The sequence below is a fragment of the Pedobacter chinensis genome, assembly GCF_003339865.1.
GTDB classification, from domain to species: Bacteria; Bacteroidota; Bacteroidia; order Sphingobacteriales; family Sphingobacteriaceae; genus Pedobacter; species Pedobacter chinensis.
This window is the reverse complement of sequence record NZ_QPKV01000007.1, coordinates 115,344-173,014: the sequence shown is the minus strand read 5'-3', so window position 1 is coordinate 173,014 and position 57,671 is coordinate 115,344. Positions and strand designations below refer to the sequence as shown.

General features: G+C 41.8%; 55 protein-coding genes and 1 pseudogene (2 of these 56 cut by a window edge). 24 read left to right on the top strand and 32 right to left on the bottom strand.

The window, feature by feature from the left end; translation table 11 throughout:
- The 4 genes from DU508_RS17455 to DU508_RS17440 all read left to right on the top strand — a co-directional run.
- Positions 1 to 771, top strand: partial view of a hypothetical protein gene (locus tag DU508_RS17455; RefSeq protein WP_115404050.1) — the 3' portion only. It extends 384 nt beyond the left edge of the window; only the last 771 of its 1,155 coding nucleotides appear in the window; its start codon lies beyond the left edge, outside the window; its stop codon occupies positions 769 to 771.
- A 10-nt stretch (positions 772 to 781) separates the two neighbouring features.
- Entirely contained in the window at positions 782 to 1,507 is a 726-nt protein-coding gene (locus tag DU508_RS17450) for a PRTRC system protein B (RefSeq protein ID WP_233509663.1), read from the top strand.
- Entirely contained in the window at positions 1,507 to 2,313 is an 807-nt protein-coding gene (locus DU508_RS17445; protein WP_115404049.1) for a PRTRC system ThiF family protein, read from the top strand. Before DU508_RS17450 ends, DU508_RS17445 begins: the two co-directional genes overlap by 1 nt.
- A gap of 471 nt (positions 2,314 to 2,784) precedes the next feature.
- Complete coding sequence (locus DU508_RS17440) at positions 2,785 to 4,320, top strand: SulP family inorganic anion transporter (RefSeq protein WP_110306503.1); 1,536 nt, start codon at positions 2,785 to 2,787, stop codon at positions 4,318 to 4,320.
- Between the two features lie 199 nt (positions 4,321 to 4,519).
- Here DU508_RS17440 and DU508_RS17435 read toward each other — a convergent pair whose 3' ends face one another.
- Entirely contained in the window at positions 4,520 to 5,560 is a 1,041-nt protein-coding gene (locus DU508_RS17435) for an IS110 family RNA-guided transposase (protein WP_110306611.1), read from the bottom strand.
- A gap of 427 nt (positions 5,561 to 5,987) precedes the next feature.
- On the opposite strand from DU508_RS17435, the gene DU508_RS17430 reads away from it, so the two are divergent.
- Positions 5,988 to 7,373, top strand: a complete 1,386-nt coding sequence (locus DU508_RS17430) for a serine hydrolase domain-containing protein (protein WP_158542201.1) — start codon at positions 5,988 to 5,990, stop codon at positions 7,371 to 7,373.
- A 33-nt stretch (positions 7,374 to 7,406) separates the two neighbouring features.
- On the opposite strand, the gene DU508_RS17425 is transcribed toward DU508_RS17430, so the two are convergent.
- From DU508_RS17425 to DU508_RS17390, 8 genes are all read right to left on the bottom strand, one after another.
- Complete coding sequence (locus tag DU508_RS17425) at positions 7,407 to 7,946, bottom strand: sigma factor-like helix-turn-helix DNA-binding protein (RefSeq protein WP_115404047.1); 540 nt, start codon at positions 7,944 to 7,946, stop codon at positions 7,407 to 7,409.
- 51 nt (positions 7,947 to 7,997) lie between these two features.
- Positions 7,998 to 8,447, bottom strand: coding sequence for a response regulator (locus tag DU508_RS17420; protein WP_115404046.1), 450 nt, complete (start codon positions 8,445 to 8,447; stop codon positions 7,998 to 8,000).
- Complete coding sequence (locus DU508_RS17415) at positions 8,444 to 8,716, bottom strand: hypothetical protein (RefSeq protein ID WP_115404045.1); 273 nt, start codon at positions 8,714 to 8,716, stop codon at positions 8,444 to 8,446. Before DU508_RS17415 ends, DU508_RS17420 begins: the two co-directional genes overlap by 4 nt.
- Before the next feature lie 270 nt (positions 8,717 to 8,986).
- The gene (locus DU508_RS17410; RefSeq protein WP_115404044.1) at positions 8,987 to 9,286 is read right to left on the bottom strand and encodes a helix-turn-helix domain-containing protein; all 300 of its coding nucleotides are present in this window, start codon (positions 9,284 to 9,286) and stop codon (positions 8,987 to 8,989) included.
- Positions 9,267 to 9,578, bottom strand: a complete 312-nt coding sequence (locus tag DU508_RS17405; RefSeq protein ID WP_115404043.1) for a helix-turn-helix domain-containing protein — start codon at positions 9,576 to 9,578, stop codon at positions 9,267 to 9,269. The genes DU508_RS17410 and DU508_RS17405 overlap by 20 nt, the downstream gene beginning before the upstream one ends.
- Positions 9,579 to 9,751: 173 nt before the next feature.
- Positions 9,752 to 10,027 carry a molybdenum ABC transporter permease gene (locus DU508_RS17400; protein ID WP_115404042.1) on the bottom strand — a complete coding sequence of 92 codons (276 nt, stop codon included), beginning with the start codon at positions 10,025 to 10,027 and terminating at the stop codon, positions 9,752 to 9,754.
- 66 nt (positions 10,028 to 10,093) lie between these two features.
- Positions 10,094 to 10,543, bottom strand: coding sequence for a GlcG/HbpS family heme-binding protein (locus tag DU508_RS17395; RefSeq protein WP_115404041.1), 450 nt, complete (start codon positions 10,541 to 10,543; stop codon positions 10,094 to 10,096).
- 19 nt (positions 10,544 to 10,562) lie between these two features.
- Positions 10,563 to 11,330 (bottom strand): SDR family NAD(P)-dependent oxidoreductase, encoded by a 768-nt coding sequence (locus DU508_RS17390; RefSeq protein ID WP_115404040.1) that lies wholly within the window; start codon positions 11,328 to 11,330, stop codon positions 10,563 to 10,565.
- Between the two features lie 102 nt (positions 11,331 to 11,432).
- Here DU508_RS17390 and DU508_RS17385 point away from each other — a divergent pair, with 102 nt between their 5' ends.
- Positions 11,433 to 12,125: an IclR family transcriptional regulator gene (locus DU508_RS17385; RefSeq protein ID WP_115404039.1), complete on the top strand. Its 693-nt coding sequence runs from the start codon at positions 11,433 to 11,435 to the stop codon at positions 12,123 to 12,125.
- Positions 12,126 to 12,186: 61 nt separating this feature from the next.
- Here DU508_RS17385 and DU508_RS17380 read toward each other — a convergent pair whose 3' ends face one another.
- The 19 genes from DU508_RS17380 to DU508_RS17290 form a co-directional block, all read right to left on the bottom strand.
- Positions 12,187 to 12,594 carry a DUF3872 domain-containing protein gene (locus DU508_RS17380; RefSeq protein ID WP_233509666.1) on the bottom strand — a complete coding sequence of 136 codons (408 nt, stop codon included), beginning with the start codon at positions 12,592 to 12,594 and terminating at the stop codon, positions 12,187 to 12,189.
- A gap of 50 nt (positions 12,595 to 12,644) precedes the next feature.
- A complete protein-coding gene (locus DU508_RS17375) occupies positions 12,645 to 13,205 on the bottom strand; it encodes a conjugal transfer protein TraO (RefSeq protein ID WP_115404037.1) in 561 nt (186 codons plus the stop codon).
- 22 nt (positions 13,206 to 13,227) lie between these two features.
- Positions 13,228 to 14,121 (bottom strand): conjugative transposon protein TraN, encoded by an 894-nt coding sequence (gene traN, locus DU508_RS17370; RefSeq protein ID WP_115404036.1) that lies wholly within the window; start codon positions 14,119 to 14,121, stop codon positions 13,228 to 13,230.
- A 24-nt stretch (positions 14,122 to 14,145) separates the two neighbouring features.
- Positions 14,146 to 15,483, bottom strand: a complete 1,338-nt coding sequence (gene traM, locus DU508_RS17365) for a conjugative transposon protein TraM (protein ID WP_115404035.1) — start codon at positions 15,481 to 15,483, stop codon at positions 14,146 to 14,148.
- Positions 15,470 to 15,754, bottom strand: coding sequence for a nitrogen regulatory IIA protein (locus DU508_RS17360; RefSeq protein WP_115404034.1), 285 nt, complete (start codon positions 15,752 to 15,754; stop codon positions 15,470 to 15,472). Before DU508_RS17360 ends, traM begins: the two co-directional genes overlap by 14 nt.
- 18 nt (positions 15,755 to 15,772) lie before the next feature.
- Complete coding sequence (locus DU508_RS17355) at positions 15,773 to 16,201, bottom strand: hypothetical protein (protein WP_115404033.1); 429 nt, start codon at positions 16,199 to 16,201, stop codon at positions 15,773 to 15,775.
- 10 nt (positions 16,202 to 16,211) lie between these two features.
- Positions 16,212 to 16,835, bottom strand: coding sequence for a conjugative transposon protein TraK (gene traK, locus DU508_RS17350; RefSeq protein WP_115404032.1), 624 nt, complete (start codon positions 16,833 to 16,835; stop codon positions 16,212 to 16,214).
- Between the two features lie 21 nt (positions 16,836 to 16,856).
- A complete protein-coding gene (gene traJ / locus DU508_RS17345; RefSeq protein ID WP_115404031.1) occupies positions 16,857 to 17,852 on the bottom strand; it encodes a conjugative transposon protein TraJ in 996 nt (331 codons plus the stop codon).
- 3 nt (positions 17,853 to 17,855) lie between these two features.
- Positions 17,856 to 18,488 (bottom strand): DUF4141 domain-containing protein, encoded by a 633-nt coding sequence (locus DU508_RS17340; protein WP_115404030.1) that lies wholly within the window; start codon positions 18,486 to 18,488, stop codon positions 17,856 to 17,858.
- Positions 18,489 to 18,515: 27 nt separating this feature from the next.
- Positions 18,516 to 21,020, bottom strand: a complete 2,505-nt coding sequence (locus DU508_RS17335; RefSeq protein WP_115404029.1) for a TraG family conjugative transposon ATPase — start codon at positions 21,018 to 21,020, stop codon at positions 18,516 to 18,518.
- Complete coding sequence (locus DU508_RS17330) at positions 21,017 to 21,346, bottom strand: DUF4133 domain-containing protein (protein ID WP_084019010.1); 330 nt, start codon at positions 21,344 to 21,346, stop codon at positions 21,017 to 21,019. The genes DU508_RS17335 and DU508_RS17330 overlap by 4 nt, the downstream gene beginning before the upstream one ends.
- A gap of 11 nt (positions 21,347 to 21,357) precedes the next feature.
- Positions 21,358 to 21,663, bottom strand: a complete 306-nt coding sequence (locus DU508_RS17325) for a DUF4134 domain-containing protein (protein WP_002979435.1) — start codon at positions 21,661 to 21,663, stop codon at positions 21,358 to 21,360.
- A 200-nt stretch (positions 21,664 to 21,863) separates the two neighbouring features.
- Complete coding sequence (locus DU508_RS17320; protein WP_115404028.1) at positions 21,864 to 23,165, bottom strand: hypothetical protein; 1,302 nt, start codon at positions 23,163 to 23,165, stop codon at positions 21,864 to 21,866.
- Positions 23,166 to 23,183: 18 nt separating this feature from the next.
- A complete protein-coding gene (locus tag DU508_RS17315; RefSeq protein ID WP_115404027.1) occupies positions 23,184 to 24,536 on the bottom strand; it encodes a hypothetical protein in 1,353 nt (450 codons plus the stop codon).
- Between the two features lie 31 nt (positions 24,537 to 24,567).
- Positions 24,568 to 25,203, bottom strand: a complete 636-nt coding sequence (locus DU508_RS17310) for a conjugal transfer protein TraD (protein WP_115404026.1) — start codon at positions 25,201 to 25,203, stop codon at positions 24,568 to 24,570.
- 3 nt (positions 25,204 to 25,206) lie between these two features.
- Complete coding sequence (locus DU508_RS17305; protein ID WP_115404025.1) at positions 25,207 to 25,479, bottom strand: DUF3408 domain-containing protein; 273 nt, start codon at positions 25,477 to 25,479, stop codon at positions 25,207 to 25,209.
- Between the two features lie 11 nt (positions 25,480 to 25,490).
- Positions 25,491 to 25,763 (bottom strand): DUF3408 domain-containing protein, encoded by a 273-nt coding sequence (locus DU508_RS17300; protein WP_115404024.1) that lies wholly within the window; start codon positions 25,761 to 25,763, stop codon positions 25,491 to 25,493.
- 11 nt (positions 25,764 to 25,774) lie between these two features.
- Positions 25,775 to 26,203, bottom strand: a complete 429-nt coding sequence (locus DU508_RS17295) for a DUF3408 domain-containing protein (RefSeq protein WP_115404023.1) — start codon at positions 26,201 to 26,203, stop codon at positions 25,775 to 25,777.
- 5 nt (positions 26,204 to 26,208) lie between these two features.
- On the bottom strand, positions 26,209 to 26,976 hold the full coding sequence (locus DU508_RS17290) for a ParA family protein (protein WP_115404022.1): 768 nt from the start codon (positions 26,974 to 26,976) through the stop codon (positions 26,209 to 26,211).
- Positions 26,977 to 27,734: 758 nt separating this feature from the next.
- Here DU508_RS17290 and mobA point away from each other — a divergent pair.
- From mobA to DU508_RS17265, 5 genes are all read left to right on the top strand, one after another.
- A complete protein-coding gene (gene mobA, locus DU508_RS17285) occupies positions 27,735 to 28,166 on the top strand; it encodes a conjugal transfer protein MobA (RefSeq protein ID WP_115404021.1) in 432 nt (143 codons plus the stop codon).
- Between the two features lie 8 nt (positions 28,167 to 28,174).
- On the top strand, positions 28,175 to 29,461 hold the full coding sequence (gene mobB, locus DU508_RS17280) for a conjugal transfer protein MobB (RefSeq protein WP_115404020.1): 1,287 nt from the start codon (positions 28,175 to 28,177) through the stop codon (positions 29,459 to 29,461).
- 101 nt (positions 29,462 to 29,562) lie between these two features.
- A complete protein-coding gene (mobC, locus tag DU508_RS17275; RefSeq protein ID WP_115404019.1) occupies positions 29,563 to 31,563 on the top strand; it encodes a conjugal transfer protein MobC in 2,001 nt (666 codons plus the stop codon).
- Between the two features lie 71 nt (positions 31,564 to 31,634).
- A complete protein-coding gene (locus DU508_RS17270; RefSeq protein WP_115404018.1) occupies positions 31,635 to 32,315 on the top strand; it encodes a response regulator transcription factor in 681 nt (226 codons plus the stop codon).
- Positions 32,316 to 32,542: 227 nt separating this feature from the next.
- On the top strand, positions 32,543 to 33,688 hold the full coding sequence (locus DU508_RS17265; RefSeq protein WP_233509662.1) for a HAMP domain-containing sensor histidine kinase: 1,146 nt from the start codon (positions 32,543 to 32,545) through the stop codon (positions 33,686 to 33,688).
- 18 nt (positions 33,689 to 33,706) lie between these two features.
- Here the strand turns inward: DU508_RS17265 and DU508_RS17260 are convergent, their stop codons facing one another.
- Positions 33,707 to 34,504 (bottom strand): universal stress protein, encoded by a 798-nt coding sequence (locus DU508_RS17260; RefSeq protein WP_115404016.1) that lies wholly within the window; start codon positions 34,502 to 34,504, stop codon positions 33,707 to 33,709.
- 163 nt (positions 34,505 to 34,667) lie between these two features.
- Here DU508_RS17260 and DU508_RS17255 point away from each other — a divergent pair.
- The 11 genes and pseudogenes from DU508_RS17255 to DU508_RS17205 all read left to right on the top strand — a co-directional run.
- Positions 34,668 to 35,430: pseudogene (locus DU508_RS17255) on the top strand (endonuclease); the annotation flags it as partial.
- 24 nt (positions 35,431 to 35,454) lie between these two features.
- Positions 35,455 to 35,802, top strand: a complete 348-nt coding sequence (locus DU508_RS24355; protein WP_394341378.1) for a T9SS type A sorting domain-containing protein — start codon at positions 35,455 to 35,457, stop codon at positions 35,800 to 35,802.
- A gap of 422 nt (positions 35,803 to 36,224) precedes the next feature.
- Positions 36,225 to 36,935, top strand: coding sequence for an MgtC/SapB family protein (locus DU508_RS17245; protein WP_115404013.1), 711 nt, complete (start codon positions 36,225 to 36,227; stop codon positions 36,933 to 36,935).
- Positions 36,936 to 36,940: 5 nt separating this feature from the next.
- Complete coding sequence (locus DU508_RS17240; protein ID WP_115404012.1) at positions 36,941 to 37,498, top strand: manganese efflux pump; 558 nt, start codon at positions 36,941 to 36,943, stop codon at positions 37,496 to 37,498.
- Positions 37,499 to 37,509: 11 nt separating this feature from the next.
- Positions 37,510 to 40,215, top strand: a complete 2,706-nt coding sequence (mgtA, locus tag DU508_RS17235; protein ID WP_115404011.1) for a magnesium-translocating P-type ATPase — start codon at positions 37,510 to 37,512, stop codon at positions 40,213 to 40,215.
- A 196-nt stretch (positions 40,216 to 40,411) separates the two neighbouring features.
- On the top strand, positions 40,412 to 41,560 hold the full coding sequence (locus DU508_RS17230; RefSeq protein ID WP_199562735.1) for an efflux RND transporter periplasmic adaptor subunit: 1,149 nt from the start codon (positions 40,412 to 40,414) through the stop codon (positions 41,558 to 41,560).
- Positions 41,561 to 41,599: 39 nt separating this feature from the next.
- Positions 41,600 to 44,698, top strand: a complete 3,099-nt coding sequence (locus DU508_RS17225; protein WP_115404009.1) for an efflux RND transporter permease subunit — start codon at positions 41,600 to 41,602, stop codon at positions 44,696 to 44,698.
- An 11-nt stretch (positions 44,699 to 44,709) separates the two neighbouring features.
- The gene (locus DU508_RS17220; RefSeq protein WP_158542200.1) at positions 44,710 to 45,999 is read left to right on the top strand and encodes a TolC family protein; all 1,290 of its coding nucleotides are present in this window, start codon (positions 44,710 to 44,712) and stop codon (positions 45,997 to 45,999) included.
- 11 nt (positions 46,000 to 46,010) lie between these two features.
- Positions 46,011 to 46,757 (top strand): porin family protein, encoded by a 747-nt coding sequence (locus tag DU508_RS17215; RefSeq protein WP_115404007.1) that lies wholly within the window; start codon positions 46,011 to 46,013, stop codon positions 46,755 to 46,757.
- A 122-nt stretch (positions 46,758 to 46,879) separates the two neighbouring features.
- Positions 46,880 to 47,434, top strand: coding sequence for an outer membrane beta-barrel protein (locus DU508_RS17210; RefSeq protein ID WP_158542199.1), 555 nt, complete (start codon positions 46,880 to 46,882; stop codon positions 47,432 to 47,434).
- 93 nt (positions 47,435 to 47,527) lie between these two features.
- Positions 47,528 to 48,352: an RteC domain-containing protein gene (locus DU508_RS17205; RefSeq protein ID WP_115404005.1), complete on the top strand. Its 825-nt coding sequence runs from the start codon at positions 47,528 to 47,530 to the stop codon at positions 48,350 to 48,352.
- Between the two features lie 9 nt (positions 48,353 to 48,361).
- Here DU508_RS17205 and DU508_RS17200 read toward each other — a convergent pair whose 3' ends face one another.
- Entirely contained in the window at positions 48,362 to 53,800 is a 5,439-nt protein-coding gene (locus tag DU508_RS17200) for an N-6 DNA methylase (protein ID WP_115404004.1), read from the bottom strand.
- Entirely contained in the window at positions 53,787 to 54,224 is a 438-nt protein-coding gene (locus DU508_RS17195; protein ID WP_115404003.1) for a DUF1896 domain-containing protein, read from the bottom strand. The genes DU508_RS17200 and DU508_RS17195 overlap by 14 nt, the downstream gene beginning before the upstream one ends.
- A gap of 178 nt (positions 54,225 to 54,402) precedes the next feature.
- Between DU508_RS17195 and DU508_RS17190 the strand changes: the two genes are divergently transcribed.
- Together DU508_RS17190 and DU508_RS23895 are read left to right on the top strand one after the other, a co-directional pair.
- Entirely contained in the window at positions 54,403 to 56,538 is a 2,136-nt protein-coding gene (locus DU508_RS17190) for a DUF262 domain-containing protein (RefSeq protein WP_115404002.1), read from the top strand.
- Positions 56,539 to 56,568: 30 nt separating this feature from the next.
- The gene (locus DU508_RS23895) at positions 56,569 to 57,327 is read left to right on the top strand and encodes a Swt1 family HEPN domain-containing protein (protein ID WP_158542198.1); all 759 of its coding nucleotides are present in this window, start codon (positions 56,569 to 56,571) and stop codon (positions 57,325 to 57,327) included.
- A gap of 45 nt (positions 57,328 to 57,372) precedes the next feature.
- Here DU508_RS23895 and DU508_RS17180 read toward each other — a convergent pair whose 3' ends face one another.
- On the bottom strand, positions 57,373 to 57,671 hold the 3' end of the coding sequence (locus DU508_RS17180) for an ORF6N domain-containing protein (protein ID WP_115404001.1). Its footprint extends 583 nt past the window's final position; 299 of the gene's 882 nt are visible here — the last part of the coding sequence; the start codon falls outside the window, past its right edge; it ends in the stop codon at positions 57,373 to 57,375.

Here is a 57,671-nt window from a genome sequence, read left to right as displayed (position 1 = left end):
AAAGTTTTGGATTGGGAAGAAATCCGTTTGGTGCAGGATAGTAAGAAAACCTATTTCGTAAGTGAAGAACGCTACAACACAGGAGCAACACTCTTTTATATTCCCGTTGCTTCCTTATACCGAATGTTGCACAGCCGTAAGCAGAAAAGAAACGCCCATTTGTTGTTATCCGTTTGTGCCTATCTGTACCATATAGCTGACATACCGTATTACAGGCAGGAAGCAAGCTATCTGTATTGGATGTATGAAATGATGAACGATTGGGTGGAACAGGACGATTATACCGAAGAAACAGCCGTTTATCTTGCCGAAATCAAACAAGCCAAATACATTGGCGATTATATGGAACAGAGGATTTACAACCGCATTAATCTCACCGTATTTGAACAGCGTATTAACAACTTTAAAGTGAAAGACGATATTGACAGAGAATGTTTGACCGTAGCAAAAGAAGCCTTTGACCTTTATCAGACCTATCCGAATGAAAACGTATTCCGCAATGCCAAACCTAATGGAGAAGCATCGGAGGAAGATATGGAAAACATTATCGGTATGGAAAAGTACATTTCCTTTTACGCAGACCATAAAGGTTGGCTGAATGAAACCCTTATCGAAGCTGTCAATAACGAAATGCAGGAGTACGGACAAATGGAAGAACCCATTATCCTAAAACAGTTTGACGGCAGGGACATAACCGCCAATAACCTTTGTTTTGAAAACCGATTGTTTGAGCTATTGCACAAGATAAGCGACATTTTGCACATCTTTTAAAATTAAAACTATGGAAGCGATTAACGATATAACACAGGACTTCGGCACATTGTACCACCCAAAATCCGCTTTGGTATTCTATGAAACCAAAGGAAGCAATACCGATGTTTATGTAGAGCATTTTGATATGGACAAAAACGGCATTCCTATCAACGCCCACCCATTGACGGTAAAAGAAGCCAACGTATTGGCAAAGGCATTGAACACCGAACAGGAAAAGAACAAAGCCTTTTTAAAGTCGAACGGAATATTACCGACCAATATCCTGCACATCAATCCCAATGTGGATAAAGGTGCGGTAATTTGGTACACCAAAGCACAGAAAAGGCGGTTGTATTTTGTCGATAGTCTGCAAATACCCAACGGTACAGCAGAAGTACCGCCAATGCTTTGGAATGCCAGTAAAAACGGTTTGAGCGTGTTTGCCCTTACAAGCGACAGAAGACCCACAGAAAGGACAAAATTGTACCATACACCGTATTTCAATATCTATGAAGACGGCAAAGTATGTATGGGAACGGTAAGCGTTGACATTAAAAAATCCGCTTCGGTGGAAGAATTTGTACAGGCTTGGGAGTATTATTTCTTTAATTCCTATTTCAGCCATTTGTTGGGCAATCATAATCCGATAAAAGGCAATTGCGTAAACCTATGGAAAGACCTTGTAAACACAGATAAACCCTTTCCAAAAGAAGTACTGAAACCGAATAATAAAACCCTTAAAAATCTATTGTAATGGAAACAGTAAAAACAGCCGTTCATTTTACGGACAACTATTTAATAAGTCCTACCAACCCCATTGAGGTTAATTTGATTGGTGCAGGTGGCACAGGTTCAAAAGTGCTGACTGCCTTAATGGAAATGAGCCATAGTTTAACAGAATTGGGACACTCAGGTTTGCAGGTTCGTTTATGGGACGATGATATTATCACGGAAGCCAATTTGGGCAGACAGCGATTTGCGCCGAGTGAAACAGGATTGTACAAATCGGTAGCTTTGATAAACCGTGTTAATCGGTTTATGGGAACAAATTGGAAAGCAGAAACCCAAAAGTTTGAACGCAATGTATTGGGTGGACTGCCCGAAAACGCAAAAGCAACGATTTACATTACCTGTGTGGACAATGTACAGGCACGGTTTGATATTGCAGAAATGCTTAAAGTAATGAGCCAACGCAGAATGAGTCGTGATGAACCAAAGTATTGGTTAGACTTTGGCAACAGCCAACAAACAGGACAAGTAATTCTATCTACTATCGGAGAAATCAAACAACCACAATCAGAAAAGTATGAAACGGTGGCAAGTCTGCCAATGGTTACGGATGAATTTGGCGAACTGTTGAAACAGTCCGAACAAACAGACGATACTCCAAGTTGCAGTTTAGCCGAAGCATTGGAAAAACAGGATTTGTATATCAATGCAACATTGGCTCAAATGGGTTGTTCGTTATTATGGTCTATGTTCCGTTACGGAATGACCGAAAACAGGGGTTTCTTTCTTAATCTAAAGAACTTCCAAACCCAACCCCTAAAAGTTGCCTGACCCTAAAAGTCGGGCGGCAAAAAGACACTCCCTTCCGATGGTCGGGGCAGTCTTTTTGCATTGAAGCGGTACAACCCCTTTGCTAAAATGCAACGGCTCCGCACATTACTTTCTCTTCATTTTACCAAACAGGTTGCTACATTTTAAGTGGGATATTCACTATCCCATTCGTTGTTTTAGAGGGACTTCTTTTCTTTCCACACAGCGACCAAAGAAAAGATTCTGTGTTATAAAACAACTTTTTCCAGTTTTATTTTGCATTAGGTTGTGTAAAATATCTAGAAAATGTATTTTTGCATAACTCAATGAAAAGAACAGTACAAATATCATCTCAAGTTACTCCGCCTTGATCTTAGGCTAACTGTTATATTTCCCAATTTTAATTTATTGGCTTCTCTGTCGTATCCGAAGGTTTTGCTTTCGTGTACCTACTTTTCTATTTACATTTTACAACTTTAAACATAAATCTTTATGCAGAAAATTATCAATTTGTTTGATTTCAAACAGAAAATTAATTACAAAAATGAAATTCTTGCGGGTCTTGCAGTGGCTATGACGATGATACCTGAGTCTTTATCCTTTGCTATTCTGGCAGGGCTATCGCCTTTGACAGGGCTTTATGCAGCCTTTTTAATGGGTATTGTTACAGCAATCTTGGGAGGCAGACCCGGAATGGTTTCCGGAGGTGCTGGAGCAACGGTAGTCGTACTTATTGCATTGGCTGCATCGCATGGTGTGGAATATCTTTTTGCTGCGGTTATATTAGCAGGTCTACTGCAATTTTCAGTAGGAATTTTTAAGCTGGGTAAATTTGTCCGCTTGATCCCACAACCGGTAATGTATGGTTTCTTAAACGGTCTTGCAGTAATCATTTTTATGGCACAGGTAGCTCAATTTAAAGTTGTAGAAAACGGAATAGAAGGTTGGATGCAGGGTTCTGCCCTCTATTTAATGGCGGGATTGACGTTGTTAACCATAGCAATTGTATTTATATTACCAAAATTTACAAAGGCGGTTCCTGCATCGTTAGTAGCGATAATTGTTGTATTCGGTATCGTATATTTTTTCGGTATTGATACTAAAAAAGTAATTGATATAGCTTCAGTAGGTGGTTCACTGCCATCATTTCATATTCCGGGAATACCGTTTAATCTGGAAACCCTGAAAATTATTTTCCCCTACGCCTTAGTAATGGCAGGTGTTGGGTTGATTGAAAGTCTGTTAACGCTTAATATGGTTGATGAAATAACCAGCACAAAAGGACAATCTAACCGTGAGGCTGCCGCACAGGGCATAGCAAATATCACCAACGGTTTCTTCGGAGGAATGGGTGGATGTGCAATGGTTGCTCAGACTTTAGTGAATATCGGAGCCGGTGGAAGAGCCAGACTTTCTGCAATAATTGCCTCAATTGCAATCTTATTGATCATTCTGGTTGCAGGTCCTGTAATAGAACAAATTCCAATGGCGGCATTAGTCGGGGTGATGATGATGGTAGCTATAGGCACATTTGAGTGGGTTAGCTTTCGAATTATTAATAAAATGCCTCGACACGACATTTTTATTGGTATGCTGGTAGCAGTTATAACTGTACTATTACACAATTTAGCTTTAGCCGTTTTGATAGGTGTAGTTATTTCAGCTCTTGTATTTGCCTGGGAAAGTGCCAAACGAATACGTGCAAGAAAGTATGTAGATGAAGATGGTGTAAAGCATTACGAAATTTTTGGACCGCTGTTCTTTGGTTCTACTGCCGCATTTATTGAAAAATTTGACGTACTAAATGACCCGAATGAAGTTGTAATTGATTTTAAGGAAAGTAAAGTAGTTGATATGTCTGCTATTGAAGCTTTAAATAAAATTACGGAGAAGTATCACAAGGAAGGTAAAAAACTACATTTACGACATTTAAGCCAAGATTGCAGACAGTTACTGAAAAATGCTGAAACAGTTATAGATGTGAATATTATCGAAGATCCTACCTACAAAGTAATGACTAATAAGTAACATTGGTATATTTAAGTTTACATCGAAAGCTATCAGATTTTTTCTATGGTTTTCGATGTTTTTTTTATGCATTTCAGCCTTTTACTTTTAAACTAAGTTTAAATATTAGATTTAAATAAACCCAAAAATGGTTCGGGGGTTATAAGCTAAAGCCAACCTCTTAAACAAATTATCGATAGAGAATTAAGCTTCTCTTTATTTACATCGCTACTTCCTGAAACGGAATGATTTGATGCTGGTGTTCTGAATTATAATAAGAATTGTTTTTCCATAATATAAAAGTCAATTCTAGGAGTTTTCTTTGGATGGCAACTATAGCCTTCATTTTGATACCATGCCTTGAAACCATTCTTAAGAAAATATCTCTGAACCTTTCATCAGTCCTAATTGCAGTTAATGCTGGAAAGTGCATTACCTTTCTTAAATTCCTATTACCCCGCTTGGAAATTCGAGGTTTGGATTTCACTGAGGTTCCAGATGTCTTTTCTCTTACATCTAATCCTGCATAACTGACCAACTGTCTTTTATTCTTTATTAACTCGAATCCGTTGGTTTCAGCGATAATTGTTACAGCAGTCAGATTTCCAATTCCCGGAATTGAAGATACTATTTTCATCTTTTCTACTAGAGTTTGATCTCCTTTGATAAGGATAGCAATTTCTTCTCTTATCTGCTTTTCCTGCAAATCAATAAGAGCTATTCTTTTTTTAGTTCGTTTAACTGAGCTTTCACTTGAAGTTGCAGAAGTACGTTCTGCGTGCAGTTGATTTTTCAACATTGTACGCTCATGTACAAGCTGCTCACGTTCCCTACAAAGCTGTCTCAAATCATTAAATATTTTTAAAGGAGGTTGCCATACTTCCAATTGCCTTTCCAAACCAAATCTAGCAATCGCTTGTGAAGCGCTCTTGTCAGTAATGGTTTTTATGTCAAGTGTTTTTGCATAATTACTGATCTTGTTTGGCAAAACGATGCTGACTTGTTTTTGAATACTGTAAAGATAGTAGGCTAAGGATTCATGGTAAACTCCTGTTGCTTCCATCACGTACCGTACTTCTGTTGTAGTTGATGTCTGTTTATTTACCCACGATACAAGACTTAAAAAACCTTTTTTAGTATTGGGAAATACTTTGTAGCCATAGACTTCTATGCTGATCTGTTCATCCATTCTACCAAGCGATACAACTAATTCATTTTGTGCAACATCAATTCCTACTGTCTGCTTTAATAATACCTTCATCTTATATGGTTTAGGTAAGTGATAACCTTCCTTCATCTTTTCTCCTGACTGGATATACTGGCTATTAGACTCATAATGAGCAAATTCCTTACATTCTGTTCAGATTCTAAAAGGTTAAAGAAGAGGAGGCAGTCTCTTTTCTTGAATATACCATAAGGCTATTTAAAGCAAAATCTGCTCTCGCCCTTCTTCACTTAGATTATATTATACAAACATAGGAGAAGCAAAAGAACGTCGCTTGGTTACAAATGGTTCCTGTTATTAATTTGTAACTTGCAGTAATTATTTTACTTAGTAAAGTGTTTTTAGTTTTGAACATTTTATTTGGTAAAGTGGAAATTTGGTAAAGATGAAAAGTAAAATTCTTCTCCTAATTCAATGCACTCTGTTTTTTTCATCTTATTTGTTTTCACAAACAAATAAGATAGTGCAAGTTGAAAACAATCTGACAGAGGTAAGGGCAATCATTTTTGAGGATAGCCTTGTACAACAATATAACATTCTCGATAGAATGAGATTTTATAAAGTCCCTTCAGTTTCTATTGCAGTCATACATAACGGTATAATTGAATGGGCTAAAGCCTATGGTTATGCTGATATTGAACATAAAACAGTTGCAGATACAAACACCATTTATCAGGTGGCATCCATTAGCAAATCAGTTAATGCATTAGGGATAATGAAATTGGTTGAGCAAAATAAACTCTCCTTATCAAAGGATATAAGAGAGTATTTAAAAACCTGGAAATTCCCTGACAACGAACTCTCTTATGGAAAAACGATTACCTTAAAAAATTTATTAAGCCATACTGCCGGTTTAAGTGTACGAGGTTTTGTAGGTTATCCTACGTCCGATTTAATCCCTTCGATAAATCAAATTCTTAATGGCGAAAAACCAGCGAATAATGAACCTGTAAAGCCCATTTATTCCCCAGGCTCGCATTACCAATACTCAGGCGGAGGAAGCACCGTAATCCGAAAGATATTGGACGATAACATATCGAGCAATTATGAACAATTGATGCAGGGGTTGGTATTGGAACCATTAAAAATGGGCAATAGCACTTTTTCCCAACCACTTGCTGCGAAATACACAAATTATGCTGTAGGTTATGATAAAGAAATGAAGCCGCTAAAGGGAGGATATTATGTCTATCCGGAACAGACTGCCGGAGGACTTTGGTCAACGGCTACCGATATTGCAAAGTTCATTTTGGAAATCCAACGTTCCATCAAGGGAGGGAAAAATGCTTTTCTTTCAAAGAACCTCATATCCGAAATGTTGACACCTGTGATGGAAAATTATGGGTATGGAATTGGTATAGAACAAAAAGGAGGCGAAAAATACTTTTGGCACGAGGGAGAAAGTTATGGGTATCGGTCGATATATTACGGTAGCTTTACCTCCGGCAATGGCGTGGCAATCCTCACTAATGCATATCCTGAAAATGGAAGACCTTTTGTAATTGAGGTTTTAAACAGTGTAGCTACGGCATATGGCTGGAAAGAGTTCTACAACCCTATTAAAAAGAAACTGATAAATGTTCCCGAAGAAATTATTAATAAATATGTTGGCGAGTATTTTAGTGAAAATCCTGCTATAAAAATATCCATATCGAAAGATAAAGAATACCTCACTTTGACTGCAAGACAAACGGAACAACTTTACCCTGTGGAAGTGGATACTTTTTTTCTGGCTTCTTCACCAAGTGACAAATGCGTTTTCTCCAGTTCTAAAAATAATGGGGTTATTGATACATTTCAAGTCGTTCAGAATGGTAAAGTAGTAGTTGACGCACGCAAAAGATTTTGAATATATTATTATCATCCATTAAATTTTATTGCTTCACTTTTGATAGCCATCAAATAATTCTTCAATATTCTCAAATTCAATAAAGGCTATCAGTTCACTTTTACATACTCTTTTGAACCCCCTAAAATTTTGATATTCCTGTAATGGTATAGAGACTAAATCCCCGATGATATGAATATCTAATGATACCAACATATTCCATAGTCTTTTGCTAAAAGGGAATGCACTGTCTATTAATTTCTTTTTCAGCACCTCCGTTTTTTCAGCATCATCCAACATTCGGATTTCTCTAAAGTCATTCCGGCATTCACCTTTTAATTTATCCCTGCGTTGTTTATAATAGTCAATCTCCTGAAATAGTTCGGTAATGGATTTTACTTTGTTATAGGCATCCCTGTATATCTGCCTAATCCGTTCACTGCTTAGGTTATAATCATTTGCCAATTCTATTATAGGTTTTTTGCTGACCAACATTTGATATATGATTTCGTACTCCTTTTCCGTGAGTACCTTTTTTGACATATCTATGTAAAAACTGTTGGTACGGTCAATGAGGTTTTTTGCTTCGTCCATTTTTCTATAGGCGTATTATAGTTAAATGCGTAATCTAAATATGCGTGTATATTATTGCGGAAACTGTTTAAAATATTCTTTCGCTATCTCACATACACCTGCACTGAAATAACGTCCACCGTTGTTTAGTACCTTTAAGGCTTCTTTGAGTTCTTCGGGATCTGCTCCTTTCAGAATGTATCCTCTTGCTCCGTAAGTTAGCATCTTCACTACATCCTGTACCTCATCGTTCACGCTAAAAGCCAGGATTTTAGTTTGCGGATATTTTTCGACCAATGCTCTAGCGGTTTCAAATCCATTCATTACGGGCATATTTATATCAACAATCATTACATCGGGAATAACTTCAATTTGCTCCATTTTTTCCATAGCATCTTTGCCGTTTTCCGCATCAAATATGATTTCAAATCTATTATCATCACTTATAATATCACAGATGCCTTTCCTAAGTAAGTCGTGGTCATCTATAAATGCTATTTTAATTGTTGTTTCTTTACTCATTTTCTTCTTTTGATAAGGTTAAAAAATCCATTTGTAGGTTTAGATAAATTAGCCGTTCTATCGACGTGAGACAGGCCATCATCAACTGCAACATCCCTAACTTTAAAATGGTTAAGCCATTCTTTAAAGTGTGCTATGTCGTTAGGTTTAAATTTTACGATTTCACCATTTTTTAGTGATATGATAAAAATATCTATGCAGAGAGAGAATGCTGATAATTGTGACGCAGTATAGTCAAAGTCGGGGTAAAATACAGGCTCCTTTTCCATAATCTTAATGTTATTAAGTTAGTGGAACCTGCAAAAAAATAAGGCGCAGGCAACCACACTTACTGGCATTAAGGCACTGGTACGCCTGACCCCCAAATAAGCGAGCGCCCACGCCTATGACGTGAGCGTTCTTACCTATCTGTTCCGGGGTTTTAAAAATTACCAGTTTCTAATGCGGAACTTAAAGCAAAAACACTTTAAGATTTTTATATTTTCAGTAGCAAAGATACTAAACTCGTTCCTTTTTGACAGCATATATGACAAAAAAGGTTACAGTAAATCTGTTTTATTTGAAATGTAATTTTTTTCCAATGCAATTATAATATCCGTTTCCTTATAGATAATCTTGCCCCCAATCTGAATGTATGGCAGGATATTATCATCACGGTATTGCTGTAACGTCCGTTTGCTGATATGGAGCAGCTTGCATACATCTTCACCCGACAAGTAAATTTCCCCGTTCATTACAGGGCGGTAATTTTTTAATATTTCTTCGATACGGCTCTTCAATCGCATTATCATTTCCTGATGGGCGATGATTTCTTCGGCTTCATTCGTCAGTAGATCCATTACCATTTGTATTATACGGATGTCCGGCTTCCAGCAAAGCCCGTACGTCCGCGAGTTTATAATAATTTTTGCGGTTAAGCTTGGAATAAGGTAATAGACCTTTTTCCTTATAGGTCTGTAAAGTCCGCTTGGTAATGTTCATCATCAAACAAACTTCCTGGTTATCGAGCCATTTTTCCTCTTTGAAAACCGTCCTGTATTTTCTTGTCGCATTTTCGGTCAGTTCCAAAAGTGCTTTTAGCTCGTTTTTCATTCCCTCCAGGGCGGATTTTTGTATTGCGATAACTTCCATCTTTTGCTCATTTTTTCTGTGGAAGTTCAAGTTAGAAAGGCTATATAAGGGATTGCACAATGTTGTAGCCATTGGCACTAAAAGGCAGTATTTGGCAGTTTACTTTTGTCGGAAACAAAAAAACGGATTACCTTTTGGGTTATCCGTTTCTTTCAAGCTGTATTTCTAATTAATCATCTGCGTTGAACAGGCTGTTCTGTTTTTGTCTTTTGTTTTTCATTTTTCTCATGGTAATAAGCCCAAAAACATAATAGTCCCCAGATAATCATGGCATAGGCTATCCATTTGCCAACCTTTTCAATCAATTTGATGAAAACCGAGCTTTCATAAGAGGAAAATCCCTCGGCTCCCATGGGGCCACGCCTGTAAAACTTTCTACGGTTAATCCAGTAACGAAGTCCCAGGCCTGCAACTAAAAATATTATCCCTATAACCAATGATGCAATCATAATTTCACATTTTTAATTTCACAAGTATAAATTTAAGAAATTTAATTTTGCTTTGATTGTTTTCAGCTACTTCGTTACAATTTCACTTGTCGTAAGATGCTCTACAAAATGGTGGACAGCTACCTTCGCAATTCGTTCATCATCGTCTACGGATGCTCCTGCAACGCCCAACGCTCCGATAACTTCATCGTTTTGTTTGAGTGTTACTCCTCCTCCGAAACTTATCAGCCCGCCATTGGTGTTTTCAATGCTATAAATGGGTTGTCCGGGTTGTGCTATCTCGCCAAATGCCTTGCTGTCAAAACCGAACAGGGCTGCGGTTCTTGCTTTTTTAATGGACACGTCTACGGGGCCTGTTACAGCATTGTCCATTTTCTTTAAGGCAATCAATACACCGTCTTTGTTTACCACTGTAGCGACGATAGAGAAATTACCTTTTGCAGCTTCTTCAATAGCCTTATCTATTAACAGATTTGCTGTTTCAAGACTGATTTCATTTTTCTGAACTGATTTCATTTTTCTGTTTTTTTTAATTTTAGATAATACTTGTTACAATACCGCCTTCTACTTTCAGATTGCTGCCGTTGATTGCCCCGCTGTTTTCATCTGCCAGAAAGACAGCGGCATTGCCGATTTCTTCAGGACGGACAAGCCTGCCAATGATGGAAGAGGGTCGGCTTGCCATAAATAGTCGCTCCGCTTCTTTTAAATCTGGATTGTAACGTTCGGTAATGAATTTTTCCGTTCCGGCAGTCAATGCGGGACCGGGTAAAATGCAGTTCACGGTCACTTCCGTATTTTTGGTCAACTCCGCCAGATTGCGTGAAAGGCTTAACACCATTGTCTTCGCCACGCAATAGTGTATTTTTTCGCTGTCGGGATTTAATGCCGATTCGGACGAAATGAAAATGAGCCTGCCTTTCTTATTGTCCAGCATTTTTTTGAAATAGAATTTGGAAAGCTGCATTCCAATCATAAAGTTGAGGTCTATCATCTTTAACCAATTGGCTTCCTGCAATTCAAAGAAGTCTATGTTTTCGTAATAACCTACGTTATTGACCAATACGTCTGTTTCTGTAACATGGTCAAACAGTTTTTCCCTGCCCTCTGTCGTGGAAAGATCTGTTCCTACGGTCTGGATTTTCCGGTTTGGATTTATGGCTAAAAATTCGCCTTTGATTTCATCTAATTGCTTCTGGTTACGGTCAACTAAAATCAGTTCATACGCTTTTTGTGCAAAGGCGGTGGCTATGCCTTTACCTATGCCTGCTGCTGCTCCTGTAATAATTACGGTTCTTTTCATTGTTATCCTTCATTTGTTTACAAGGCAAATTTGTATTAATTTTGAATTTTTATAAAGATAAAAAGTGCAAAACAATAAATAATTCATCATTGTTGAATAAAAATGATACAGTCGGTAAAAAGAGCATTTGAAATCCTCGATTATATTGCAACAAACGGCAATTTGGTTAGGTTAAATGATATCTCAGCTGCGGTGGGTCTGCAAAACACCACGGTACATAATTTTGTGAATACATTAAAAGAGCTGGGCTATGTGGAGCAGGACGAACTTTCGCCACGTTATCGAATTACATCCAAAATCAGCGAACTTTATATTCCTGAAAAACCTTTATACCAAATAAAAAAGGAAGTGAAACCGATATTGGAAAAGTTGAGCGCCGAAACAGGAGAAACGACTTATCTTGCTATACAATTGGGCAGTTACTTTCGTTATGAACTGCAAAGCGAACCTGAACGGAGCATACGCATTTCGCTGGAATTGGGCAGAGAACACGAAATGAGGCATACTGCGGTTGGCAAAGTTTTTATGGCATACTCGCCTCATCTTCCTGCCGTAATGGAAAAGGGATTGACAGAAAAGGAAATTGCCACACAACAAAAAGAGTTAAACGAAGTGGTAAAGAACGGCTACGCTCTTGACCTCGAAGAATATGAAAAGGATTTAAATTGCATAGCCGTTCCTTATTTATACAAAGGGAGAATTCAGGCAGTGGTAGTTGTAGCTGGACCAGCTTTCAGATTTGATCAAACAAAAATGAAAAGTACAGCTGAAAAAATTAAAACTTTACTAAAGTGAGAAATAGGAAAAAACGGCTTACCCTCAGATAAACCGTTTTTTTATAACCTGATATACTATTTTAATCACTGCTGTTAAACTGAAAGCTTAACTGCTTTTCATTCCCGAAGCTGTCCGAAATCCAAACTTCAAAAGATTGCGATACGGCGGATGCCGATGTATAGTACAATCTGAATTGCTTCGTTGGCAACTGATATAAATCATTTGGCAGATACGGAGGTTCATTGTAATACTGCAATGTTCCCGTGCCATCGTACTGAAAGTAGCGAATAAAATAATCCGTATTGGCGTAATTTCCGGTAGGCTGTATGTTAATCCGTATCTCTACAGTCTGCCCGTTGGCAACATCGTTAGGTACGGGCATTACACTAACCTCAAATGGAAAGTTCTGTTGTATTTCCAGATCGTCCTTATCACAGGACGAAAGCAGAAAGATGCTGAATACCGCAATTAGGAACAATCCTGCCATTTTAAGGCGTAACCAGTTATAATTGAATAATCTTTTCATTTTGCTTAGTTTTAAAGGTTAAATCTTAATCCCACTCCCGCAGCCGGGCGGAATTTTTCCAAAGGCGTTCCCCACATCATTTTTGCACGACCTTGTACAAAAAATACAAACCTGTTTGACAGGTAGGCTTCTATTGAAATCCTGCCGCCTGCACCGTAAATGACCTCATCATCGTACAGTATTTTTGCACCGTCATAAAGTATCTGCTCTCCACGATTGACGGTTTCGTAACCAACCACTCCGGTAATTCCCAGATTTACGGAAATGCTTTTCACAGGTGTTCCAAAAAGGTAAAAGCTGTAACCACCCTCTGCCATATAGGTTTCCTGCGGGATATTTATTCCCTTATATTGGTAATATTGATGTACATATTCCAATGCCCAAAGCTGGTAATTGCCGTGCTTACCATTTACCGTAAAACCGATATTCACGAAGTAGTTACGTGCCGGTTGTTCATCGGACAGTGTGCCTGTACTGATTTCAATTCCTTTTTGTCCAGGCAGCATTCTTTGTGCCTGTGCTGCTGTGATGCCCATTATAAGTAGCATCACGGTATAGATATACTTTTTCATTTCTATTATATTTTAGTTATTATTAAAATTTCAGGTGCATATCGTTAATCAATCGGGCTTTTATCAAATCCGAATTTTCCACCTGAAGCGTTTGATGCCTGCCGCCGTTCTTCTCGAAAATTTCAATCAGTAAAACCTTGTCATCGGCAATGGTAAACTGGTCTAACAGGAACACGTTTTGCTCGGTAGTTTGTCCTGAAATCTCCGTAAGTGGTTTATAAGTACGAAGCGGTATCATCGGGCGTTCCTGTACCACAGTACGTTTTGCCACTTTCTTATCTACCACTTTGAAATTGACAAAATCGATCTGGAAAGGCACATTGCTACGGTTTCTCAGTTCCGTATGGAAATAGTATTTGCCGTTGTGTATATAAATTCCTTTAAGGGTAAACTGAATGCCGAAACTCTTAGCCCCGATATGCTTGACAATACGTTTATCTTTTTTGTAAATGGTTTCTAAAATCAATCCTGCCAATGATGGCGAATTGTTGCCCAACTCTTCAAAAAGCACATCGTTACCGTTAGTTTTGTCAACAGCCTTTTGCATTGTTAGCAGGTCATAGCTCAACGCCTCCGGGTAAGAACTGTAATACACATTGAAGCTGTAGAAACGTCCGTCATTGGTAATGACGGAAAAGTTGGTTTCCGGCTCAAAATCCCTTACCGATGCTTTTACACGCAATACGTTTTCCGCATCTTCTGCTTTCCCTGCAACCAGGTATTCACTTCCCAGGTCCACATAACGAATGGCAGTCGGGAAAATCAGATGCGAAGTTTTGTCGTAGGTTACTTCCATTTTATAGGGTTCTATTTTTCCTAATTCAAGTTTGGTTCTTACACTGTCCTGTGCGTAAGACTGTACGGCAAAGCCGAGTATCAGGGCAAAAGCCCAAAAGGTTTTTAAATGATTTTTCATTGCTCTATTTATTTGAGTTCAACATTATTTTTTAGATACCAAGAAGACCTGATGCCCTGATTTTAGGGTAACCTTTGGCATCCTTACTTTTTTAGAGAAATAACCCGATACGCCTTGTATCACGCCACGGCTCATATCTGCCGCAATCTGCTGGCCTGCTGATCTGGTAAGCATTAGGCTGGAACCCGTAGTCTGGCTCATATTAGCCGCCATTTCGGTAAGGGCATTCATTTCGTGCGAATACGGAACGTACAAGCCCTGTTGTCCGTCCAAATCGTAAATGGTTATATCTACCGGAATGATGCTACCTTCCAGTTCAATGGAAGTAATTTTCAATTGTAAGCGCCCTCCCTGAAACTTGCCATTTGCGGTTACGATTGTTCCTTGCGGAATGGTACGGTTAGCCGTTTGGGCAGGCTCCAGTAATCGTAAACGCACCCCTGTTTCGCCAATAACCGTCTGTGTTTCGTGTACACTTGCTTTGATGCTGTTTTTAGGTTGTACTACCTGCTCCTTAGAGTCTGCTGTATAAAAACCCCGATTTTTGGTTTGGTTCCAATCGGCTAAAAACGCACTGTCGGTAGGTTCACGGTACAGGGCAGATACCGTGTTTTTCCTGGTCGGTGTGAATGCCACAAAATGCTCTTTTTGATTGGGAGCTGACGTTGCTGTACTTACCTCCTTAGCAGGTGGTGCTCCTCCCTGATTTGTTGTACCCGTTGGCAGATACTTTGCCGCCATCTGGTAGGATTTCTCCATCAGGGCAAGCTGGTCATCAACGGTTACAGGCTTAGGTACATCTTTTTCAGCCAGCTTTTCTTTTAACTCATCCAGTTGCCTGCGGAGTTCTGTTGTTTCCGAATTGTTGTCCTGATAAAAAGAACCCAACGTACTTTGTGCATTGCGGTAGCTGTTCAATGCCTGATTGCCGTTTCTGCCTGAATTTCTACCACCACCATAACCGTTAGCTTCTTCCTCTTCCGGAATTTCTGCCTCGTTGTTCTGTGTGCTGTCCGTGTTCCAATAATCCGAAAGCGTTGCAAGCGCATTACGTTTTTCCTGCTCTTTGCGTTCGAGCATTTCCTGCTCATACGCCTTGCCTTTGTCGGCAGGCATTCCTGCTCCGGTAGCCTGTGGAACGGCATCGTTCAGCCCGATGTTTTCGACTTCCTTTTTATCTTTCGAAGGTTTAAATATCAGGTACATACAGCCGAGAAACACGACACCCATCAAAACGAATATGAGTGGCTTTTTGAGCTTTTCGGCTTTGTTCTGTGTGCCGTCTTGCAGCACATCAGCGGTTTCGTTCGGGTTCCCTTCCGTTACCCGAACAACCGGCTTTTTGTTCTCATTTTCTTTCATAAATCTGATTTTTTAAAATTGTTGATACACTATCCTGCAACCTTGCAGGATTTTCACTTTTGAGGACAGGGTTCTCGATATGCTCGATGACCATACTGTTATCGGACTTTGAGGTATCGTACCAAACTTTGCCAATAACTCCTGCGGTAAGTAGCAGGTAACCCACAAAGAAGTACAGCGTATATTGGTGCTGTTTCCGTAATGGCAATCCACGCCAGCGTTCGTCCAATTTATCAAAGTACCTGTCCATATTTGCTCTTATTTTTTTCATAGCCCTACTATTTCTGTGTTATAGCTTGAAACGTTTAGGACTATTACCCGCTTTTTGCTTCGGTTCGTCATTGACCAATGCGATTGCTTCCGTTAATTTGGGTGCGGATATGATTGACAGGTTTGCCAGTTCCGATTTTTTGAGCAATTGACCGAAGCCGTCTTTCTTCGCTATTTCCATTCGGCTGAGCGAGAATTTGCCGTCAAGGTATTTTACCCACATACTGCATTCTACATGGGGCTTGTCATCACCCGACCATTGCAGGTAGCCTGTCAGCAACAAATCCTGCTTAGGCAAACTGTCTGCACCTTTTTGGCAGTTTTCGAGGTATTCGCTGATGCTGTCTTTCAGTTTTCCGGCATACGCACCCTGCGTATGGAAATAACCATTATATCCTTTGTCGGTAAGGATTTTTGCGAACGTGTTTAAATCTGATAATGCTTCCATAAGACTGTCTTTAGCGTTCGATGACTTCTATATCCCTGTTTTCAATCACTGCAAACTTTTCGATATTGAAACCCTGCGGATTATTGTCGGAGCGAACAGAGTTCACGAGATAGCAGGAAGTAATAAGGTTACGCCTGGTCACATTGCTCGAACGGATGATGAATTGTTTAGCGTAGGTACGCACTGCATAAGGATAGTTGTCGAAGTTGCACACGACACTATCCACTTCTATGCGTTGCTGTACATTACCCGAAATGATACGGCTGTAATAGCCCTTTTCCGACAAGTCCTTGTAATAATCGAAGGCACTTTTATCGGCAAGGTTGAACGCTCTGCTCATATTACTTTCGATAGCGTTTTTGTCGGGAGCGAGTGTAAAGAACAGTTCGTGAAAACGTCTGACGTGTTCCCTTGCTTCGACAGGGCGGTTGATGCTTGCATCCTGTGATAAGGCAAGCATCAAAGATTTACCGTTATCCAGTACATAGATTTTTTGGCGTTGTTCTTCTGCAAAGCGGTAGGAACGCCATACGGCGTATCCTACCACGCTAATGCAGAGAACCGCAAACACAATGGCATATAATCGTATCTGCCTAAAGCTGTTTTCGATATTTCTTAGCGTTTTAAATTCCATTTTTAAATAATTAGATTGTTTTTATTTGCCCATTAATTTGCCTCCGATGTTTCCTGCTGCTGAACCAGCCCCGGCTCCGGCAATGTTTCCGGCTTTCATTGCGGTTTGGTTTACATTACGGGTAAAGTTTCCTGCACCGCCTGCCTGGATAATCCATCCTGTTACCGTCGGAATAGTGAAGTATCCCACGATGCCGATTATCATAAAGATGATGTAAACGGTATTGGAAGTATCAGGTATATAGGTTGGGTCAGAAAGCAATTGGATATCCCTTTCAATAATCAAGGATTGTATCCTTGCCAGCATCGAGCTGAACAGGTCTGAAACAGGAAGCCAGAGATATACACTGACGTACCTCGTGAGCCATTGCGTGAGCGTACTCTGAAATCCGTCCCATACGGAAATAGCAAAGGCTATTGGTCCGAGTATGGAGAGGACAATCAGGAAAAACGTCCGTATGGTATCAATGACGAGTGCTGCCGCCTGAAAGAGTATTTCCAGCAAATTGCGGAACCAGTCTTTTATTACTTTTTCTGTCCGATAAGCAGCCCTGTCCATATACATTCCCGCCATTGTCCCAATGTCGGACGGTGACCAACCTAATTCGTCCAGCTTTTTGTCGAACTCTTCGTCTGATACCATATAGGCTGTTTCGGGGTTTCTTACCATTGCCTCATATTCCAACTGGTCTTTCTGCTGTTGTAATTGGTTCAGGTCAAGTACCTGGCCTTCCAGCATTTGGTGGGTTCCTACCACCACCGGGCTTAGTACTGCATTGATGGTTCCCAAAACAATGGTTGGAAAGAACATAATGCAAAGCCCTAAAGCGAACGGGCGCAACAAAGGGAACATATCGATAGGCTCTGCACGGCTTAAAGCCTGCCAAACTTTTAATGCCACATAGAACAATGCACCCAGTCCCGCCAGACCTTTAGCCACTGCCGCCATATCGCCTGCAAGCGGCATCATATCGTCGTACAGCGAACGCAGGAGTTCGTGAAGATTATCCCATTCCATAGTTTACCAGTATTTTTGGTTAGCAGTTCCGTAGAGTTCAAGCACTCTTTGGGTATCGTTTTTCTTTTTCGCTCTTAGGTAGCTTACAGAAATGTTCTTATTGGTGTAGTAGCGTACAAGGCTGTGGTAGTCCTTTACCTCTTTGTACACACGGTCAATAATATCCATACGTTCCTTATCATTCAGCGAAAGGCTGGAAGCGGTTATGATCTGCTTCAGTTCTTTCAGCAGTTCGGTACTCTCGTTGAGCAATGCCGCATACCCATTGCCTATGGCGACCAATTCCTGTGGTTTGAAATTGGGGTCGTTCATCATCTTGCCGAAATTGGTCACATACATTTCGGACACGTCGCCCACCAGCAAAACCGTTTGTTGTACCTTACGGGCATCTTTCACAAGGTTATTGATGGCTTGCAGCTTATCGTAATATTCCTTGCCCTGCTCGTACACTTTCTTCACTTCGTTGAAGTTCTTGATCACATTGCTCACAGTGGAGGAAGTCTGCACGATTTCATTGGCACTGTTAAGAATACCCGATGCCAGGTTTGTCGGATCGGTTACCACCCATTGGGCTTTGGCTGACGGTGCTACGGCGAGCATCAGTGCCGTACACACCATAAAAAGAAACTTTTTCATTGTTCTTGAATTTTAAATTGTTAATGACTATTGATTTACTTTGTCACGCCTTTGCATAGCGATATGCTTGATGGCGAGTTCTACGTTGCCGTCCAGTTCGGAAGCAAGCTGCATTACTTCCATTTTCTCGGTCTCTTCGGTGGTGTAGGCGAGATATTCCTCCAAACTAACTTCGGTGGCATATACTGCCGAGTGCGTACCACCTAAGCCGATCCAAACCTCTTTGTATAGTCGGCTTGCATCGTTATTCATATTGATGGAAAGTACCTGCCCTTTCTCTTTGTCTGTAAGCCCCAACATCGCCTGTATGTCATCGAATTTGTTCATATACTTGCGTTGGTCAAGCAGGATTTTACAGTCGGAGTTGTTGATGATGCTTTCTTTCACAATGGGCGACTGGATAATGTCGTCAACCTCTTGCGTAACGACAATGGCTTCCCCGAAGAATTTCCTAACCGTTTTAAAGAGGTACTTAATGTACTCCGCCATTCCTTCTTTGGCTATTGCTTTCCACGCTTCTTCAATTAAAATGAGCTTTCGGATGCCTTTCAGCCTACGCATCTTATTGATAAACACTTCCATAATGATGATCGTGACTATTGGGAAAAGGATTTTGTGATCCTTGATGGCATCGATTTCGAACACTATAAAGCGTTTGGAAAGCAGATCCAACTGCTTGTCGGAGTTCAGCAGGTAATCGTATTCGCCACCCTTGTAGTAGGGTTCGAGTACGTTGAGGAAATTGGCAATGTCAAAGTCTTTTTCCCTTACCTGCTTTTCCTCCAATACCTTGCGGTAGTCGCCTTTTACATATTCATAGAAGCCGTTGAAAGACGGGTACGCATCTTCCGTCTTGATACGCTCGATATAACCACTTACAGCATTGGAAAGGGCAACTTCTTCAGAGCGGGTTGGCGGCTCATCGTCACGTTTCCATAATGTCAGCATCAAAGTCTTGATACTTTCCCTTTTCTCAATGTCGAATACGCCATCATCGGTATAGAAAGGGTTAAAGGCAATCGGGTTATCTTCGGTGTAAGTGAAATACACACCGTCTTCGCCTTTGGTCTTTCCTTTGATGAGTTCGCATAAGCCCTGATAAGAGTTACCCGTATCTACCAACAGCACGTGTGCGCCCTGTTCATAATACTGCCGTACCATATGGTTCGTGAAGAACGATTTACCCGAACCCGATGGACCAAGTATAAACTTGTTCCGGTTCGTGATAATACCACGCTTCATAGGCAGGTCGGAAATATCCAAATGGATAGGTTTTCCTGTAAGCCTGTCAGCCATCTTGATACCGAACGGCGAGGGCGAATTGTGGTAGTTGGTTTCTTCCGTGAAGAAACACAATGCAGGCTCAATAAAAGTGTAAAAACTTTCCTCACTGGGAAAGTCGCCCGCATTGCCCGGCATTCCTGCCCAGTACAATGTTGCTACGTCCGTTGTGTTGTGCCGAGGCTTACATTCCATCAGTGCTAACGCACTACCGCAATCATTCTTTAACTGTTTCAGTTCCGCAGGGTCTTCCGACCACGCCATAATATTGAAGTGCGCACGGATAGATGACAGCCCGAAGCTGTGGGCTTCGTTCAGGTACTTTTCTATCCACTCTTTGTTGATTTGGTTGGCACGGCTGTACCTTGCCAGTGAGTGCATATTCCTTGCGGACTTCTCAAACTTTTGCAGGTTGTCTTCGCTGTTATCCAAAAAAATGTACTGATTGTAAATGTGGTTACAGCTTAACAGCAAACCCACAGGTGCGGCGAATGACAGGCGGCAATCGCTTCGGTCGGTGGATAGCTTTTCAAAACGTGTATCAGCCGATACCGTTCCGGGCAGGTCATCTGTGTCGGAAAGTGTGTGCAGGCTTAACCTTTTGTTGCCGATGCGTACTTCTTCGTTTCCGAGTGCGATGTCCTGCATTGGTGTTCCTGCTCCCCTCGATAACGTGAGGTATTGCTCCAATAATCCCTGTGTATCGTCCGTTCCGATAATGTCCTCTTCTGTCAAACGCCGTAGGCTTACAAAACCGCTATCGTTCACGATACGTTCAAACTGGGCAACCGCCTCCATAAAGCGGTGTATTGTTTCCTTGTTCCTGATTTCCTTTGGTATCAGCGTACCTTTGCAAAGCGAACTGAAGTTGCTTTGCATCCGCATTCTTTCCTTTGTGGTCTTCGTAAGGAACAGGTAACAATAATGGTTCAGGAACGGTCGCTCGTTGAAATGACGTTGATAAGACTTCGATAAAAAACTCTGGTCTTCTATTGCCAAATCGGGTGCATAGCTTTCCTTGATGTACCAATCCTGTTTGTGAATGACCGTAAAATCAGGCAGGGTTTTAATCGCCTTGTGCCAGGCGGAGTGTATGGCTTCATATTCCGCAGAAGCAACCGTAAACAGTTCCGGCAAGCGCACTTCAAAACAGGCGGTAATGTCCGCATCTTTGGATAAGATGCAGTTGTTCTCTACTGCCAACAAAGGAAATTTATTTTCCAGTGTGGCGGTCTTTGCTACATTTCTCATACGGCATTCTGTTTAGGTGTGAATTTTAAATAGCGGTGTACAGGCTTGCGGCAGATGATGTAGCGGGGATGCCTTTTATTGGCTGCAATTTTCATCAGCCCGTGTTCGCCGTACTTCCTGTTCAGCGAAAAGGTCTGCCATATAATGAGCGAAGCACCACCTGCTCCTAGGAACAGGCAGATGTAAGAGTTTACGCCTGCCATATACAGTATCATCACGAGGATAAGCGTGCCGAGCAGCCCACCTGCGAAAATGAACAGGTATTGTGCTTTCAGCCCTTTAAATTCCACCGTCCTGCCGATGCCTTTGTTGATATTGTAATTCATAAGGCAAAGGATTAAAGGAAGAATGAACGCAGGATAGTAGCGGCAACAATCAAGAAGATACAGGCACCAAACCACGAAGCTGCGGTCTTACTTGTGTCAGGGTCGCCGCTACTGAATTTGTTATACACTTTAACACCTCCTATTAATCCGACTACTGCACCGATGGCGTAGATTAATTGGGTTGCGGGGTCGAAATACGACGTTACCATTTGGGTAGCCTCGTTGATGCCAGCCGAACCGTTTCCCTGTGCGAACGCACCAATTCCTGACAGCATAGCCACGGCTGCCAGCAAAACTTTTTTTCTTTGTTTTTCCATAATTGAAACACATTAATTTGTTACTGTTTATCCCGCACCTTGCGAGCTTTCGGGACAAATGTCTTATGGAAAAAGAGGCGTTATAAGAAAGTGGCAGTCAGAGGAAGTGTTTGGCTGTGAGTGGCTTTGTAGCAAGTGTTTGAGGATAAAAAAAACGCCAAACTTTTTACTGTTTGGCGTTTCGTTGTCGGTATGCTAATTTACATTTTACGACCTTTCGATTTACTTTGTTTTGCTTGTGGGGGTGGTTGTTTTGCTTCAGTTTTTTGCAGGTTCTTTTCTTCTTTCAGATTGCTTTTAATCAAACCAACAAGAAAGGTTTTTTCCCAGGGTATCTGCTTCGCTTCAAACTGCAATTTCAAGCCCTGCTTTGCCAGTCCGTGTGTCAGTTCAAATCCGTATTGCCTGTTCCATCCAATCCTGTCAAGCAATCTTTCAGAGGGAAACCGTACAGCAATTAAATCTTTGGGTAGCTCTTTGATATTCCGATAGTCCGGTTCCTGAAATTCGTGTGTCTTTGGATTATAAGGAATGGTATAAGTCCTCTTATCTTCATCATAGTAATTCTGTATATCCGAGAACACAATACCTTTAGAAAGGAAATCATCTTTAGGTCGAAGCATATTCATACGGATATCGACGTAGAAAGTATGACCGGCAATATCCACCGTTGGCAATACGCCTTTGTTTACACGCAAATCGTAGGCTTCCTGATTAATCTTTGTTTCATCAGATACTTTGATATTATAAAAATCCCACGGTACAGGCTTCGCAATGTGGTTCATTGTAAGGTCGGTGTATAGTAATCCGTATTGCGGATTATAACCGTATGCTATATTTGTTCCCACAGGGTCGAGGTAAGTTAGATTAGGCACTTCCAATATCACACGGTCTTCTGTTCTGTCCCTGCTACCGTCCCGCATAACATCTGCCACTTTATTTTCACTGATATTGTAGAACAGATGATAAACACCCTCATCTTCATAGTACAAATCGTAGTGGTATTTATTCAAAAAAATCTCTTCGCCTGCTCCATCTTGGGGACGTAATGAATTATTCTTTACATCTACTTCATATGCCTTACCCGCTAAATCAATCGTTACAGGTTCGCCGTTCAATCTTTTATTATACAAATCCTGATTGACCATAATTTCAAAATCGCTTTTCTGCTCTATATCCTGCAACGTACAGCCGTATTTACGGCTCATACCTTCAGGGTCAATTGTTCCTATCCGTGGAATTTCAACTGTAATAGCTGGGTCGGCAACTTTCGATTGTTCAAATAAACCATCGAATAGTTCATCAAGAGTAGATGCAGATTTGATAAAATGATAGTTTTTTGAAACTGTACTATACTCGAACGAGTAGTGTGTACCGTTATCACGCATATTGTCAAAGTAAATCTCATTATGTGGATTGTCCTTTTCAATGAGGGCGATTTTGTCTATATCGAAATGAAATATTGTGCCCTCAATTTCAATTTCCGGCAGTTGTCTTTCCATTGTTCAAAGTTTTATTGTTTACATTCTGCGACCTTTTCTTTTGCTGACTGTACTTTCCTCTGGCTTTGGACTAATGGATGGCTTTTGCTCTGCCTTTACTTCTTGTCCATTGTTACGTTTTACAGTTTCCGCAAAACGGGTTTGATGCCACGGTATTACTTTGGCTTCAAAATGCAGATGTACTCCCTTTTTTTTTAGATAGTCCGAAGTATTCAGGTCACTTGTCTTGTTCTGCCCAATTGGGTCAAGAATACGTTTGCCGGGAATTTGTACAACAATAAGGTCTTTGGGTATTTCCTTCACATTGAGGCTCACCTCCTGAAAGGTATGTGTCTTTTGGTTGTAGGGAATGGTAAATGTATTGTCCTTGTGCGAATAATAATATTTCAGTTCGGAAAAGATAATGCCACGAGACCAAATATCATCTTTAGGATGTAGTTTGTCATTAAACAAGTCAATATAAAATGTGTGTCCTGCAATATCTATCGTGGGTATAATCCCTTTGTAAGCAATTTTATCAAAGGCATCTTGATTGACCATTAGCTTGAAATCGTCCATTCCCGCCATTTTATCTTCGTCAATGTTATGTTTCTTTGCCATTCCTATTGGGTCAAGTGTTACGAAGTCGGGTATCTCTGCCAATTTTGCTCCTTGTTCAGCGTATGTCGTCAAGCCCTTACTGTTTGGGCTGTACCAAAAACTGTAACCCTGTACTGCTTTCTCATCCATATCGGATATTGAAATCACATTTTTCGGATTGGCTTTTTCACGAAGTTCCAACTGATTGACATCCACGATAAATTCTGTTCCGAATATTTTATATGTTGGAAGTAACTTCTCTGTATCGGTGGGTATCCTGTACAGGCTATCCTTTCGCTCATTGACGATATATTCTTCTTTTGGTTGTAACTGTTCTGCGACGTTAAGTTTTATATGTTCTATCAAATTGGTATCCACCCATGGCAATGTACGGGCTTCAAAGTGCATTTGCTTCAAATCCTGATCAGTAATGCTATTGCCGTACTTTTTATTCCATCCCACTATATCTAATTCATACTGACTTGGAAACTGTACGATGACAATGTCTGTAGGCAGTTCGGTCATTTTAGAAACATCGTCCTGTTGAAATTCGTGTGTCGTTGGATTATACGGAATGACATACGCCCGTCTGTCACGGTCATAGTAGTCTTTTATTTCTGTAAAATCTATTCCCTTTGATTTAAAGTCGTCCTTTGGTCGCAGTTTGTTCATTTGCAAATCCACATAGAATGTATGACCTGCAATATCAAGAGTAGGCAGTATTCCTTTATTCAAACGCAGGTCAAGCAAACTGCCCGGTTCGATATTGATAGCTGGTAATTCATTTTCCATATTTTCTTTATTTTAAAAGACAAATGGAAGTCTATATAAACTCCCCAATGTCAAAATCCTCCAGATTATTTTTCCGCAAAGTGGAAGAACCGGCTTCCGTTTCAGATGAGAGTGTGCTGTCCAAAAGCTCGGCAATTTTTCGGGATGCACCCTCAATGGAATTTTCCAGCAGGCTGAATAATTCAGTTCCCTGTAATCTTTGAACTATCGCTGCCGCTGTTTCCTTTTGGGATTGTTCCAGTTTCTCTTTTTGGAGCAACATCCCCACGGAGCTTAGTTCGTCAAAGGTAACCCCTTGGGCAAGACTGTCATCGCCACCGGATATTCCGTACCTGTTCCATTCTTCTTCTTCCTCCTCCAAATCAGGTATATTACTGAAAACTTCGTCCAGCTCTTCCTGCGGAATTTGAATGCCGACGTTTTCATTTTCGTCGTATTCGATGTCTAAATTATCAGGGTTTATCTCTACTTCATCAATTTGGCGTTCATTGGCAGTGTTTGGCACCGAAAGGCTTCTTGCTGGCTTGGGTTGCCCCATAATATCCGGCAAATTCGGATTGACTTTTTCCTGTTTCGGTTTTTGCTCTGACCTTTTACGAATGACAATCTTGTCCTGCAAAAGCAGGGCAATGACTATCAGCAGGCAAATCACAATTATTGTTTCCATAGCTTATAAAATCGGTTTAAAACGTTCGTTGAAGTAATCTGTAATATCGTCCCCATACTCCCTGAAGTGGTGTTCAAGGATATTGTCAATGTATGAGTAGAGGGTTGTTTTTTCTTCCCTTGTTAATTGCACAATTCGGAGCAATCTTTCGTGGTATTCGGGACGTATGTAAACGACCTTACCGTTACGTCCTGACGGAAACCGGTTGGCTAAAAATCTGGCACTGTATTGTGCTGAGTTTTTAGGTGGTGTCTTTTTCTTAAATAAATTTTTCATAATCAAATACGTTATAGAATGGGTTTATTATTCTTGTTATACTCTTCGAGAATTTCTTGGGAATGCACCTCAAAATGATGCTTTAAGATATTATCCAGATAGGCATACAGTGGGATTTCTCCCGCACCGATAATCTTCACTATCCGGGTAAGCTTTTCGTGGTATTCGGGACGTACATAAATAGATTTATCGCCCCTTCTTTTCAGTGTGTTCTTTTTAAGGAATTTAGAAGAATACGTTTTGTTTGTCTTCTTTGCCCTGGTTGTTTTATTGTTATTTTCCATATCCCTAAAAATTAAATGGGTTTATACTTATCGTTATAGCTTTTGGTAATCTGTTCGCCAAATTCCTGAAAATGATAATCCAGTAAATTGTCCAAATAAGCGTATATACTAATCTTGTCTCCACCAATGACCTGAATAATACGTGTGAGCTTTTCGTGAAATTCCGGTCGGATATAGACCGTTTTTCCGTCACGTGCATTAGTATCCGTTTTTTTGAAAAAGGTATTTTCATAATCTGCTTCAGCAGTCCGCTTTGTCCGGTTCTTATCCCTAACCGCAGGCTTCTCAGGTAACGGTTCTTTAGGTTTATCTTCTTCCTTTTCGGGAGTTGGTTCCGGAGGAAGCCGCAAACCTTCTTTTTTTACACCATCCACCATAAGGCTCATCATCAGTTCCTCGTTGATATCGGGAGTAATTTTTTTCTTATTTTCTTTTTCCATAATGCTTATAATTGAATGATTTTTAGAAATTCGTCCATAAACAAGTCTAATTGACAGGTTTTCATCAGCCGTTCATCGGGAGGCATCAATGTTGATCGGAAAACCACTTTACTGTTTACCTCGCTTTCTTTACGAAAGCGGGTGCTATTCTTGACCTGGTTCTGCATCAGGCTTATTCCCAATTGATGGATAAGAGTGTTATATACATCATATAAAGGTGTGCTTTCCCTGCCATCGACCTGGTTCCAGAAGAGGTTAATGGTTTGTATAGAAGTTTCACCTTCTTTCATGATGATATCTTTCATAAGCTGTGTGAAAACGAGCGTACTTTCCATTACTACACGGTCTGCCGTGATGGGTGTAAAAATGTGGTGCATTCCTGCCAGTGCTTTTAAAATGCCCGGCGTATTGACTGTTCCAGGCAGGTCAAAGAATACAGCATCGATTGGAACAGGAGATGCATTCACATATTCCTGAGCCGCTTCCAATACGCTATCTGCCCTGTGCTGAATAATTTCATATGCCTTTTTATTGATGGTCATAAATTGGTTGTACGCCTGTTTTTTCAAGGCTTCGTTTTCCATTACCATTTTTAAATCGCGGTCCTTCATTTTCAACAAGCTGTGCTGAGGGAAATCCGCATCAAATACGGCTACATTGTAGCCCAACCGGTAGTGCATCGTACTCGCTGCAAGCGTTGTAAACGTGCTTTTGCCAACACCGCCTTTTTGAGAAGAAAAGGCGATAAATACTGTTTTGTGTTTTACGTTCATCTTTTAATTATTTAATTGTTATATACTCAATCACCTATGTACATAAGTGCTTATTTCAGTAATCAGATACTTATGTACTACAGTAAATAGGTGTGCTGCTCTGTACCCATATACTTAGGCAGGTAATTATGCACCTGTATACCAGATTGCTTAAGTACTTATCTGTACACCTATATCGGTATGCAGATAAGCAGGTCTGTACAAGCTTATCTGCATTTGTGTGTACAGAACTACCTTTTCAGGTATCTAAATAGATAGCTTTCTATGTACCGGTTTCCTTATTTACCTACCTCGATAGTTAAGTACTTAGGTTGTTACCTGAATAACTATCTACGCACTTATATCCTTTTGTTGGTACAAATAAAAAGAGATTAACAAGCGGTTCTATCAAGGTGGCAGTATTTGGCACTCAAAGGCAGCGTTTGTCCGGGTATCGCATTGCAATACTCTTACGGGCAGGGCTTTACTTTGTAAAATGATTTTTATTAACGGATTTATGCAAAAGTCTTTTGACAAATCGGAGGGTAACGGGAACGGCATCGAGCCGTTTTTCCCTGTTACATTTAATCCGTCCCGCAGGGCGGATTTTTGTGTTCACCGGAACACGGCAAGTTGTGTTTTGAGGCACTCGAAACCGAGTTCGTGCCTCAAAACAACTTGCCCTTTGCAGGGGGCAGAAAACACCTTCCGAAGTCAGGGTTTTGTATGGATTATCTAACGATGAGCTCGCTGAAGCTCGGTTTTAAAATGGATTTGTGATGAAAGAGAACAGTTACAGAAAACAGAATAAGGGCGGACGGACACCGAAAACAGACCCAAGCATCCACCGCCACGTTTTCCGTCTTACCGACGAAGAAAACGCCAAACTTTTATCGCTTTTTGAAGCATCGGGAATGCCCAATAAAGCAAAGTTTATCATTTCCCTGCTGTTCAGTAAGGAAATGAAATCAGTTAAGATTGACAAAGGAACAGTTGATTTCTATATGCGGTTGACTTCGTTTCACAGTCAGTTTCGCTCCGTAGGTGTGAACTATAACCAGGTTGTAAAGCTATTGTACAAGCATTTTTCCGAGAAAAAAGCCGCAGCATTCCTTTACAAACTGGAAAAACAAACGGCTGAAATGGCGATGCTATGTCAAAAAATCATTCAGCTAACCGAAGAATTTGAAGCGAAGCACCTGAAAAAATAGCGGTAGAAATGATAGCAAAAATCGGAAGAAGCGGAAATTTATACGGGGCATTGGCGTACAATCAGCTTAAAGTGGAGAATGAAAACGGGCAGATTTTGTTTGCCAATAAGATGATTGAAACCGCAAGCGGTCATTATTCCGTAGCACAATTAGCCCAGTCTTTTGCACCTTACCTGATAGCCAACCGCAATACCGAGAAACACACCTTGCATATTTCGCTCAATCCTGACCCCAACGACAAGGTAAGCGATGACAAGTTTAGGGAAATGGCAGAACAGTATATGCGGGAAATGGGTTACGGCGAACAGCCTTTTGTCGTATTCAAACATACCGATATTGACCGTAGCCACATACACATTGTGTCGGTCTGCGTGGACGAGCAAGGCAAAAAGATTTCGGACAAATTCGAGAAAATGCGGTCTATGAATGTATGTCGTGAACTGGAAAATAAATACGGGCTGATACCCGCAACGGATAAGGAACGCAACCAGACGGATAAGATTTTCCGTCCGGTGGATTACCGGGCAGGCGATGTAAAGAGCCAAATCGCTGCGGTAGTCCGCCACTTGCCGAATTACTACCAGTACCAAACTTTGGGCGAATACAATGCCTTGCTTTCCCTGTTCAATATTACCACCGAGAAAATCGAGGGCGAATTACGGGGAAAGAGGCAACAGGGCTTATTATATATTCCGCTGAATGAAAAAGGAGAAAGAGCCGGGCATCCGTTCAAGGCTTCGCTGTTCGGGAAGAGCGCAGGGCTTCCTGCTTTGGAACTGCATTTTGCGAAATGCAAAACAGCTTTGAAAGACAGCCCGAGCAAACAGACCCTAAAATCTGCCGTTACCATAGCCCTGAAAACCACCAACGATGAACAGGCATTTAAAAAGCAGTTAGCGGAACAGGGCATTAACGTCGTAGTCCGCCGGAATGATACCGGGCGTATTTATGGTATCACATTTATTGACCACAATTCCAAAGCGGTTTGGAACGGTTCACGTTTAGCAACGGAACTTTCTGCCAACACCTTTAATGATTATTGGAACAATAACATCAAACCGGAGATAAAAGAACCTGCCGTATCACAACCCAAACTATCCACATCAAATGATGCGGATCTTCCTGCGGAAGAACCACACCATTTGTTCGACTTTTTAACTACGGACAAACACGAAGACGGTTTGATTGAAGCATTGGGCGGCTTATTGCCCGAAGCACAAGGCGAAGATTATGAGGAACAGGACTTTGCCAATAAGATGAAGAAGAAGCGCAAACGCCAAAGAGGTCAGGAATAGTATTCAGCCAAACACTGCCACACAACGCCACTGGCTGCCACATTCTTATAGCCACTCCATAGAGCCATTAAATTCACGCCCGAACATTAAAACTTAAAATAATGCAGGGAGAAGACGATTTAAGAGGGCTTGCCAAGATAATGGCTTTTATGCGGGCAGTAAGTATTCTTTTGGTACTGATGCACCTTTATTGGTTCTGTTACGGTTTCTTTTTGGAACGTGGCTGGACGTTGGAAGTAATCAACAAAATATTAGGGAATTTTCAGCGAACGGCAGGACTGTTTTCGCATACCTTATATACCAAAGCCTTTGCTTTGGTTCTATTGGCTTTAAGCTGCTTAGGCACAAAGGGCGTAAAGAATGAAAAGATAACCTGGACTAAAATTTACGTGGCTTTGGGCTTTGGCTTTGTCCTGTTCTTCCTGAACACACCACTGTTAAAGCTATCCCCGACAATAGGCACATTCCTGTATATCCTTACTATCTCGTTAGGTTATATCGCTTTGCTTATGGCAGGCGTATGGATGACCCGATTGCTCCGTACTAACCTGATGGATGACGTGTTCAACAACGAGAACGAGAGCTTCCAACAGGAAACCAAATTGATGGAAAACGAATACTCTGTCAATCTGCCTACCAAATTTTACTACAAAGGCAAATGGAACAACGGTTGGATAAACATTGTCAATCCTTTCAGGGCATCAATTGTGTTGGGTACTCCGGGTTCAGGTAAATCTTATGCTATCGTAAACAACTACATCAAGCAGCAGATAGAAAAAGGCTTTAGTATGTACATCTACGATTTCAAGTTCGACGACCTATCTACCATTGCCTACAATCATTTACTGAAGCATCGGGATAAGTATAAAGTTCAGCCGAAATTTTACGTGATAAATTTCGACGACCCACGCAAGAGCCACCGTTGCAACCCACTCAATCCCGACTTTATGACGGACATATCGGATGCCTACGAAGCGGCTTATACCATAATGCTGAACCTCAACAGGTCGTGGATACAGAAGCAAGGGGATTTCTTCGTGGAAAGCCCAATCATCTTGCTTGCAGCCATTATTTGGTATCTGAAAATCTACGAGGATGGCAAGTATTGTACATTCCCACACGCTATTGAATTGCTGAATAAAAAGTATTCTGATGTATTCACTATTTTAACCTCTTATCCTGATTTGGAAAACTATCTATCGCCCTTTATGGATGCGTGGCAGGGCGGCGCACAAGACCAGTTACAAGGTCAGATAGCCTCCGCTAAAATTCCATTGTCAAGAATGATTAGCCCGCAACTGTACTGGGTAATGACAGGCGATGATTTTACGTTGGATATCAATAACCCCAAAGAACCGAAGATTTTATGCGTAGGCAATAATCCCGACCGTCAAAATATCTACTCCGCAGCATTGGGTTTGTACAATTCGAGGATTGTAAAGCTGATTAATAAAAAAGGACAGCTAAAGAGTTCCGTTATCATAGATGAGTTGCCCACGATTTATTTCAGGGGACTGGATAATCTTATCGCAACGGCGAGAAGTAATAAGGTAGCGGTATGTTTGGGCTTTCAGGACTTTTCGCAATTAACAAGGGATTACGGCGACAAAGAGAGTAAAGTAATACAAAATACCGTCGGCAATATATTCAGTGGTCAGGTGGTTGGAGAAACTGCAAAATCACTTTCTGAACGGTTTGGTAAGGTGCTGCAAAAACGGCAGAGTATGACCATTAACCGCAACGATAAATCTACCTCTATCTCCACACAGTTAGACAGCCTTATTCCGGCTTCAAAAATATCAACGCTTACACAGGGTATGTTCGTCGGTTCCGTATCGGATAATTTCGATGAACGTATCGAGCAAAAGATATTCCACGCAGAAATTGTAGTGGATAATGAAAAGGTAGCAGCAGAAACCAAAGCCTACCAGCAGATACCTCAAATCCTATCTTTTGTAAATGAACAGGGCGAGGATAGGATGAAACAGGAAATTGAAGCCAATTATAGGCAGATAAAATCAGATATTCTGCATATTGTGGAGAGCGAAATTGAACGCATTAAGAATGACCCGGACTTACAACATTTGGTTCAGCAGGGGTAATTTTGATGCTCATATCAGCCCGCCCCCTGAAATAAATTTGTAAATTTGCAATTGGTATTAAAGGGCTAATAATGACAATTTTAATCATAGAGGATGACCAAAGGGTAGCCGAACTCATACAAAGGGGTTTGGAAGAGCAGGGCTTTGCCCCGACTTTGGCGTATGACGGGCTTTCGGGTAAGAAACTGGCATTGCAAAATAATTACGACCTGATTATTACGGATATTATTCTGCCCAAATTAGACGGGATAGACCTGTGCAGGCAAATCCGGGAAAGCAAGCCCGATACGCCTATTATTATGCTTACGGCATTGGGAACAACGGACGATAAGGTAGAGGGCTTTGATGCGGGAGCCGACGACTATCTGGTAAAACCCTTTGAAATGCGGGAACTGCTGGTGCGCATCCGGGCTTTGCTGAAACGCAACAATAAAACGGCAAACAGCACAGGCTTTATCCTGCGCTTTGCCGACCTTGAAATGAATTTGCATACCAAGATTGTAAAGCGTGACGGCACAGAAATCAGCCTGACACCAAAAGAATTTAATCTTTTGGAGTATATGCTGCAAAACCCTGAAAGGGTTTTATCAAGAGTGGAAATTGCGGAAAAGGTTTGGGACACGCATTTTGATACAGGCACTAACTTCATTGATGTGTACATCAATTACCTGCGGAAAAAAATTGACAGGGAATTTGACAGGAAACTCATTCATACCAAATCGGGCATGGGATTTATTTTAAAAGCGGAGTAATGAAAATCAGGACACGCCTAACGATATTATTTACCGTCATCACCGCTACTATTTTATTGGCGTTCGCTGCCGTTATCTATTATACCGCTAAAGAAAGCCGGGAACAGGAATTTTATGCGCTCCTTAAAAAAGAGGCTATCACGAAAGCCAATCTTTTTTTAAACGCCAGCGTGGATAAACAGACCTTGGAAGACATCTACCATAACAACCGGAAAATATTAAATGAAGTGGAAGTAGCCATTTATGATACAACATTTACCTTGCTGTATCATGATGCGGTCGATATTGATTTTGTAAAAGAAACCAGGCAAATGATAAACGAGATTAACCAACAGGGTGAAATCAGTTTTTATCAGAAAGATTGGCAGGTTATCGGGTTGCAATATGAATTTCAGGGCAAAAGTTTTATCGTTACCGCCGCAGCTTACGACCAGTACGGCTACAATAAATTAGACAACCTGTTTAAAACTATCGTTATCGTTTTCATCATTTCCATTTTGGTTATCTATATAGCCGGGCGTTTCTTTTCACGAAAAGCCTTTGAACCCGTAAAGGAAATGACCGAAAAAGCGGCAAACATTTCTGCCACGAACCTTGACTTGCGTTTGCCGGGCAACGGCAGCAAAGACGAACTTTCAGAGTTGGCAAATACATTCAACGAAATGCTGAACCGACTGGAAAATTCTTTTGATGCGCAAAAACACTTTGTTTCCAATATTTCCCACGAACTGCGGACACCGCTTGCAGCCATTATTACCGAGTTGGAATTATCTGCCAACAAAGAGCGGGATATTGAGGAATACAAAACGGCTATTCAGAACGTCCTGAATGATGCAAAAAAATTAGTCCGCCTTTCCAACAGCCTGCTGGATTTGGCAAAAGCCAGCTATGACCCTTCCGAAATTGCTTTTAAGCCGACCCGTATTGATGAAGCATTACTGGACGCAAGGCAGCAGGTACATAAGGCGAACCCGGACTACAAAATTGACATTCACTTTGAAAATGATTTTGAAAGCGACAACCAAATCTCCGTAAACGGTAACGAGTACCTTTTGAAAGTGGCTTTTGTAAACCTGTTTGAGAACGGCTGCAAATTTTCAGATGACAGGCAAAGCACCGTTACCATTACGTTCAGCGGTGAAAAAATCATACTGCGGTTTGCCGACAAAGGCATCGGTATTTCCGGGGATGATATGAAAAATATCTTTACCCCTTTCTATCGTGGCGAAAACAAAACATTTGCAGAGGGCAACGGCATCGGGCTTTCGCTTACACAAAAGATTATCGCCCTGCACAAAGGCACAATCGCAGTGAAGTCCAAAGAAAAACAGGGAACAACCTTTACCGTTGAGTTGCCCGTAGTAGGCAGTTAAAGCTACTAAACAGCCTTTTTATTTTCCTTCCGAACGGTAAATCAGCAACGGTACGGCTGAATGGTACGCCAGCTTTTTGGTAACGCTGGACTTAAACATTCCTTGCAGAAACCCATACTTTCCCGCAATGCTGATTAACAGTTGTGCGTGGTTGTCCTTTGCAAAATCGGCAACGCTGTCTGCGGTATTTTGGGCGGTAAGGAAATGGAACGTGGGGTTCAGTTCTTCAAACATATCGAATATATCCTTTAGCCCCGCATACAAAACAGGTTTGGGCGTTTTATCTTTCTTCCTGCCTACATTGACAATCATAAGGTTTGCACCGAGTGTCTTTACAAATGTTTGGATGGCATCGTGCGGCGTATGGCTTTTCAAATCGGGAATTATCGGCAGGGCAAGTGCCACATTTTCCATCTTTGCAAAACGTGCCTTTGCAGGAATAACCAGTACAGGAACGTCCGCATTTTCCGAAACCTCAAAAACGCTGCTCCCGATTAGCTTCTGCCCGGCTTTATTGCGCCCCGTTATGCCCATTACAATAAACGAAACCTGATATTGCCGTACCAAAGCGGCAACGCCTTCGCTTAACCCATCGTTGTTCACGATACAGGTAATCTCCGCTTTGTCTTTTGAGGCTAACCGCTCCTTAATGCTTTCCAGCTCTTTCAAAAGGACATCGTTAGCTGTGCTTGCAGCACTGTTACTATGGTACAGAATAACCCTGCCACCATCCAATTGGGCTGACCAGTTGGCTGCGTATTGTGCAGCATCTAAAGCGTTTTCCGAAAAATCAATCGGCACAAGCAATGTTCTCATATCATCCGGTGATTTAATAATAAGCAAATTCAAAGGTAGCCATTACCACCCGCTTCGCATACGCAGGGTATGCTTCTAATAAAATTCTAATTTTTTTCTGTTGCTTCTCTAATAATACTTTCTTCAAGATGTAAATAATTTTGTTTAAGTTAAATACCCCGCAATGCTATTCCTTTTGAAAAACACAACTTTGTACAAGAATTTCAACCAAAGCAAATTCAGCCATTTTATTAAAGTATATGCAATATATGTTTTAATTCTAATCCCCTTTTTATCAACTGCTCAAATTCCTTCCTATTATTCGGGAATTAATTTTACGCTTACAGGCAATGATTTAAAACAAGAATTATCACTGCTAATCATTACAACACATACCAATATCCTGCCTTACACATCAAGCACAATGCCCGATGTTTGGGACGCTTTAAAGCAATCTGATTTAGACCCGGCAAACAGCGGTAATGTTTTGCTGATTTACGGTTGGAACGATACCGATGCCATTGTAGATAATGACCGTACAAGGGATAAAAATTTATCGTGTCATACATCTTCCTGTACAGGAAAATGGGTTCGTGAACATACTTATCCACGTTCATTAGGAACACCAAATTTAGGTTTTGAAAATGCAGGTGCGGATGCCCATCATTTAAGACCTATTGATGATAGCAGAAACGGAACACGCAGCAACAACAAGTTTACCGCAGGAAGCGGGCGCCTCGTATAAGCCTACTTCCCTTACGTGGTATCCAGGCGATGAATGGAAAGGCGATGTAGCCCGTATGATGATGTATATGTATCTACGCTACCCCACGCAATGTTTACCGAACAATGTAGCCGTTGGTTCTGCTTCTTATTCCCCTTTTGGCGATATGCCTGATATATTTTTAGAATGGAATGCGGAAGACCCTGTTGCCGCACACGAATTAGTGAGGAATGATGTATTGCAGGGAATGCAGGGCAACCGTAATCCGTTTATAGATAATCCATATTTAGCAACATTAATTTGGAACGGTCCGCAAGCGGAAGACACGTGGGATTTGCAAAACCTTTCGACGGGAGTATCATATACTTATTCAGAGAAGATTAAATTATATCCAACCGTAACAACGGATTATGTAAACGTAGTTTATCCTAATGGCAACACATTTCAATATGTGATTTATAACCAAATGGGGCAAAAAATTATGTCAGGAAAAACTACCGATAAAATTGACGTATCAGGTTATTCATCAGGTATGTATTATATCATATTGGAAAGTAATAACCATTATAATTCCTATAAAATAATCAAACAATAGCAGGCTCAATGACTTTCCAATTGAATAGGGATATGAGATACAGAGGTCAGACATTCCTTAATTCCTAAAAAATATAGATGAAAGCACTTTACTACTGCACAATGACCGTACTGCTTATATGTATGCTGTCCAATGCCTATTGCCTGTTAATCCTGCATCATAGCCATCCGTTCTTAAAAATAGTCAACATCATAACCCCTGTGGTGGTACTGTTCTATTTGGCTTCCGTTATTCAAAAGAGAAAAAAACTCCTGAAACGGAAAAATGAGCAGGGCAACCTCAATTAGTGATTAAAGAACTTTCAGGCAACCGCTTTTCCTACGCTCTAATAAAATTCTAATTTTTTTCTGTTGCTTCTCTAACTGTGATTGCAGTAGGCAGTGAAGACCTTTGTGCCTTACAATAATTAAAGCGTTTCACAAATGGAAATCTTGGAGTTTGCAATACGGCTATCTGCTGCATTACTGTTCGGTGTCGCTATCGGCGTAGAACGGCAGTGGCGGCAAAAGAGCGCAGGGCTTCGCACCAATACACTGGTGTCGTTGGGTTCGGCTGCCTTCATCCTGATTTCGGCTTCCCTTACCGACAGTACGGGCGACCCAAGCCGTATTGCGGCACAGATTGTAACAGGTATCGGTTTCTTGGGCGCAGGGGTAATCATGAAAGACGGTTTAAGTGTGCAGGGCTTGAATACGGCTGCCACCATTTGGTGTTCGGCTGCGGTAGGTTCGCTCTGCGGTTTGGGCTTGTTTGCGCAGGCAGGTGTGGTTACAGCCTTCATTATGCTTACCCATATACTGCTTCGCCCCGTTGGACAAAAATTGAGTTTGCTTTCTTTCAACAAGACCGCCACAACGCAAATCGACTACCTGTTCACGATTAAATGCAAAACCGAAGTGGAAAACCACATCCGGGTACGGCTGATGCAGATGCTCGGCAATGACGAGAAACTATTGCTAAAGTCGTTGACCAGCGATGATACGGATGATGTAACCCATGTAACCATCACGGCGGTTATTAAAGCCGTAACCCCGCAGGACAGCCTGATGGAACGTGTAGCCAGCCGTTTGACCATCGAGGACAAAGTAATCAAAGTAAGCTGGGAGATTATAGGAACACAATCAGAATTATAACAGTGATGTTAAACAGCCACATATCCGTATTGCTGCTTTCGGCAGGCATTGCTTCAGACAACCTTGTACTGGCAGCAATGAGCCGGAATACCGCCTATGTGGTGAAGCCGGGAAAGCCGTTGCTGATACTCTTTATGTTGCTCAACATCCAAATGATGGCTTTCACATACGGCGGATGGGCGGGTACGGCTTTGATAAGCTATCTGCCCGGCTACGGGTACTGGTTTGCCATTTTTATGCTCTGTGCAACCGCCCTGCGTATGTACCGGGAATGGCGCAGCGAGAAAATGAAGGATATGGAAATTGAATTTGGGCTGGATGGTTTTTTGGGGATTGCCTGCGCTACATCCATCTATGTATTTGTATTGGGCTTGTCACTGAAAAGCCTTCAAATGTATGAACCGTCAGCCTATTTACTGTCCATGTGCGTATTGGGAACCATGATGCTGCTCGGCTGGTATTTGGGGCAGTTCCAGCAATTCAGGCTATTAAAAGCCATTAAGATAACCGCCCTCGTGATGATGGTTACGGGGATTTCAATACTTATTTATAAAATACTATAAGAAGCGATATTATGATGACAAAAAAAGACAAAATAAAAAACCCGCTCCATTCCGTAATTAATTCAAGCGGTATGAATATGGGAACCGTTACCAAGTTGCAGAACGCTTCCCGTCAGGACGATAACTTTGTTTATGCGATGCTGGAAACCAGCGAGGAAGGCATAAGCATTGTAACGGCAGATGAAAGAAGACTGAAATTCGGAGCCAATGAATTGCAGCACCAAAAAGCAGCCAAATGGTATGTGCAGCTATTGAAGGCATTTGCCAATCCGTTTATCTATATCCTGTTGGTCATCGCCACTGTTTCCTTTGTGATTGATGTATGGCTGCCCTCTGTCGAAGACCGTGATTTCAAAACCGTCATCGTGGTTTCCATTATGGTGCTGGTCAGTGCGCTTTTGCGTTTTGTGCAGGAGTACCGGAGCAATTCGGCTGCCGAAAAGCTGAAAAGCATGGTAAAGACCACCGCCACCGTATTGCGGAAATTTGTGGGCAGGAAAGAAATCCCGATAGGTGAGCTTGTACCGGGCGATATTGTATATCTGTCTGCCGGGGATATGATACCTGCGGATTGCCGCATCGTACAGAGCAAAGACCTGTTCGTAAGCGAAAGTATGCTTACAGGGGAAGCCCTGCCCGTTGAAAAAAGCCATTTCCCCATACGTGATGCCGGGAAAAAGCAGCCCACCGAACTGAATAATATCTGCTTCATGGGTACGAATGTGGTAAGCGGTTCCGCTACGGCGGTGGTAGTTGCCACAGGCAGCTATACTTTTTTCGGCAGTATCAGCAAATCCATTGTAGGCGAACGCCCTGAAACCAGCTTTGACAAAGGCATTAACAAGGTCAGCTTTCTGCTCATACGCTTCATGCTGGTGATGGTTCCGCTTATTTTTTTAATCAACGGTTTGCTGAAAGGCGATTGGGCAGAGGCATTACTTTTTGCCATTGCCGTAGCGGTGGGCTTAACGCCCGAAATGTTGCCCATGATTGTAACGGCTAACTTGGCAAAGGGAGCCGTAAATATGAGCAAACGCAAAGTGATTGTAAAGCGTTTGAACTCCATTCAGAACATCGGGGCAATGGATATTCTCTGCACCGATAAGACCGGGACATTGACACTGGATAAAATCGTGCTGGAAAAGCACCTGAATGTGGATGGCATAGAAGATGATGAAGTATTGAAATGGGCTTACCTCAATAGCTTTCACCAAACGGGGTTGAAGAACCTGATGGATAAAGCGGTATTGGAACACGTAGAGGTACACGACTACCTGAAAGTAGAAGAACAGTACATCAAAGTTGATGAAATCCCTTTTGATTTCGGGCGCAGGCGCATGTCTGTTGTGCTGAAAAAACATAATGGCAAGCACCTGCTGATTTGCAAGGGAGCCGTTGAAGAAATGCTGGAATTATGCACCAGTGCCTTTGACCCCGGAGAAGACCGCAGCCTCCATATCGAGAATGATACCGTAGTGCCTATGGATGATACGATGCGCAAGATTGTATTGAACACATCCAAAAGAATGAATGAAGAAGGGCTTAGGGTGTTGCTGGTTGCCATCCGTGAATTTGAAGGAACGCACCCGCTTACCTACTCCGTTGAAGATGAAAAGCAGTTGACATTAACAGGTTTTATCGGGTTTCTTGACCCTGCAAAACCATCCTCAAAGCCCGCTATTGAAGCCTTGCATAAACTTGGTGTGGAAATTAAGGTGCTGACAGGCGATAATGAAACGGTTACAAAGAAGATTTGCAACGATGTGGGCATTCCCGTTCAGCAGCTTATCAATGGCAGCGATTTGGAAAAACTGACGGATGATGAACTGTTGCAGCAGATTGATACGGTTTCTGTTTTCGCCAAGCTGAACCCCCTGCAAAAAGTAAGGGTGGTAAAGGCATTGCGCAGCAAAGGGCATACCGTAGGCTTTATGGGCGATGGCATCAACGATGCCGCAGCACTGAAAGAAGCCGATGTGGGCATTAGTGTAGATACAGCCGTGGACATCACGAAGGAAAGTGCCGACATTATCTTATTGGAAAAAGACCTGATGGTACTGCGTAAAGGCGTGATATACGGCAGAAGGACTTTTGGCAATATCATCAAGTACATCAAAATGACCGCCAGCAGCAATTTCGGTAATATGTTCAGTATGCTCGGAGCCAGTGCGTTTTTACCGTTCCTGCCCATGCTGCCCGTACACCTGCTCATACAAAACCTGTTGTACGATATATCGCAGATTTCTATTCCGTGGGATAAAATGGATGAAGAATTTATCCAAAAGCCAAAAAAATGGGATGCCGGGAGCGTTTCAAAGTTTATGCTTTTCATCGGCCCGATAAGCTCCATTTTTGATTTTGCAACATTTGCCGTCATGTTCTATGTGTTCAAGGCAAATGCACCGGAACACCAAATGCTCTTTCAAAGCGGCTGGTTTGTAGAAGGGCTGCTTTCGCAAACGCTCATTATACACATGATACGTACCCGGAAGATACCGTTCATACAAAGTTGGGCAGCTACCCCGGTAGTAGCCCTGACCTCCCTGATTATGGCAATCGGTATCATGATACCTTTTTCACCTTTTGCAGCAGCATTGAAAATGCAGCCATTGCCACTGGCTTACTTTCCGTGGCTGATAGGCATATTGACGGGTTATTGCCTGCTCACCCAACTCGTGAAAAATTGGTTTATCAGGAAATTCAACACCTGGTTATAGTGAGGAAAACGGGTTGCGGAAAAAACATCTTTCCGCCCCGTTTTCTATATGGAAGCCCTCTAATAAAATTCTAATTTTTTTCTGTCGGTTCTCTAACTGCCAAAGAAGGACAACCTTTTGACCTTTGCATTGCATTCTGTCAAAGGAGTGCAAAAGGCGATATTTTAAGCGTAAATCAAATTAAATATTGAATATAATGATGACCCAAACAAACAAAGTCCGCAGCAATATAACAGCCTTGTTGTTGCTTGCCGTGACATCTTCGTTCCTGCTGCATTCCTGCGGTAACTCCAAAGAAGAAGACCACGGACACACCGCAGGCTACACCATCAAAGGAGATACGGTAGTCCTGACGGAAAACTCAAATATAAAATCCAAGCTGAATTTCAGCACCGTAGCCGAGCAGGATTTTGTAATGGAACTGACCACTGCTGGCATCGTGAGAGCTATCCCGACCGCCTATGCAGAAATAGCACCTCCTTTTGCCGGTAGGGTTTTGAAATCTTATGTAAGGCTTGGGCAAAAGGTAAATGCTGGCTCACCTGTATTTGAAATCAGCTCACCGGACTATTTCAATTCACAAAAAGAATATTTTGATGCCAAGCAGGAATTTCGTCAGGCTGAACTCAACCTAAAACGCCAGCAGGATTTGCTGAAAAATGGTGTGGGAGTACAACGGGAGCTGGAAGAAGCCGAAACAGAATTTACGACCAAAAAATCGGCGTTGTCCAATGCTTCGGCAGCATTGAAGATTTTTAACATTGACCCCGAAAACACAGTTTTGGGGCAGGCTCTTATTGTAGTATCCCCGATACGGGGCGACATCCTTACCAATAATATCGTTATCGGACAGTATTTAAGAGAGGATGCCGAGCCGCTTGCTATTGTCGCCGAGCTGTCCAAAGTGTGGATAGTCGGTCAGGTTAAGGAAAAAGACATACGTTTCATCCGTGGATTGGACGAGGTAGAGGTTATGGTTGCTGCCTTCCCAGACAGAACTATCAAGGGAAAAATCTACCATGTCAACGAAATCGTCAATGAAGAAACCCGCAGCGTGGAAGTATTGGTGGAATGTGAAAACCCAAACCACGATTTAAAGCCGGGTATGTACGTGACCGTCCTATTCAAAGATACTCCTGAAATTGCCATATTGGTTCCTTCCAAATCCGTATTCCAAAAGGAAGATAAGCAATTCGTTTTCGTAAAGATGGACGATACCCGGTTTGAGAAAAGACAAATTGAAACTGCGGGTACTTCCAACGGGAGCGTCATCGTTACATCCGGCTTGCGGACAGGTGAAGTGATTGTATCGGAAGGAGGTTCTCTGATGATTAGGAATTACTGATACCAAGCTGAAATCTCACTATAAACAATCGGATATAAAATGAATAAATTAATACATATCAGCGTAGAAAAACGTTGGGTAATGGTAGCCTTGTTTACCTTACTGGCGTTTTTCGGATACTATTCGTGGAAACAGCTTTCCATAGAAGCATATCCCGATATTGCGGACGTGACCTCACAGGTGGTCACACAGGTTCCCGGACTGGCTGCCGAGGAAGTAGAGCAGCAAATTACCATACCCGTTGAGCGGGCATTGAACGGATTGCCGGGGATGCACGTGATGCGCAGCAAAAGCACCTTTGGTCTGTCCATGATTACCATCGTTTTTCAGGATGGAGTTGACGATTATTGGGCAAGGATGCGTGTTCAGGAACGGCTGAACGAGATAGAACTACCGTATGATGCCGTACCCGGTCTTGATCCATTGACATCGCCCATCGGGGAAATCTACCGTTATATCATCGAAAGCGATGGCGGCCACGATTTACGGGAGTTGACCGACCTGCAAAACTTTACCGTCATTCCCCGTATCAAACAGGTGTCGGGCGTGGCCGATGTAACCAATTTCGGGGGTATTACCACGCAGTTCCAGATTGAGGTTGACCCCCGTAAACTGGAGCAGTACAACATCACGCTAAGCGAGGTAATAGAGACCATAGAGAGCAATAACGTCAATGCCGGAGGGAGCGTATTGCCAAGAGGCGAATTAGGCTATGTCATCCGGGGAATTGGGTTGGTCAAAAATTTGGAAGACCTCGGCAGGATTGTTGTAAAATCCGAAGATGGTGTACCTATTTTTCTGAACGACATCGGGGAACTGAAATACGGTACGCTGGAGAGAAAGGGCGTATTGGGCTTTACCGACCGTGAACGTAATTATTCGGAAAGTCTGGAAGGTATTGTATTACTATTGAAAGGGCAAAATCCCTCAAATGTACTGGAAGGCATACACGAAGCGGTTGACGAACTGAATAACGGAGGTTTGCCCGAAGGTGTACGCATCCACACTTTTCTTGACCGGACCGATCTTGTAAACACCACGCTAACTACCGTATCGCATACCTTGTTGGAGGGGATGGCTTTGGTGATTATCGTCCTGATTGTATTTCTCGGAAGCTGGCGCGGAGCTTTGCTTGTAGCGGTTACCATTCCGTTGTCGATGCTCATTGCCTTTATCCTGATGCGTTTTACCAATATTCCTGCCAACCTGCTTTCCTTGGGGGCCATCGACTTCGGTATTATCGTTGACGGGGCGATTGTAATGATGGAAACCATACTAAAAAAACGGGAAGACAACCCCGAAGAGGAACTGAAGGAGAAGACCATCGCACAACGCGCGGCAGAAGTGGCCAAACCCGTATTCTTTGCGACCATCATCATCATTACGGCGTACCTTCCTTTGTTTGCTTTTGAGCGGGTAGAAAACAAACTCTTTACACCAATGGCCTTTACCGTGGGATATGCCTTGTTTGGAGCATTGGCGGTTGCACTATTGGTTATTCCCGGAATGGCGTATGTCATCTACCGTAAACCGCAGAAGATATATCACAACAAGTGGCTGGAAAAACTGACCGATGGTTACCACAACAGGGTGCAGAAAATAATGAAGCGTCCGAAAAGGGTATTTCTTCCTTTGATATTGATTTTGGCCGCGGCATCATTGCTCACCATGCGGGTAGGGAAAGACTTTTTACCGCCATTGGACGAAGGTTCCATCTGGTTACAGGTACAATTGCCGCCGGGCATTTCGGTGGAGAAGTCCAAAGAAATGAGCGATACGCTTAGGGCAAGGACAATGAAGTATGATGAAGTAACCTATATCATGGTGCAGGCAGGACGTAACGACGATGGCACGGATCCGTGGACTGCTTCGCACTTTGAAGTATCCATCGGCATCAAACCCTACAAAGAATGGCCGAGAGGCAAAACAAAATACGACCTGATAGAAGAATTGGCGAAGGAATATGACCAACTGCCAGGATTTACTGTGGGCTTTTCCCAGCCGATGATAGACGGGGTAATGGATAAGATTTCGGGGGCGCACAGTGAACTTGTGGTAAAAATATACGGCGATGATTTCAAGGAAACAAGACGGATTGCCGAGGAAGTAATGACAACGCTAAAGACCGTACCGGGCGCAGTGGATTTGGACATTGACCAAGAGCCGCCTTTGCCGCAGCTTCAAATACATGCCGACCGGGACAAGATAGCCCAATACGGATTGAATGTTTCTGATGTGGCTGAATTGATTGAAGTAGCCATCGGGGGAAAAGCCGTTTCGCAACTGTTCATCGGACACAAAGTGTACGACATCATCTGCCGATACAGTGAAATAAGCCGGAATACGCCGGAAAAAATTGCTAACCTGATGCTTACTTCCAAAACCGGGGCAAAAATACCGTTGTCGCAGGTAGCCGAAGTAAAGCTAAGTACGGGAGAAAGCACCATTACACGAGAAATGAACAAAAGGCATCTGACCGTAAAACTCAATGTACGCAACAGGGATTTGAAATCATTATTGACCGATGCACAGAATGCCATTGAGAAAAACGTGCAGTACGACCACGAGAAATTCAACATCAAATGGGGCGGTCAGTTCGAGAACCAAAACCGGGCTTATGAAAGACTATCGGTTATCGTACCGTTGGCACTGGGCATCATGTTCATACTTCTTTATGGCGCATTCGGCTCATTCCGGCAGGCAGGGCTTTTAATGAGCATTGTACCGTTGGCACTATTCGGGGGTATGCTGGCACTGAACGTAAGAGGCATGTCGCTCAATGTATCTTCTGCCGTTGGGTTCATTGCCCTGTTCGGTGTGGCGATACAGAACGGAGTGATTATGATTTCGCATATCAATGAGTTGAGGAAAAAAGGCTATGATTTATTACGGGCAGTGATAGAAGGAGCCGGACACCGTTTCCGTCCGGTGCTGATGACCGCAACCGTAGCGGTGCTTGGTTTATTCCCTGCATCATTGGCAACGGGCATCGGTTCCGATGTACAGCGTCCACTGGCAACGGTAATCGTTTACGGATTGCTTTTCTCTACTGCCATCACCCTTTTTGCCTTACCCGCATTGTATTACCTCATTGAAAAGAAATGGGGCAAAAACGTCAATGCGCCACAACAATCATAAATACAGAGCAAATGAAAAAATACATAAAAATGGTTATCAGCATGGCTATCCTGCATTTGTCCTATACGGCAAGTGCACAGGAAATAGACACGCTGTTCACAAAAAGGAAGATAGACTATGCCACCTATATTGGGCTGGTAGGTAAAAATAATTTGGAATATTCGGCAGAGAAATTCAACATCAATATTGCGGAAGCAAACATACTTAGTGCCAAGATTTTTCCTGACCCCGAACTCGGCTTTGGCTTTGCAGACAACGGGCAACGTAGAATGAATATGGGATATGGTTTCAATTCAGAACTTTCTTGGACATTGGAACTCGGAGGAAAACGGAAAGCCCGCATAGACGTTGCCCAAAATGAAGCGCAGCTTACCAAGCTGCTGCTGGAAGATTATTTCCGCAACCTGCGGGCAGATGCTACATTGGCTTACCTGCTCACCATTCAGAACCGCCATTTACTGGATGTACAGTTCAATTCCTACCAGCAGATGAAAAAGCTGGCAGAAGCAGACAGCATCCGTTTCAGGCTTGGCAGCATCACGCAGGTGGATGCACGACAGTCAAAACTGGAAGCTGGCACGATGCTGAACGAGGTCTATGCTGCGCAGGCAGAATGGAAAACAGCATTGGCTAACTTATCGCTTTTGTTGGGACACAGGGAGGCGGACACCTTATTGTACCCTAAAGAGGACTTTACGGGCTTTGACCGGAACTTTATATTACAGGATTTGATACTGACCGCTCAAAACAACAGGTCAGACCTGAAAGCCGCCTTGCAGCATAAGAATGTTTCCCAAAGCCTGATTAAACTGGCTAAAGCCAACAGAGCCATTGACCTCGGTTTGTCAATGGGTGTGGACTATAATTCTTATGTGCGGAACGTCATAGCCCCTACACCGTCCTTCACAACGGTAAATGCCGGGATTAGCATTCCGCTCAAATTTTCCAACAACCGCCCCGGCGAACTCCGGGCAGCACAATACGGCATGATGCAAGCCGAGCAGCTATACAGGCAAACGGAGCTTACCATCCAGACCGAGGTAACGCAGGCGTTCTATAATTACGAAGCCGCACAGAAACAGGTATCGCAATTCAATACGGGTTTGCTTGCCGAAGCAAAGGCAATTTTGGATGGGAAGATATACAGCTACCAACGGGGCGAAACTTCCCTGCTGGAAGTATTGGATGCCCAACGCACCTACAATGAAGTGCAACAAAACTATTATCAGACCCTTTACAACCATGCTGCCGCACTTGTAGAACTGGAAAAGGCAGTCGGTATTTGGGATATTAACTTCTAAAAGACAGAGCAATGAAAAAAATAATAATGGTACTGATGGCTGTGGCACTTTGCAGTATTACTTATGCGCAATCGCAGCCTGAACCTGCCCTAAGCCTGACCGATACCCTTTCAGACAAACAGTTGCTCAACGGCAAGGTCACATGGGGATTAAAGGCAGGCTGGAATTACAGCAACCTTTACGGAAAGGAAATAGATTACGTATTCGCCAGCAAGCAGACCGAATACCAATCCGGGTTTCACGCCGGGGTATTCGTGGACACTCGGATGTCAAAACATTTCGGGTTGAAGCACGAGCTATTGTTCAGCCAAAGGCGTATCGGCGTATCGCTCACCGATACGAACTTTGGGGATTACAGGTCAAAGCTCACCATGTCCTATGTTGACCTGATGCCTGCCAGTCTGACCTTTCATGCAGGCGGTTTCCAGCTATATGCGGGACCTTACGTAAGCGCATTGCTCAATGCCAATGTGCAACGCATGGATGAAAACGGCAGGATGTTTAAGGACAAAAGTATTTATGGCGACCCCGGAAACGATGAAACAGAAAGCCGCTACCTGCAAAAATTCGATTTCGGGGCGAATGTTGGATTGGAATATCGCTTTGACTTCGGCATATCCATAGGCGCAAGATATACGCATGGCTTTAACGATATTTTCCAGTATGCCAACAGCTATACGAACGAAGATACCAAGACCGATAACATTAAAATATACAACAAAGGGTTTATGGTGTCGATAGGATATGTATTCAAATAAACTGCTCACGAAATGCTTGCCTTATGAACAGCCGATTATGCTTTTTTCTATTATGCTTTCGCTCCTGCCTTCCCTGTAAGGCGCAAATGTATTACGAAAATAATCCGAGAACGTTCAAAGGGTTGCTGTCCGCCGGGCTGAACGGTTCCCAAATTGACGGTGATGGCCCGGCGGGCTATCACTCGTGGGGATTTACAGGCGGTATAGGCACAGCCGTACAATGGCACAGGAACATATCAACCAGTATTGAACTGCTGTATTCGCAGAGAGGTTCCGTTCAGAAAGGCGAAATGAAAAACGGAGCGGTGGAAAGGTTTAAAATCAATACTGACTATATCGAAATGCCTGTGTGCTTGAATGTAAATGACAACAAAGCACTTACAGTAGGTGTCGGTATCAGCCCTGCGGTGTTGCTCAACTACCGGATTGCCTACCAGTTGACCGATGCGGCTACGGGAACGGTGAACACAACACCCCCGGTATGCCTTGCAAATCCCATGAAGGAATATGATGTAAGCGGATTGGTAAAAATGCAATTCCGGTGTTTCCGTTCCCTTAGCATCGGAGCAAAATACCAGTATTCCCTGATTAGCCTGCGCCCTCCCTGCGAAGGCGATACAAGAGCCAACGGGCAGTACCATAATGTGATTGGCTTTTACTTGCAATACAAAATATAACGAGCATAAAAAGACAAATTGAGATATGCCATTTTTTTAGAGGGGATTTTCTTTTTATTAGTAACCCAAACATAGGGCTTTAAAAACAACTGAATGGATAAATTTTATAAAGAAACATTATATAAATTGGAAATGGAAATCGACGAATTGGAAATTGAAGCCGATTGCCCCATCCAAAGGATAGAAGCTGTCATACATATAATTGTTAAATGCTTATCTGAATTAAAAGCGCATATCCAAAAAAGAGGGTTTAAAAATACAGAGGAAGAAATTCGTTTTTTCAAACATCAGAAACCCGTTATTGTTTCAAAGCTAATCTATTACAATGCTATCTATAAAATAGAAAGCAAAAAGCCCAATGAAACAAAGTCTGCCAAGAAGTTTATTAACACCGAGTTGAAAAAGCTCAAAAGGTTTTTTGATAATAATCTTGAATTTTATAAATATTACCGCACCAATAATACCTTTATTGACGACCAGCTTTTTGTTCGGGGAAAATATGACATTAAGCTAAATTTAGACACCATTTATTTTGAAACAGACCATTCATTTTCCACCGTTGCCGATTACAAAGCCGCTAAGATACTGGCGAACGATTTAATACAGGTTTATCTTGAAGACCAAATAAATAATAATAAGAATAAGGCATCTAATAATAATTATCCTCTAAAGTGGACAGGAAGCAAAACAGCATTAACAGAATTAATTTACGCACTGTATGCACAAGGTGCGTTTGACAATGGAAATGCAGACATCAAGGTTATCGCTAAAACATTTGAACTTGCTTTTAATATTAGTTTAGGCGATTTCTATCATACCTATTTAGAACTGAAAAGCCGGAAAATGAACAGAACGAAATTCCTTGACAGTCTGCGTGATGCTCTGCTTAAGAAAATGGACGAACAGGAAGAATTTTAGCCGACACGATTACAGTACCCCTCTTGGTAAATGAACACCTTTTGTCCGAACTATATTTTCAGAAATGTTTGGAGCCTCTTTCTGCTTTTCGACCTGCTCCGGTAGTTCTTCTTTAGTTTCCTCTGTAATAGATAGCTGTATCTTCCGTTCAACAGCAGCCAGTTCAGTTTTCAATTCGCTCAATCTGCTTTCTTTAGACCACGTACCGTTTACCACTTCCTGAAGAATGGGCAGGTCTTTTTGTATTTCAGTAATTTTCTTTTGCTCCTGCTCGATAAAGCCAGGCAATTTCTCCAGTGCGTTCAGGAAGTTCATAGCCGCCAGCTTTTCATCTTTAGCGATTAGACCGTTATTGTAGGTGTATTTGATATTGCCCTCGCCCTGTACCAAAAAACGGTTTACCCTTATATCTACGCCCTCTTTTTCGGACATTTCGGTTTTGACCAACAGCGTAAATCCGTACAGGCTTCCTATTTCTTCATATTGACCTCCGGTGCGGGCTTTATCCGCAAGCTGGTTGAGCTTTGCGCCGATTTGCTTTATATCTGCATTAGGCGGCAAACCGTCTAACTGTACAGGATTTGCAATTGTGCCATCAGAACGTTTTTGTAGTCGTTGTTGCAAGTTTTCCCAATCGAGGCTCATTCTGTTTAATCTGGATTGCGTACTATCAAGCAATTCCGTACAGTCTTGCAGCTTGTATTTGGCACTGAACTTAGAGCGGTTGAACGCCTGTTTTTCGCTTTCCAATCCTGCAATCTGTTTTTCTAACTTGGCTTTATCCAGCAGGTCGGTATTTCCCGACAGGATAGCCACGTATTCCGAAAAGTTCATTCCTGACTTTTCATCCATACTGCCCTCGTCGATAGTTCTTTTGCCGAGGTTATTGGTTTTTAACTGGTCTATAAAAAGTTGCTTATTGTACAACAGGTTGAACTTATAACTATCCAATGATTTTTCAACGGCATAAATGATTACATCTACTTTGTTATCGGCAAAGAACTTGGCAATCTCATTGCCTTTTCTGATTGCCCTACCGTCCCGTTGGGCAAGGTCGCTTGGTCGCCAAGGTGTATCTAAATGATGAATGGCAACGGCTCTTTTCTGTGCATTTACGCCCGTACCCAACATACTTGTAGAACCGAATAGCACCCGGATTTTACCCTCGTTCATTCCTTTGATAAGTTCCTTACGTTGCTTATCATTTTTGCCCTCCTGTATAAAACGGATTTCGTTTGTAGGTATGCTGTGGTCTTCCACGAGCTTACGTTTGATTTCGGAGTACACATTCCATTCGCCCGGCTTGTAGGTTCCCAAATCGGAGAAAACGAATTGCGTTCCTTTCTGTGCGTTGTATTGTTTGTAATATTTGGCAATGTTTGCCGCAGTATGCGAAGCCTTATTGTCGGGATGGTCTTCGTACCTGCCGCTTACCATACGCATATCCAGCGACATCTTACGGGCGTAGTCCGTAGCGATGAGCATCTTTGCTTTTTCTTCGCTGGCACTTAGCTTTGGTCTGCCCAACAGTTCTGCATTTCCTGTCTTGGCAAACTCCATTAGCTTTTTGATAAATTCTTCCTGGTCGGGCGTGGGCGGTATGTTGTACAATACCTCGTTCTTATTGGGGCGGTCAATGCCTATATCTTTTGCGGTTCGGTAATCGGTGATTTCCGAGTAGAATTGTGCCAACTCCGGCACTTTGATAAAGTACCTGAAGCGTTCTTTTGCTACAATATTGTTAGCCACCGAAAACTCATAATCTGTTGTTTTCCTTGCATAGATAGCCGCCCACGCATCAAAAGAGTGGATGCCTTGTTTTTCCATTGCCCTCGGTCGCAGGTATTTAAACAGCAGGTACAATTCGGTCAGAGAATTACTGATGGTGGTTCCTGAAAGAAAGGTTGCTCCCATATCCGCATTGATGCGTTCCTGAATGGTACGGATAGCAAAGAGCAGGTTCAATGCCTTTTGACTGCCGTCCACATTACCCAATCCAGCAACTCGTGTATGCCTTGTGTTGAACATCAGGTTTTTGAATTGGTGGCTTTCGTCCACAAACAAATGGTCTATGCCCATCATCTTGAAATCCACCACATCATCTTTGCGGTTCTCAATATCGTGTTGCAGTGTTTTGAGTTTGACTTCAAGATTTTCTTTCCGCTTGATTACTCCGGCGAGCATCCCTCTGGTCACTTCCTTGCCTTGCGATTTCAGAGCATCGAGGTTGCGCTCCACGCTGTCCAGTTCTATTTCAAGGATTTCCTTTTGTATTTCAGGCGACTGCGGTATCATCCCGAATTGGTCGTGTGTCAGTATCACACAATCCCACTCGTTATTTTTAATATCCCCGAAAATCCGCAGGCGTTTTTGGGGCGTAAAATCTTCCTTGCCCGGAAACAGGATTTTTGCGTGTGGATAGGCTGTTCGGTAGGCTTCGGCAATTTCGTGAACGTTGCTTTTCAGCCCGATAATCATCGGTTTGTGTGCCAGCCCCAAACGCTTCATTTCCTGTGCAGCGGTACACATTACCAACGTTTTCCCTGCACCTACTTCGTGGTCGCAGATAGCACCGTTGTTCAGCTTTATCATCCAAACGGTGTCCTTTTGGCTGGAATACAGGTCTTCAATGCCCAGTGCCTTGCGGTCTAATCCCGGAAAGTCCTGATGGCTTCCGTCATAGTTCGGTCGGACGAAACAGTTAAACTTATCGTTGTATTGTTCGGTCAGCCTGTTTTTAAACTCATCGTTTTGGGCGTGAAGCCAATCGGTAAAGGCGGTGCGGATTTCATCAATCTTGGTATTCGCCATTTGTATGGCTTCCATATCCCGCACTTTTACTTCCTGGTCGCCCACCATCACTTTTTTTGTAATGTCGGGCGTGGTATTAACCAATGCGTGTTTGAGCAAGGCAACGCCGTCAAACGTCCGGCTTTCCGCTTTTACGGCATATTTCTCCCAAATATTCATATTGCCCTGATGACACTTTACGGAAAAGTCGTCGGAGCTTTCGGAATAATGAATAATAACATCTGCATCGAACAGGTGCGAAGCAAAACAAGCGTAAATGCCTGTGGGTATCCAGCGTTCGCCCAAATTAAAGTCGAGTTCCTCAAATTCGATACGTCTTGGTCTTGCTTCCTCTAATACGGTAAGGCTCGCTTTGGCTTCAGCATCATCGGGATTGCGTTCGAGATAATCTTTTACCTCTTGGGCTTTCTCTACTACGTTGCCTGCAATCCATCGTTCGGATATTTCATATTCCCGTTGTAGGGGATTGTAGTAAATACGACTGTTTAAGGCTTGCTTCAGGGCATCATCGGTCATACCGCTGATTTCGGACATATAGTCCAAATCCACGCTTCCATATTTATTCAGCGAAGCAGCTAACGCTTCTTCAGGATTGTCCGTTGCTATGGATACCGTAGAAAAACTTACAGGTCGGCTGAAGATATCAGCTTTGTGTACCACGCCACCAACCACACGCTCCAAATAAGGGATTTCCTTACCGGAACTATCTGTTTTGATTAGCTTGATATTATCTGCACTATTGAGGTTGCCATACCTTTTTACAAAGGCATCGTACAGGCGGTTAAGGTTTTCCCTTTCTTCCTTGTATTCGGTCTGGAACTTAGCCTCATTATTGTAAAGTTCTTGGTAAACATCACGCACCCCGATATACGCTTCGGCTCTTGCCTTTTGTGAGGTCGGTAAAGCTAAAGGATGAAAAACAGCCGTACCGTCTGATGTATCTACATCTTGCAAATGACCGACCCAACCCTTGTCAACCACAAGACAATCGTTACGGTGGAACGATTGCAGTTCGCCACTATAAGGAGCAGGTTCAGGAATAGTATTAACATTGATGTTGGGAACGGCTGTCTTATCAGACTGGCCATTCCCGTTTATTTGTGAAAACAGGTCGCCGATAGCTTCCTGTTTTTTGCCGTTGGTTTGTTTGGTTCCATTGGTAGCACCATTAGATTTTAGTGGTGTATAAGGTTGCTGCATCGCACTGCTGAACAGGTCGGGCTGGCGACCTAATGCAGCTCTTCTCTTATTAGTGCTTTGCCTTTTAGCTTGTGTCTTTCTTTTGGGTGGAGCAAGAACCATTACAGGTTCGTCCATATTTTCAAACAGGTCAAAAATGCTTAGTTGTCGTAATTCCTGCGGACTTTCCTGATGAATTACAGGAGCAGGAACAGGTTGCGGTTTTTGCTGAATGATTACAGGGTCGATAACCGGAGGTGTAACCTTTGGTTCAATCGGAATTTGTATCACAGGCTCATCATTCCGTTCGCCTTTGTATAAATTCAAATTCAGGTGCTTGCCAAAATCTTCGGAAAGCATTTGTTTCAAATCTTTGGCAATGCCCTCAACACCGTCTTTATGCGTATAGATTAGGGCGGGTTGCCCGTATGGGTCGGTATCTAATTTTTGGTCGGTATGCACAATCCTTGTGGTGTCTTGAAAGAGGGCATTACCGGGAGTATTGTATTCTGTTTGCCTGCTTCGGCAAAACAGATCTTCCCTGTCGGTCAGATTTTGTTTTGCCGAATTTTTTTGCAGGATAATCAGGTCGCTGCCAACTTCCGTACCAGCATATTCAGTAAACAGGTTGTTAGGCAATCTTACAACCGTAACCAAATTATTATCCTGCATTAACGCCCTCCGTATCGGTTCGTTTTTAGGACTGTTCAGAATGCCCTGCGAAGTAATGTAAGCCAACAAACCGCCCTCACGCAGCATATCAGCACCTTTCAGGAAAAAGTAATTGTGTATGCTTCGGGCTGCCTGTACTTTTGCACCGTCCTTGCTTCGGGAATAGGAAAGGTCGAAAACGGAAGTGTCGCCAAACGGTATATTGCTGGCAACTACATCATAGCTGTTTTGTTCCCTTTCGGGGATTTCTTCAAAACCACTTATACGGATATTGCTGTCAGGATAAAGCTGCTTTAAAATCTTACCTGTAAGCAAGTCCTTTTCATAAGCGGTAACACTGGTTTTTTGGTTTTCTGTAAAGGATTGGATGTATGAACCGATACCTGCGGAGGGTTCGAGAAATTTGTCAATGTGCAGACCATTATCCCGCAAGGCGGATGAAACGGCATCTATAACCTTTGGTGGTGTATAAAAAGCCGTCAGTACGGAACTTTTCATACTGTCCACATACCTGCGGTATTGCTTATCGTCTTGGGAATTTTCTTTGAGTAACTGGTGGAGTTCCTGCGTGAGTGGGAAAAGGTCGTGTTCCGTCTTTCTCCAATGATTGATGTCTATTTCGTTTTCTACGGGGTTCAACACGAATTTAAGACCGCCAAATCCGCTGTATCGCATCATTAGCAGTCTTTCGCCTACGGTGGCTTGCCGTTTCTCCTTTTCCAGTTTAAAAACAATTCGCAGGGCATCAATATTCTGTTGGAGATGGAACCGCTTACTGAAGCCCATTATCCTCAATCCATATTGCGATGGTTCCGGTCAGTTCAGTGTAGAGTACATCAAACTCATACCCGTAAGCGAAATCATCGGTTAATTTATATCCTGCGAAAACAGGCTCACAAACAGAAAACATTTTGAGGGCGAACGGTCGCAGTTCCTCATCTGCCATTATGGTATCAAACTCATTGCATACCACTTTGAAAACAGTGTCGAACTTGGAGAAGTGTAAGCCCTCAAAAAGTATGTAGTTGGCTATTTCGTTGCATTGCTCAACGGTGTTTCCCGAACGGAAAGCACCCTCATAAGCATTGGCAGCCCACGAAGACCGTTGGTCTATGAATTTTTGGTCGTGTGCCTTTTCGGGGAAGCTGCTGTTTAATAATTCTTGCAGTCGTAACCTGAAATACGACAGGTCTTTTTGCTGTGTACTCATACTATAATTTTGTTTAGAATTTTACTTGAAGCCTAAAATTAGGAGCATAAGCAGATGCCTTTGACAATGTTGCAGGGTTTGGCTTTGAAAGGCAGGATTTGGCGTAAGGAAGTTATAACAAGGGATTTAATTTGTACTTTTGAAAGTAAAACCAAACATAATTGACAGATAATAAACAATGAATGAATTAGAACCGCTAAAAAGTATTTTTAAGGACAGAATATTTAAAATACCAGACTACCAGCGTGGATACGCCTGGACTACACGACAACTAAAAGATTTTTGGGAGGATTTAGTTAATCTTCCTGCCGATAGATTTCATTATACAGGATTACTCTCCTTAAAAAAAGTAGATAAAAGTACCTGGAGTATTTGGAATGATGAGCGTTGGCTAATTGAAGATAGAGGCTTCAAACCTTTTCATATTGTTGATGGTCAACAAAGATTGACAACATTTGTAGTTTTTATACAAGCTATTTCGGAACAACTCAAAGCTATACCTGAAAACAAGGGTAAAAAGGATGAAGATATTTATCTTGGTTCTTTTAGTTTAAAAGCCATCAAGGAAGAATATTTAGTAATTGAAAAACCACCGCAATTTATTATTAAGACATACAAATTTGGCTACGAGGTTGATAATCCAAGTTTCAAATTTTTACGACATAGAATTTTTTTAGAACCCAATAGCGGAACAATTCAAGAAACTTTCTACACCCTCAATCTTGAAAATGCCAAAAGGTTTTTCAAAGAAAATCTACAAATTTATTTCGACCAATATGGCTTAAATGAAATTGAAGCATTATTCAAAAAGGTCACGCAAAACCTAATGTTTAATGTTTATGAGATAAGCGATGATTTTGATGTTTTCGTTGCATTTGAAACAATGAATAATCGTGGAAAAAAGCTATCAAATTTAGAACTTCTTAAAAATCGCTTAATATATTTAACCACTTTGTACGATGAGAATGAGCTCAAAAATGACGAGCGAAATTCCTTGAGAGAGAAAATCAATGATGCTTGGAAAGAAGTCTATTACCAGCTTGGACGAAATAAACAAAATCCACTCAACGACGATGATTTTTTAGTAGCCCATTGGATAATGTATTTTCAATACACAAGAGAAAAAGGCGATGATTATATCAGGTTTTTGTTGGAGCAGAAATTTACACCACAAAATATTTATGCAAAAACAGAAGTGAGAGTTAGTTCTTTACAGGATTTTGAAGAAGTTAGAGAGGATGAAGATACCGACCAGGAAGAGGTTGATATTAATGGAGAAGATGAAATAACAGTGTTGCGTTCTCGACTTTCTCCTAAAGAAATCGAAGATTATGTAAACAGTTTAAAAGCTGCTGCTGTTCATTGGTATAATACACATAATCCGGTAAACAATCCAGACTTGACTACCCAGGAGAGCCTATGGATAGACCGATTGAACAGAATTGGTATAATTTACTTCCGTCCACTTGTAACCGTATCTTTTTTAAACAAGGATATTAATTCGAGTAAACGAATTAACTTATTTAAAGCAATTGAGCGTTTTATATTTATCACATTCCGGCTTAGCCGGGCTTTTTCTACTTATAGAAACAGTGAATTTTATCGAGCTGCAAGACAGTTGCGTAACGGCGAATTAACCATTGAAACTATTATCCAGCGATTGAATGATAGAATGAACTACTGTTTTTACACCCCTGAAAACTCTGAAGAAACCTTTTTCGATTATACATACTTTCAAAAGTTTATTGACAAGAAATTTAAAAGCGGAGGAGGCTTTTATTATTGGAATGGACTTCGATATTTTTTGTATGAATATGAAATGGAAAAGGTGAGGCAAAGAGGAAGTCAAAAGATTGATTGGAGGCTATTTGTAAAGAGTGAAAAAGACAAGGTTTCCATTGAACATATTTATCCCCAAACTCCAACACATACAAGCTGGAAATCCAGTTTTAAAGGTCATAAAAAGTCACAGTTACCCTTTTTTCAGGGAACATTAGGAAATCTTTTGCCACTTTCACAAAGTATAAATTCAAGCCTCCAAAATGATTGTTTTGATGACAAGAAGAACGCAAAATACAATGACAAAAAAGAGAAAATAAGACAGGGCTATTTTGATGGCTCGCACTCTGAAATCGAAGTATCGGGCTATGAAACATGGAACTCTGATACAATACTTGATAGAGGTAATAAGTTACTGGAATTTATGGAACAGCGTTGGGATTTAAAATTTGAAGATGAAACTGCAAAAGCAGAATTACTGTTCCTTGACTTTATGCTCGAAGAAGAAGAACTACATACCACCACTGAAGAATAGGAAGAATAACATATAGAAATAATAGTGTAAATGAATTATACAGAAAACATTGAACGTTTAAAAATACTCCTTACAGGAGCATCCACTGATGTTACTATAACAACGGAAAATGAAGCAGAATATAAAAGATTAAAAAGCGAACTTAACAAATCTGCTAAGTTTAAAGCCAACGAACCTAAAGAATTTAAAATCTGTTTAACGCTTCAGGAATTTAGAAGAGAAATGCAGGCAAAAGGTGGATATGCCGAACGGAGAAAACACATTAACGAAATCTTCTATCCTCTGATTTCAGATGAAAATTCCCTGTTGGATAGTATCGAAGAAATACAACAAAATGTAAACTTTGGTCATTTAAACCTTTTACCACAGGATATACAACAAAAAGGTAGAGAAATGTCGGAAGTATATCTGTACCTGTATTGTATAGAAAATTCACTAAGAATATTTATTGAAGAAATAATGAAGTCACAAACTGTAAATATTCCTAAAAGAGTGCAAGACACAATAGACAAATTAAAGAAAAGTGAACAAGAGAGCAAATATTTACCAATACGGGGTAATAGCGATTTGTTTTATTGCGATTTTATAGAGTTAGGAAAAATTATAGTTGGGAATTGGACAGTGTTCGGAAAGTATTTCCCAAAACAGAATGAACATTGGTTGAATGTAATGGTTGACGAATTGTACAAGATACGATGTTTAGTTGCGCACAATAGTTACGTTGGTAAGGATGAACGTGATGCACTAAAAGTTTATTATAAGAGCATTACTGCCCAATTACAATTGTAAAATTTAATCAACAATAAACCCTCTGAATTTTCAGAGGGTTTATTATTATTGTCTGTTTAAGATTTGAAGCATCCTGCCGACTTCAATATCCATTCTCGAAAAGGCAAACCATTTTTTGCCCAGGTCTTTAAGGGATGCCCCGATGTGGTAGAGTTCATTATGGTCAATAATCAAAAAACGGTCGTGGGCATCGGAAAAAAGTTCAATAGCTATGGGAGGATATTGGCTATTGTAGCGTTGTAAGTCTAACCGTAACTGGTTGCTGATGTTTTTGGTAAGGATTGTAGCCCTCACATTAGCCTTACGCTTACCTAACACAGTAAGCACCGTATCATCCACATAAT

What these genes read in the sequence shown, in the direction of transcription:
- DU508_RS17390 (WP_115404040.1), bottom strand. Translation starts at nt 11,330, where the DNA reads ATGAAAAGAACCGTAATTATTACAGGAGCAGCAGCAGGCATAGGTAAA.
- DU508_RS17260 (WP_115404016.1), bottom strand. Translation starts at nt 34,504, where the DNA reads ATGAGAACATTGCTTGTGCCGATTGATTTTTCGGAAAACGCTTTAGAT.
- DU508_RS17410 (WP_115404044.1), bottom strand. Translation starts at nt 9,286, where the DNA reads ATGGATCTACTGACGAATGAAGCCGAAGAAATCATCGCCCATCAGGAA.
- DU508_RS17270 (WP_115404018.1), top strand. Translation starts at nt 31,635, where the DNA reads ATGACAATTTTAATCATAGAGGATGACCAAAGGGTAGCCGAACTCATA.
- traK (WP_115404032.1), bottom strand. Translation starts at nt 16,835, where the DNA reads ATGGAATTTAAAACGCTAAGAAATATCGAAAACAGCTTTAGGCAGATA.
- DU508_RS17245 (WP_115404013.1), top strand. Translation starts at nt 36,225, where the DNA reads ATGGAAATCTTGGAGTTTGCAATACGGCTATCTGCTGCATTACTGTTC.
- DU508_RS17300 (WP_115404024.1), bottom strand. Translation starts at nt 25,763, where the DNA reads ATGGAAAATAACAATAAAACAACCAGGGCAAAGAAGACAAACAAAACG.
- DU508_RS17340 (WP_115404030.1), bottom strand. Translation starts at nt 18,488, where the DNA reads ATGAAAAAGTTTCTTTTTATGGTGTGTACGGCACTGATGCTCGCCGTA.
- traJ (WP_115404031.1), bottom strand. Translation starts at nt 17,852, where the DNA reads ATGGAATGGGATAATCTTCACGAACTCCTGCGTTCGCTGTACGACGAT.
- traN (WP_115404036.1), bottom strand. Translation starts at nt 14,121, where the DNA reads ATGAAAAATCATTTAAAAACCTTTTGGGCTTTTGCCCTGATACTCGGC.
- DU508_RS17320 (WP_115404028.1), bottom strand. Translation starts at nt 23,165, where the DNA reads ATGGAAAGACAACTGCCGGAAATTGAAATTGAGGGCACAATATTTCAT.
- DU508_RS17445 (WP_115404049.1), top strand. Translation starts at nt 1,507, where the DNA reads ATGGAAACAGTAAAAACAGCCGTTCATTTTACGGACAACTATTTAATA.
- mgtA (WP_115404011.1), top strand. Translation starts at nt 37,510, where the DNA reads ATGATGACAAAAAAAGACAAAATAAAAAACCCGCTCCATTCCGTAATT.
- DU508_RS17290 (WP_115404022.1), bottom strand. Translation starts at nt 26,976, where the DNA reads ATGAACGTAAAACACAAAACAGTATTTATCGCCTTTTCTTCTCAAAAA.
- DU508_RS17375 (WP_115404037.1), bottom strand. Translation starts at nt 13,205, where the DNA reads ATGAAAAAGTATATCTATACCGTGATGCTACTTATAATGGGCATCACA.
- DU508_RS17395 (WP_115404041.1), bottom strand. Translation starts at nt 10,543, where the DNA reads ATGAAATCAGTTCAGAAAAATGAAATCAGTCTTGAAACAGCAAATCTG.
- DU508_RS17385 (WP_115404039.1), top strand. Translation starts at nt 11,433, where the DNA reads ATGATACAGTCGGTAAAAAGAGCATTTGAAATCCTCGATTATATTGCA.
- traM (WP_115404035.1), bottom strand. Translation starts at nt 15,483, where the DNA reads ATGAAAGAAAATGAGAACAAAAAGCCGGTTGTTCGGGTAACGGAAGGG.
- DU508_RS17195 (WP_115404003.1), bottom strand. Translation starts at nt 54,224, where the DNA reads ATGAGTACACAGCAAAAAGACCTGTCGTATTTCAGGTTACGACTGCAA.
- DU508_RS17360 (WP_115404034.1), bottom strand. Translation starts at nt 15,754, where the DNA reads ATGAAAAAAATAAGAGCAAATATGGACAGGTACTTTGATAAATTGGAC.
- DU508_RS17215 (WP_115404007.1), top strand. Translation starts at nt 46,011, where the DNA reads ATGAAAAAAATAATAATGGTACTGATGGCTGTGGCACTTTGCAGTATT.
- DU508_RS17400 (WP_115404042.1), bottom strand. Translation starts at nt 10,027, where the DNA reads ATGATTGCATCATTGGTTATAGGGATAATATTTTTAGTTGCAGGCCTG.
- mobC (WP_115404019.1), top strand. Translation starts at nt 29,563, where the DNA reads ATGCAGGGAGAAGACGATTTAAGAGGGCTTGCCAAGATAATGGCTTTT.
- DU508_RS17405 (WP_115404043.1), bottom strand. Translation starts at nt 9,578, where the DNA reads ATGGAAGTTATCGCAATACAAAAATCCGCCCTGGAGGGAATGAAAAAC.
- DU508_RS17205 (WP_115404005.1), top strand. Translation starts at nt 47,528, where the DNA reads ATGGATAAATTTTATAAAGAAACATTATATAAATTGGAAATGGAAATC.
- DU508_RS17310 (WP_115404026.1), bottom strand. Translation starts at nt 25,203, where the DNA reads ATGGAAACAATAATTGTGATTTGCCTGCTGATAGTCATTGCCCTGCTT.
- DU508_RS17220 (WP_158542200.1), top strand. Translation starts at nt 44,710, where the DNA reads ATGAAAAAATACATAAAAATGGTTATCAGCATGGCTATCCTGCATTTG.
- DU508_RS17295 (WP_115404023.1), bottom strand. Translation starts at nt 26,203, where the DNA reads ATGGAAAAAGAAAATAAGAAAAAAATTACTCCCGATATCAACGAGGAA.
- mobB (WP_115404020.1), top strand. Translation starts at nt 28,175, where the DNA reads ATGATAGCAAAAATCGGAAGAAGCGGAAATTTATACGGGGCATTGGCG.
- DU508_RS17450 (WP_233509663.1), top strand. Translation starts at nt 782, where the DNA reads ATGGAAGCGATTAACGATATAACACAGGACTTCGGCACATTGTACCAC.
- DU508_RS17190 (WP_115404002.1), top strand. Translation starts at nt 54,403, where the DNA reads ATGAATGAATTAGAACCGCTAAAAAGTATTTTTAAGGACAGAATATTT.
- DU508_RS17315 (WP_115404027.1), bottom strand. Translation starts at nt 24,536, where the DNA reads ATGGAAAATGAATTACCAGCTATCAATATCGAACCGGGCAGTTTGCTT.
- DU508_RS17425 (WP_115404047.1), bottom strand. Translation starts at nt 7,946, where the DNA reads ATGGACGAAGCAAAAAACCTCATTGACCGTACCAACAGTTTTTACATA.
- DU508_RS17225 (WP_115404009.1), top strand. Translation starts at nt 41,600, where the DNA reads ATGAATAAATTAATACATATCAGCGTAGAAAAACGTTGGGTAATGGTA.
- DU508_RS17230 (WP_199562735.1), top strand. Translation starts at nt 40,412, where the DNA reads ATGATGACCCAAACAAACAAAGTCCGCAGCAATATAACAGCCTTGTTG.
- DU508_RS17435 (WP_110306611.1), bottom strand. Translation starts at nt 5,560, where the DNA reads ATGAAGGTATTATTAAAGCAGACAGTAGGAATTGATGTTGCACAAAAT.
- DU508_RS17240 (WP_115404012.1), top strand. Translation starts at nt 36,941, where the DNA reads ATGTTAAACAGCCACATATCCGTATTGCTGCTTTCGGCAGGCATTGCT.
- DU508_RS17200 (WP_115404004.1), bottom strand. Translation starts at nt 53,800, where the DNA reads ATGGGCTTCAGTAAGCGGTTCCATCTCCAACAGAATATTGATGCCCTG.
- DU508_RS17305 (WP_115404025.1), bottom strand. Translation starts at nt 25,479, where the DNA reads ATGAAAAATTTATTTAAGAAAAAGACACCACCTAAAAACTCAGCACAA.
- DU508_RS17415 (WP_115404045.1), bottom strand. Translation starts at nt 8,716, where the DNA reads ATGGAAAAGGAGCCTGTATTTTACCCCGACTTTGACTATACTGCGTCA.
- DU508_RS17420 (WP_115404046.1), bottom strand. Translation starts at nt 8,447, where the DNA reads ATGAGTAAAGAAACAACAATTAAAATAGCATTTATAGATGACCACGAC.
- DU508_RS17440 (WP_110306503.1), top strand. Translation starts at nt 2,785, where the DNA reads ATGCAGAAAATTATCAATTTGTTTGATTTCAAACAGAAAATTAATTAC.
- DU508_RS17355 (WP_115404033.1), bottom strand. Translation starts at nt 16,201, where the DNA reads ATGGAAGCATTATCAGATTTAAACACGTTCGCAAAAATCCTTACCGAC.
- DU508_RS17380 (WP_233509666.1), bottom strand. Translation starts at nt 12,594, where the DNA reads ATGGCAGGATTGTTCCTAATTGCGGTATTCAGCATCTTTCTGCTTTCG.
- mobA (WP_115404021.1), top strand. Translation starts at nt 27,735, where the DNA reads ATGAAAGAGAACAGTTACAGAAAACAGAATAAGGGCGGACGGACACCG.
- DU508_RS17330 (WP_084019010.1), bottom strand. Translation starts at nt 21,346, where the DNA reads ATGAATTACAATATCAACAAAGGCATCGGCAGGACGGTGGAATTTAAA.
- DU508_RS23895 (WP_158542198.1), top strand. Translation starts at nt 56,569, where the DNA reads ATGAATTATACAGAAAACATTGAACGTTTAAAAATACTCCTTACAGGA.
- DU508_RS17325 (WP_002979435.1), bottom strand. Translation starts at nt 21,663, where the DNA reads ATGGAAAAACAAAGAAAAAAAGTTTTGCTGGCAGCCGTGGCTATGCTG.
- DU508_RS24355 (WP_394341378.1), top strand. Translation starts at nt 35,455, where the DNA reads ATGCAGGGCAACCGTAATCCGTTTATAGATAATCCATATTTAGCAACA.
- DU508_RS17335 (WP_115404029.1), bottom strand. Translation starts at nt 21,020, where the DNA reads ATGAGAAATGTAGCAAAGACCGCCACACTGGAAAATAAATTTCCTTTG.